Annotated in this window: 46 protein-coding genes; 18 read left to right on the forward strand and 28 right to left on the reverse strand. The window is 65.4% G+C overall.

Translation table 11 applies throughout. The features are described 5' to 3' along the window. Positions 1-210 precede the first annotated feature (210 nt). Genes BHE01S_RS00005 through BHE01S_RS00015 form a run of 3 tightly spaced genes read left to right on the forward strand, consistent with a single transcriptional unit; the run spans position 211 to position 1992 of the window. The gene (locus BHE01S_RS00005; RefSeq protein ID WP_042259179.1) at positions 211-888 is read left to right on the forward strand and encodes a CsgG/HfaB family protein; all 678 of its coding nucleotides are present in this window, start codon (positions 211-213) and stop codon (positions 886-888) included. Between the two features lie 58 nt (positions 889-946). Continuing rightward, a complete protein-coding gene (locus BHE01S_RS00010) occupies positions 947-1312 on the forward strand; it encodes a DUF4810 domain-containing protein (RefSeq protein ID WP_042259181.1) in 366 nt (121 codons plus the stop codon). 14 nt (positions 1313-1326) lie between these two features. Further along, the gene (locus BHE01S_RS00015; protein WP_042259182.1) at positions 1327-1992 is read left to right on the forward strand and encodes a DUF799 domain-containing protein; all 666 of its coding nucleotides are present in this window, start codon (positions 1327-1329) and stop codon (positions 1990-1992) included. A gap of 93 nt (positions 1993-2085) precedes the next feature. On the opposite strand, the gene rpoD is transcribed toward BHE01S_RS00015, so the two are convergent. From rpoD to BHE01S_RS38270, 4 genes are all read right to left on the reverse strand, one after another. Continuing rightward, the gene (gene rpoD / locus BHE01S_RS00020) at positions 2086-4065 is read right to left on the reverse strand and encodes an RNA polymerase sigma factor RpoD (RefSeq protein ID WP_042259370.1); all 1980 of its coding nucleotides are present in this window, start codon (positions 4063-4065) and stop codon (positions 2086-2088) included. 414 nt (positions 4066-4479) lie between these two features. Continuing rightward, the gene (locus BHE01S_RS00025; RefSeq protein ID WP_042259185.1) at positions 4480-5070 is read right to left on the reverse strand and encodes a class I SAM-dependent methyltransferase; all 591 of its coding nucleotides are present in this window, start codon (positions 5068-5070) and stop codon (positions 4480-4482) included. A 139-nt stretch (positions 5071-5209) separates the two neighbouring features. Next, positions 5210-5647 carry a GFA family protein gene (locus BHE01S_RS00030; protein ID WP_042259187.1) on the reverse strand — a complete coding sequence of 146 codons (438 nt, stop codon included), beginning with the start codon at positions 5645-5647 and terminating at the stop codon, positions 5210-5212. Positions 5648-5904: 257 nt separating this feature from the next. Continuing rightward, entirely contained in the window at positions 5905-6246 is a 342-nt protein-coding gene (locus BHE01S_RS38270; protein ID WP_042259189.1) for a helix-turn-helix domain-containing protein, read from the reverse strand. Between the two features lie 79 nt (positions 6247-6325). Between BHE01S_RS38270 and BHE01S_RS00040 the strand changes: the two genes are divergently transcribed. From BHE01S_RS00040 to BHE01S_RS00060, 5 genes are all read left to right on the forward strand, one after another. Beyond that, positions 6326-7222, forward strand: coding sequence for a hypothetical protein (locus tag BHE01S_RS00040; protein ID WP_084068425.1), 897 nt, complete (start codon positions 6326-6328; stop codon positions 7220-7222). Next, positions 7170-7418: a hypothetical protein gene (locus BHE01S_RS00045; RefSeq protein ID WP_042259191.1), complete on the forward strand. Its 249-nt coding sequence runs from the start codon at positions 7170-7172 to the stop codon at positions 7416-7418. Before BHE01S_RS00040 ends, BHE01S_RS00045 begins: the two co-directional genes overlap by 53 nt. A gap of 321 nt (positions 7419-7739) precedes the next feature. Next, entirely contained in the window at positions 7740-9161 is a 1422-nt protein-coding gene (locus BHE01S_RS00050; protein WP_042259193.1) for a DUF2254 domain-containing protein, read from the forward strand. Between the two features lie 399 nt (positions 9162-9560). Next, positions 9561-10982 (forward strand): DUF2252 domain-containing protein, encoded by a 1422-nt coding sequence (locus tag BHE01S_RS00055; RefSeq protein WP_042259195.1) that lies wholly within the window; start codon positions 9561-9563, stop codon positions 10980-10982. 163 nt (positions 10983-11145) lie between these two features. Continuing rightward, positions 11146-12939: a SulP family inorganic anion transporter gene (locus BHE01S_RS00060; protein WP_042259196.1), complete on the forward strand. Its 1794-nt coding sequence runs from the start codon at positions 11146-11148 to the stop codon at positions 12937-12939. A gap of 133 nt (positions 12940-13072) precedes the next feature. On the opposite strand, the gene BHE01S_RS00065 is transcribed toward BHE01S_RS00060, so the two are convergent. The 11 genes from BHE01S_RS00065 to BHE01S_RS00115 form a co-directional block, all read right to left on the reverse strand. After that, entirely contained in the window at positions 13073-13993 is a 921-nt protein-coding gene (locus BHE01S_RS00065; RefSeq protein ID WP_042259199.1) for a transporter, read from the reverse strand. 296 nt (positions 13994-14289) lie between these two features. Continuing rightward, the gene (gene bcsR / locus BHE01S_RS00070; RefSeq protein ID WP_245639588.1) at positions 14290-14499 is read right to left on the reverse strand and encodes a BcsR/BcsP family cellulose biosynthesis protein; all 210 of its coding nucleotides are present in this window, start codon (positions 14497-14499) and stop codon (positions 14290-14292) included. Beyond that, a complete protein-coding gene (bcsG, locus tag BHE01S_RS00075) occupies positions 14499-16085 on the reverse strand; it encodes a cellulose biosynthesis protein BcsG (protein ID WP_042259201.1) in 1587 nt (528 codons plus the stop codon). Before bcsG ends, bcsR begins: the two co-directional genes overlap by 1 nt. A 48-nt stretch (positions 16086-16133) precedes the next feature. Beyond that, positions 16134-18728: a UDP-forming cellulose synthase catalytic subunit gene (bcsA, locus tag BHE01S_RS00080; protein WP_245639589.1), complete on the reverse strand. Its 2595-nt coding sequence runs from the start codon at positions 18726-18728 to the stop codon at positions 16134-16136. Then, a complete protein-coding gene (bcsQ, locus tag BHE01S_RS00085) occupies positions 18725-19558 on the reverse strand; it encodes a cellulose biosynthesis protein BcsQ (protein WP_042259203.1) in 834 nt (277 codons plus the stop codon). Before bcsQ ends, bcsA begins: the two co-directional genes overlap by 4 nt. Further along, entirely contained in the window at positions 19555-19758 is a 204-nt protein-coding gene (locus BHE01S_RS00090) for a hypothetical protein (protein WP_042259205.1), read from the reverse strand. Before BHE01S_RS00090 ends, bcsQ begins: the two co-directional genes overlap by 4 nt. Before the next feature lie 9 nt (positions 19759-19767). Further along, entirely contained in the window at positions 19768-21621 is a 1854-nt protein-coding gene (gene bcsE, locus BHE01S_RS00095) for a cellulose biosynthesis protein BcsE (RefSeq protein WP_052405607.1), read from the reverse strand. A gap of 81 nt (positions 21622-21702) precedes the next feature. Further along, complete coding sequence (locus tag BHE01S_RS00100; protein ID WP_245639590.1) at positions 21703-25815, reverse strand: cellulose synthase subunit BcsC-related outer membrane protein; 4113 nt, start codon at positions 25813-25815, stop codon at positions 21703-21705. Beyond that, positions 25797-27128, reverse strand: coding sequence for a cellulose synthase complex periplasmic endoglucanase BcsZ (gene bcsZ, locus BHE01S_RS00105; protein ID WP_245639591.1), 1332 nt, complete (start codon positions 27126-27128; stop codon positions 25797-25799). The genes BHE01S_RS00100 and bcsZ overlap by 19 nt, the downstream gene beginning before the upstream one ends. A 2-nt stretch (positions 27129-27130) precedes the next feature. Beyond that, positions 27131-29539 carry a cellulose biosynthesis cyclic di-GMP-binding regulatory protein BcsB gene (bcsB, locus tag BHE01S_RS00110; RefSeq protein WP_042259206.1) on the reverse strand — a complete coding sequence of 803 codons (2409 nt, stop codon included), beginning with the start codon at positions 29537-29539 and terminating at the stop codon, positions 27131-27133. Positions 29540-30006: 467 nt separating this feature from the next. Continuing rightward, positions 30007-31134: an aminotransferase class V-fold PLP-dependent enzyme gene (locus BHE01S_RS00115; RefSeq protein ID WP_042259386.1), complete on the reverse strand. Its 1128-nt coding sequence runs from the start codon at positions 31132-31134 to the stop codon at positions 30007-30009. Positions 31135-31565: 431 nt separating this feature from the next. On the opposite strand from BHE01S_RS00115, the gene BHE01S_RS00120 reads away from it, so the two are divergent. Beyond that, positions 31566-32654, forward strand: coding sequence for an NADH:flavin oxidoreductase/NADH oxidase (locus BHE01S_RS00120; RefSeq protein ID WP_218000391.1), 1089 nt, complete (start codon positions 31566-31568; stop codon positions 32652-32654). 33 nt (positions 32655-32687) lie between these two features. Here BHE01S_RS00120 and BHE01S_RS00125 read toward each other — a convergent pair whose 3' ends face one another. Both BHE01S_RS00125 and BHE01S_RS00130 read right to left on the reverse strand, forming a co-directional pair. Continuing rightward, positions 32688-33080, reverse strand: a complete 393-nt coding sequence (locus tag BHE01S_RS00125; RefSeq protein ID WP_042259208.1) for a cupin domain-containing protein — start codon at positions 33078-33080, stop codon at positions 32688-32690. 2 nt (positions 33081-33082) lie between these two features. Beyond that, positions 33083-33673, reverse strand: a complete 591-nt coding sequence (locus BHE01S_RS00130) for a LysE family translocator (protein WP_042259211.1) — start codon at positions 33671-33673, stop codon at positions 33083-33085. A 101-nt stretch (positions 33674-33774) separates the two neighbouring features. Here BHE01S_RS00130 and BHE01S_RS00135 point away from each other — a divergent pair, with 101 nt between their 5' ends. Continuing rightward, positions 33775-34665: a LysR substrate-binding domain-containing protein gene (locus tag BHE01S_RS00135; protein WP_042259212.1), complete on the forward strand. Its 891-nt coding sequence runs from the start codon at positions 33775-33777 to the stop codon at positions 34663-34665. 27 nt (positions 34666-34692) lie between these two features. On the opposite strand, the gene BHE01S_RS00140 is transcribed toward BHE01S_RS00135, so the two are convergent. Next, positions 34693-35583 carry a LysR family transcriptional regulator gene (locus tag BHE01S_RS00140; protein WP_042259214.1) on the reverse strand — a complete coding sequence of 297 codons (891 nt, stop codon included), beginning with the start codon at positions 35581-35583 and terminating at the stop codon, positions 34693-34695. 122 nt (positions 35584-35705) lie between these two features. Between BHE01S_RS00140 and BHE01S_RS00145 the strand changes: the two genes are divergently transcribed. Next, positions 35706-36446: an SDR family NAD(P)-dependent oxidoreductase gene (locus BHE01S_RS00145; RefSeq protein WP_042259217.1), complete on the forward strand. Its 741-nt coding sequence runs from the start codon at positions 35706-35708 to the stop codon at positions 36444-36446. 110 nt (positions 36447-36556) lie between these two features. On the opposite strand, the gene BHE01S_RS38735 is transcribed toward BHE01S_RS00145, so the two are convergent. Further along, positions 36557-37108, reverse strand: coding sequence for a hypothetical protein (locus BHE01S_RS38735; RefSeq protein ID WP_157025041.1), 552 nt, complete (start codon positions 37106-37108; stop codon positions 36557-36559). Between the two features lie 42 nt (positions 37109-37150). Further along, entirely contained in the window at positions 37151-38410 is a 1260-nt protein-coding gene (locus tag BHE01S_RS00155) for a LysR family transcriptional regulator (RefSeq protein ID WP_042259222.1), read from the reverse strand. 96 nt (positions 38411-38506) lie between these two features. Between BHE01S_RS00155 and BHE01S_RS38850 the strand changes: the two genes are divergently transcribed. The 3 genes from BHE01S_RS38850 to BHE01S_RS00165 are packed head-to-tail and all read left to right on the forward strand — an operon-like array spanning position 38507 to position 40195. Continuing rightward, positions 38507-38734 (forward strand): hypothetical protein, encoded by a 228-nt coding sequence (locus BHE01S_RS38850; RefSeq protein WP_157025043.1) that lies wholly within the window; start codon positions 38507-38509, stop codon positions 38732-38734. After that, positions 38731-39852 carry an NAD(P)/FAD-dependent oxidoreductase gene (locus BHE01S_RS00160; RefSeq protein ID WP_042259224.1) on the forward strand — a complete coding sequence of 374 codons (1122 nt, stop codon included), beginning with the start codon at positions 38731-38733 and terminating at the stop codon, positions 39850-39852. The genes BHE01S_RS38850 and BHE01S_RS00160 overlap by 4 nt, the downstream gene beginning before the upstream one ends. A gap of 49 nt (positions 39853-39901) precedes the next feature. After that, positions 39902-40195, forward strand: coding sequence for an antibiotic biosynthesis monooxygenase family protein (locus tag BHE01S_RS00165; RefSeq protein ID WP_042259226.1), 294 nt, complete (start codon positions 39902-39904; stop codon positions 40193-40195). Between the two features lie 24 nt (positions 40196-40219). Here BHE01S_RS00165 and BHE01S_RS00170 read toward each other — a convergent pair whose 3' ends face one another. Continuing rightward, on the reverse strand, positions 40220-41341 hold the full coding sequence (locus BHE01S_RS00170) for a CmpA/NrtA family ABC transporter substrate-binding protein (RefSeq protein WP_042259228.1): 1122 nt from the start codon (positions 41339-41341) through the stop codon (positions 40220-40222). Between the two features lie 20 nt (positions 41342-41361). Continuing rightward, the gene (locus BHE01S_RS00175) at positions 41362-41946 is read right to left on the reverse strand and encodes an ANTAR domain-containing response regulator (RefSeq protein WP_042259230.1); all 585 of its coding nucleotides are present in this window, start codon (positions 41944-41946) and stop codon (positions 41362-41364) included. A gap of 408 nt (positions 41947-42354) precedes the next feature. Between BHE01S_RS00175 and BHE01S_RS00180 the strand changes: the two genes are divergently transcribed. Continuing rightward, positions 42355-44121, forward strand: a complete 1767-nt coding sequence (locus BHE01S_RS00180; protein WP_042259390.1) for a SulP family inorganic anion transporter — start codon at positions 42355-42357, stop codon at positions 44119-44121. 55 nt (positions 44122-44176) lie between these two features. Here BHE01S_RS00180 and BHE01S_RS00185 read toward each other — a convergent pair whose 3' ends face one another. Next, entirely contained in the window at positions 44177-45196 is a 1020-nt protein-coding gene (locus BHE01S_RS00185) for an alcohol dehydrogenase (RefSeq protein WP_042259232.1), read from the reverse strand. Positions 45197-45616: 420 nt separating this feature from the next. Between BHE01S_RS00185 and BHE01S_RS00190 the strand changes: the two genes are divergently transcribed. Both BHE01S_RS00190 and BHE01S_RS00195 read left to right on the forward strand, forming a co-directional pair. Next, positions 45617-46918, forward strand: coding sequence for an NRAMP family divalent metal transporter (locus tag BHE01S_RS00190; protein WP_042259233.1), 1302 nt, complete (start codon positions 45617-45619; stop codon positions 46916-46918). A gap of 367 nt (positions 46919-47285) precedes the next feature. Continuing rightward, positions 47286-47801, forward strand: coding sequence for a flavin reductase family protein (locus BHE01S_RS00195; protein WP_042259235.1), 516 nt, complete (start codon positions 47286-47288; stop codon positions 47799-47801). A 409-nt stretch (positions 47802-48210) separates the two neighbouring features. On the opposite strand, the gene BHE01S_RS00200 is transcribed toward BHE01S_RS00195, so the two are convergent. The 3 genes from BHE01S_RS00200 to BHE01S_RS00210 are packed head-to-tail and all read right to left on the reverse strand — an operon-like array spanning position 48211 to position 52918. Further along, on the reverse strand, positions 48211-50649 hold the full coding sequence (locus BHE01S_RS00200; protein ID WP_084068430.1) for an exo-beta-N-acetylmuramidase NamZ domain-containing protein: 2439 nt from the start codon (positions 50647-50649) through the stop codon (positions 48211-48213). Beyond that, positions 50604-51905, reverse strand: a complete 1302-nt coding sequence (locus BHE01S_RS00205) for a putative glycoside hydrolase (RefSeq protein WP_245639595.1) — start codon at positions 51903-51905, stop codon at positions 50604-50606. Before BHE01S_RS00205 ends, BHE01S_RS00200 begins: the two co-directional genes overlap by 46 nt. An 8-nt stretch (positions 51906-51913) precedes the next feature. Continuing rightward, on the reverse strand, positions 51914-52918 hold the full coding sequence (locus BHE01S_RS00210; protein WP_245639596.1) for a polysaccharide deacetylase family protein: 1005 nt from the start codon (positions 52916-52918) through the stop codon (positions 51914-51916). A 41-nt stretch (positions 52919-52959) separates the two neighbouring features. On the opposite strand from BHE01S_RS00210, the gene BHE01S_RS00215 reads away from it, so the two are divergent. After that, positions 52960-53214, forward strand: a complete 255-nt coding sequence (locus tag BHE01S_RS00215) for a hypothetical protein (RefSeq protein ID WP_042259237.1) — start codon at positions 52960-52962, stop codon at positions 53212-53214. Between the two features lie 245 nt (positions 53215-53459). On the opposite strand, the gene BHE01S_RS00220 is transcribed toward BHE01S_RS00215, so the two are convergent. Continuing rightward, positions 53460-54239 carry a GntR family transcriptional regulator gene (locus BHE01S_RS00220; RefSeq protein WP_084068433.1) on the reverse strand — a complete coding sequence of 260 codons (780 nt, stop codon included), beginning with the start codon at positions 54237-54239 and terminating at the stop codon, positions 53460-53462. After that, entirely contained in the window at positions 54236-55957 is a 1722-nt protein-coding gene (locus BHE01S_RS00225) for a sigma-54-dependent Fis family transcriptional regulator (protein ID WP_042259239.1), read from the reverse strand. The genes BHE01S_RS00220 and BHE01S_RS00225 overlap by 4 nt, the downstream gene beginning before the upstream one ends. Between the last annotated feature and the right edge of the window lie 158 nt (positions 55958-56115).

Below are 56115 nucleotides of genomic sequence, written 5' to 3' on the forward strand. Positions count from 1 at the left end.
CTTCTGCACATGCGCTTGCATGCCGGAAGCGAGAAATATGCACAACCGATGGAATGACCGCGCGCGCAGCGACGCACCGCGCCCTCTATCTCCGCCGCAAAGACGCTTGCGAGGGAGCCTTGCGTGCTTCGCGTGCACGCCGCCGTCTGGCACCGCATCTCGCCGAACTCCCTTGTCCAGCCGTTTCTGTCCTGACAACAAGGAGAATTCATGAAGTCGTCCAAAACGTGGGGTGCGGTTTTCGCCGTCGCCGCGATCGTGGCCCTGAGCGGATGCGCGACGGAGTCGTCGCGTTCGCTGCCAGTGCCGCCTGTCACCAGCGCGCAACGCCCTGCCGTCGGCAAGCCGGTGCAAATCGCTGTCGGCAAGTTCGACAATCGCTCGAGCTACATGCGAGGCATCTTCTCCGACGGCATCGACCGCCTAGGTGGCCAGGCAAAGACCATCCTGATCACGTCGATGCAGCAAAGCGGCCGCTTCAGTGTGCTCGATCGCGACAACCTCGACGAGATCCGCCAGGAAGCGGGCTTCACCAAGAAGGCCCAGGCGATCAAGGGCGCCAACTATGTCATTACCGGCGACGTCACTGAGTTCGGTCGCAAGGAAGTCGGCGATCACCAACTGTTCGGCATTCTTGGCAGTGGCAAAAACCAGATCGCCTACGCGAAGGTAAGCATCAACGTTGTCGACACCACGACTTCAGAAGTCGTCGCATCCGCGCAGGGCGCGGGCGAGTACAGTCTTTCGAACCGCGAGATCATTGGCTTTGGCGGCACCGCGAGCTACGACTCGACCCTCAATGGCAAGGTGCTCGAGCTCGCGATCCAGGAAGCGGTCAACCATCTGGCCGACCAGGTCGACGCCGGCGCGCTGCGCAGCGCACACTGACTACCCACGTCGTGTGCGTTTCAGGCTGGTACAGAACAACTACTCAAATGGGGTTTTCATGAAATACACAGGCACGCTTCGGGGACTCTGCCTGCCCATCACGGCGGCAACGCTGCTGCTCGCAGGCTGCGCGAACACCACGCCGTCTCTCTACCAGTGGAGCGGCTATCAGCCCGAAGTCTACGACTACTTGAAGGGCGAGAAGGCGCCGCAGCAACAGATCGATGCGCTCGAGAAGTCGCTGCAGGAGATCCGCGCGAAGGGCAACATGCCGCCGCCCGGATTCCATGCGCAGCTGGGCTTGCTCTACGCGAACGTCGGCAACGACGCGCAAGCCATGCAGGAATTCGACGCCGAGAAGCACCTCTTCCCAGAGTCGTCGACCTATATGGACTTCCTTATGAAGAAACCGAAACAGCAATAAGCGAGCGTACCGATATGTCCAGATTTTCAACTCTCAAGCTCTGGCTGGCTCTGTTCGCGTTCGCATTGCTGGCCGCTTGTGCACAGCCGGTCAGGCACGTGGATTACACAGCGTTCAAGAACGCGCGACCGCGCTCGATCCTCGTATTGCCACCCGACAACGCGACGACGGATGTGAATGCGTCGAACAGCATGCTCTCGCAGATGACAATGCCGCTCGCCGAGGCGGGCTACTATGTGATTCCGGTCGCGGTCATGGAGGAAACGTTCAAGCAGAATGGACTGACGACGGCAGGCGATATCCAGCAGACTCCACCGGAGAAGTTGCGCGAGATATTCGGTGCCGATGCGGTGGTGTACTCGAAGATCACGCAATACGGGACGCAATATCGTGTGATCGATAGCGCGACAGTGGTGACGGCGACGGCGAAACTCGTCGATCTGAAAACCGGCAAGGTGCTCTGGCAAGGCGCGGCAAGCGCCGACAGCAACGAGGGCAATAACAGCAGTGGCGGCGGCCTGATTGGCATGCTGGTGATGGCGGCGATCAAGCAGGTCACGAACTCGCTGACCGACAAGAGTCACGATATCGCGGGTGTCACGAGCTATCGTCTGCTGCACGCGGGCCCCCCGACAGGCCTGCTCTACGGTCCGCACTCGCCGAAATACGGCACGGACTGACCGGCGCTCGCGTCGCATAAAGAAAAAGCCCGCCACCGGAAGGTGACGGGCTTCTTTATTTTCCAGCTCCAGGGAGCGCCGCGATAAACGCGCTTAGCGCTCCAGGAACGGCCGCAGCTTGTCCGCGCGGCTCGGGTGCATCAGCTTGCGCATTGCCTTGCTCTCGATCTGGCGGATACGCTCGCGCGTCACGTCGAACTGCTTGCCCACTTCTTCGAGCGTGTGGTCCGAAGTCGTGTCGATGCCGTAACGCATGCGCAGCACCTTCGCTTCGCGCGGCGAGAGCGCCTTGAGCGCCTCGTCGATGGCAGCGCGCATGTTCGCGTGGATCGCGGCATCAGCCGGCGAGGCCGAACCTGCGTCCTCGATCATGTCGCCGAGCGTCGCGTCGCCGTCGTCGCCCACCGGGCTTTCGAGCGAAACCGGTTGCTTGGCGATCTTGAGGATGCCACGCACCTTCTCTTCGGTCATGCCCATACGCGCGGCGAGGTCCGCCGGATGCGCTTCCATGCCCGTTTGCTGCAGGATCTCGCGCGAAATGCGGTTGAGCTTGTTGATCGTTTCGATCATGTGCACCGGCACGCGGATCGTGCGCGCCTGGTCGGCGAGCGCACGCGTCACGGCCTGACGCACCCACCACGTCGCGTACGTCGAGAACTTCCAGCCGCGGCGATATTCGAACTTGTCCACCGCCTTCATCAGGCCGATGTTGCCTTCCTGGATCAGGTCGAGGAACTGCATGCCGCGGTTCACGTACTTCTTCGCGATCGAGATCACGAGACGCAGGTTGGCCTTGACCATCTCGCCCTTCGCTTGACGCATCTTCGATTCGGCGACGGTCATGCGGCGATTGATTGTCTTGATCTGCTGCAGCGACAGCGATGCGGCCGCTTCGATCTCGGCAAGCTTGCGCTGCTCTGCCTGGATAGCCGGCAGGCTGCGTTCGATCGCGGGACCGTACTTGCTCGACGCGGCTGCGGCGCGCACGCCCCAGTCCAGATCGGTCTCGTGGCCCGGGAACTGCTCGACGAAGGCTTCGCGCGGCATGCCGCAGCGATCGACGACGATGGAGAGCACATTGCGCTCGAGCGCGCGAATCTGCGCGACCTGATCGTGCAGCAGCGAGCACAGGCGGTCGATCGTGCGGGCCGTGAAGCGGATCGGCGCGAGTTCCGTCTGGATGTCGGCGCAGATCTTCATTTCCGAGGCCGAAGCGCGCGCATTGGCGTCCGTCGTGCAGGCCATCTGTTCGAACAGCGCGCGAACGCGCGCGAAGATCGCGAGGCTGTCTGCCTTCAGCTGCGCGAGCAGGGCTTCGTTCGCCTTGCTGTTGTCGCCGTCGCTGTCTTCGTCGTCGCCCGAGTCGTCCGAGTCCTCGTCGTCCGATGCCTGCGCTTCGACTTCTGCGTCTGCGTCTGCGTCGGCCGAAGCCGGTTCCTGTGCGGCTTCGTCACTGCCGATGCCGTCGACGAGTTCGTCGATGCGCATTTCGTCAGCCGCGACGCGGTCAGCGTCGGCGAGGATGGTCGCGACGATCGACGGGCATGCCGCGATCGCCTGGATCATTTCCTGGAGGCCGTCTTCGATGCGCTTCGCCACTTCGATTTCGCCGGCGCGCGTAAGCAGCTCGCTCGAGCCCATTTCGCGCATGTACATGCGCACGGGGTCGGTCGTGCGGCCGAATTCGGAGTCGACGGTCGAGAGCGCGACTTCGACTTCTTCGTCGGCTTCGTCGTCGGCCTGCTGGTCGGCGCGGGAATCTTCGTTCAGGAGCAGCGTGTCGGAGTCGGGCGCCTGCTCGTACACCTGCACGCCCATGTCGTTGAACGTGGCGACGATCGTTTCCAGCGCGGCCGTCTGCGCGAAGTTGTCGGGCAGATGGTCGTTGATGTCCGCGTGGGTCAGATAACCGCGTTCGCGGCCGAGCTTGATGAGCGCCCGCATTTGATGCTGGCGTTTTTCGAGTTGCGAGCCTGCGTCCATGGGCGTCGTATCGCCGGTCTTGTCTTTGGACGAGCGGCGTGCGGGGCGGGCAGACGAGGTCAGCGCGTCGTCCCGGTCATGGCTTGTCAATACATTCTCCTCGAAGGGATAGCCCGACAAGGGCAAAAAGGGTCACGCGCCAGCGGCGTGGCGTCCTGGCGATGACGAAATTGCAGGGGAGTGGGCGGGGGCGCATGCCGGTCCCGCCAAGCGAGCGCCAAACGTCTGAAGACGTGGCAGCCTGGATTTTCGTGCAATGCAGAAAGACCGCGTATGGTAGTGCGTTACGGCATGCGAGGCAACCTGAATCGTCGTGTTTGCGGCACATTGTCCGCTTTCAGGGTCGTATCGCTCGATAGCGCTCCACCTTACCTATTTCCTACATAAGCCCCTTAGACCATTTTTCAAGCGAGAAGTTCACGTATTTGTCACTCGCCTGGGCACATGGCTCGCTGTTATTCCCCCGCTACATCCCCGTTGTCCGATCGCCATGCGTGGCGGCGCTCAAGCACGAATCGCGACAATCCGTTGAACGCGTTTGCCGGAGGAGCGGTTGACTGCCGCCTCGTCGAGCGCGATGCTCGTGCCCTCGAGCGCGCCGGTGACGAGCGCCGGGTCAAAGGCACTGTATAGACGTCCCGCTGCGTCGCGCGCGCTGTCGCTATCGGTCACGCGCCAGCTCAGATAAAGCGTGCCGCCGGGTTTGAGCAGTTCCACAAGGCGGCGGCAGGCCGCGCCGATCTGTGCGACGGGCAAATGCATGATCACGGTCTCGCAGAGGACGTTGTCAAAGCTCGCGGCGGGCACACCCTTCAGTTCAGGCAACGTGGCGAGACCGAAGGCGTACTGCGGATGTTCTGCGGCGGCCCTGGCGATCAGACCCTCCGACGCGTCGTAGCCCGTCGTCGGATAACCATGGGCGTTCAGCCACGCTACGTCGCGGCCCGAACCGCAGCCGATGTCCGCCGTCCTTCCCTGAGGCCGGAAATACCGGGTGAGACGCGCATAGAGGTCGTCGGGCGCAGGCTGGTTCGCCCATTCGGCGGCGTAGCTTGCGGCGCCACTCGTGTACGTCTCGATCGTCATGGAGTCCATATGGGGCTCGCTGTTCGTGTGACAAGAGGAAAGGACGCTTCGAGACTAGCCGATCCACGCGACGCCAGGCAGTAGCGCGGCGATACCGGTATGGCCGCTGCCACGCTCGCCAGTGGCAAGGCGCTCGCCGTACGCCGCGTCAGGGCGGGAATTCGTCGTATTGGGGCAGCGTGTCGTCGATCTCGAACCACGGCGCTTTCGAGCGCACGAAGATATGGCCGGCGGGCCGGATGTCCGGCGGATCGGTCAGCGTGCCGAGCGTCACGTGAACGTACGCTCCTTCGCGCACGACTGAATAGAGCAGCGAGCCGCAGCGGCCGCAATGGATGTCGTGGGCGCCCTGCGGATCGCCGTAGACCAGCGTCTGCCCTTCGCCTTCGGTGAGTCGCAGCGCTTCCCTTTCGATGCCCGCAAACGGCTTGAACGCGGAACCTGTAGCGCGGCGGCACTGCGAGCAGTGGCAATTGAATGCGTAGCGGAATGCATTGGCTACCGCGTAGCGCACGGCGCCACAAAGGCACTGGCCGCGCAGCGTGGCGGGAGCATTCGTGTGGGTGGGAGCAGTATCGGCGGACATGATGGACGCGGTGCTCGCGCGGCAAGTGTCGAACGTTGCGCACGGGCGGCTGCCGTGTGTGCCTTCACATCATACGATTGAGTCACCTGCGGCGCAGGAAAACGCAAAGGTCACCACATATGGGGATCGGCCGGCGAGTCATCGCCTCCGCACCGTCCGTGGCGCCCCTGGAACCCCGAAATGCACAGCGAATTTCCCATAGGCGGTTACCTTTCGCGCTCTGGCACAACGCACCGCTTAAGCCCAACGAGGCGAATCTACGCGCCCCGCTCCCTCAGCTCCTTCAATCCCTTGATGACGACGAGCAGCGCGCGGCCGTGCTCTTCCGAGCCGTCCCATGCCTCGACGATCGCATTGCGCAGCAATTCGTTGTAGGCGGCCGCGTACCGGCTGGACGGCGGCGCGTTCACACCATAGAAACTGCATAGCTTGTTGAATGACGCGCTCCGGCGCACCCGCCGCCCGTTCGACGTACGAAGACGCGAGACAGTAGGCTGGCTGACCCCGGAAAGGCGCGCAATTTCGCTGGAAGAGCGTGAATCGTCCGATAACCGCCGCAGCAGTTCCTGCACTGGAAAATAGGTTTCTGGGGCTTCCATGTCATGCATTATACCTATACAGTAACGGTTATTGAATTGTTCGCCCAAATCGGCGGGCGGCTGCACTCCGAGGAAGTCGATGGCACTAAAACACCTACCGCCCACGTTTTGCTGGTCCCGCATCGGGTCAGAGGCTGGCATGGATCTCCCCACACTGATCCTGCGCAAGGAGTGGGAGCGCCGGCAGGGCGGCGGGCGGTTCCTGTGGGGCATCGGCCAGTCGCTCGGCAATAGCGCCCAGGTTGCCGCGCTGCGCACGGGGTCGCTTCTCGCCCTGTTCTCGCCGCCGGCGAGCCGCCCGCGCACGAGGCAAGACAAGCGCGGCAAACGTGCTGGCATGGTCGTTTGGAATGCGTGGGTCGACGCAAGCGGCCAGGTGCGCCAGCTTCCGCAGCACGTGTTTGTCACGAGCAGCGCTACGCTGCCCTCGGGCGCGGCGCGCGAGCATCACTACGCGCTCGTGTGCGTCTCGCCAACCGAACTCAGCGTCGGGAGCTCGCTGCGCGTGGTTCCGGAAAGGCTGCGCAGCGTAAGCACGGCGAAGCCGCCAGGCCGCTCGCAGGGTACGGTGGTGGTGGATTGCCTCGAGCGCGCCGCCCAGGCGGGCGGCAAAAGCCATCCGCTCGTGTTCACGGCGGAGCTGGAGGCGCCGTACTTCGTGCGGCTCACGCAGCCTACGCTCGTCAAGGCGCGCGAGCTCGCGGCAATTCACGAGGCGTCGCGCATGGGCGACTTCGACACCTACGCAGATCTCACCCAACGCGTGCGCAGCGAGGCCTGCGCGCAGCAGGCGCGCGGCGTCACGCGCGATCTCTTCGACGTGCCGCCTGCCGAACATGCGGCGTCTTCACGGCCTGGCGGCGCAAGACCGCACCACGTCTCCCGGGCGGGCGACTGGACGCAGCTCACAATGGAACTCTTCCATGGCGATTCCCATCCGTTCACAAGAGGCCGAGGCCGCGCAACGCTTTTTTGAGGCGAGCCGCAACGTCGACCGGGCATTTCGCGCCCTGCGCGCCGGGACCCATGACCACGTCGCCGCGCCGCTCGCCTATGGCGCCGCGCAATCGCGGCTCGACCATGCACTCGACGAGCTGGCGCGTGCCGAGGCGTTGTTCGATTCGGTGACCGAAGTCCAGCTGCGCAAATCAAGGAATAATCAGGATTGCTGAGGAATCGGCCGCGAACATGCGGATGCGATCTTCATTCATCTCGCCATTTTTGCCGTCGATCACGGTCTCCCGGACTCGAGCGGCTATCCCCAGGTTGACGTGAATCAACTGGCGAGGGTGTATTTGCGAGTCTAGTTCCAGTTAATTACGCACTGCGGCGCCAGCAACTGACAATCTATGGTGCCCCAAATGCAAGTTTGTCTGGATGACATTTCACTCAGGCGCGGCTCATGAAAGCGCGTTTGGCCGGGCAGACATGCCCGAGCTGCGAACGCTGTCCGGAAGCCACTGCGGGATTCCGGGTTGCCTGGGGAGGGAGAAATGGGCTGGAATCGCCGATACAGTCTGGTCAGTCACGTGCGCTCTTCGCTCTGGATCGTACCGCTCGTCGCAGTCATCGCCGCCATGATCCTCAAACGCGTTGCCGTTGCGCTTGGCGAGTGGCTGGTCAAAGCGCATGGGTATGATGTCCAGAACGGGTTCCTTTCCGTGAGCGCTGAAGAAGCTCACGCGATACTTGACCGCATCTTTACGCTCAACCTGTCATGCCTGGTATTCACGTTCAGTTCCTTGCTCGTTGCGATCCAGATCGCGGGCGGGCAATATACGCCACGCATCATCGCGACGACCCTGCTCCGCAATAACGTGATCCGCTGGGTGGTGGGACTCTTCGTCTTCTCGATGCTCTGGACCCACAGAACGATGACCGAACTCGGGCAGAGCGACGTCATACCACAATTACAGGTGGCCCTTGCGACCGCGATCGGGCTCGCTTCACTCGTCGCATTCATCCTCCTGATCGACTATTCGGCACGACTACTGAGGCCGGTGAGTCTCGTGGGCCGCGTCGCCGAGCAGGGGTTCACTGTGATCCGCAACGTGTACCCCGATCAGCTACCCGATCAGGAGGAATCCACATCGTCGGACGATGCTGCAGTGGCGGAAGTCGACAGGGCACGGACAAAGCGCGAGCCGGCCAATCGCGTGGTTGTCCTTCACGGTAGATCCGGGGTCGTGCTGGCAGTCAATCTGTCGGGGTTGGTGCTAGAGGCGCAGCGTGCCGACTGCTTTATTGAATTCGCGGTACAGGTGGGAGATTTCGTAGCAACCGACGAACCGCTATTCTATTTGTATGGCAATTCCGGGGCATTGAGTGATCTTCGGTTGCAGAGCCTCGTCGCGCTCGGTTCGGAGCGGACGATGGAGCAGGATCCCATGTTCGCGTTTCGTATCGAGGTGGACATTGCGCTGAAAGCGCTTTCGCCTGCCATCAATGACCCGACGACTGCCGTGCTTGCGATCGATCAGTTGCACAGACTGCTACGGATGGTCGGGAAACGGTCGCTGGCAAATCGGGAAATCTACGACCAGGACGGGCAGCCTCGTGTGGCCTTCTACACGCCCGACTGGGAGGACTATGTCCATATCTGCTTCAGGGAGATCCGCATCGCGGGAACCGGCAGCATCCAGATCGACCGGCGCCTGCGCGCCATGATTGATAACCTCACGATGACGCTTCCCGTCTCACACCACGCCGCATTGCGCCGCGAGCTGGACCTGCTTGATGCGGCGATCGAGTGCGAGAAGATCTTGAAGGAAGATGCGCTATTGGCGCGCGTCGGGGACACACAGGGGATCGGTGGTTCGTCTGTCGCGTCCAGCGCCAGAAGCCGGCCACGACACGTTGTTGGCGTGCCCCCGGGCCGGCAGTCAGGGGTTAGCGACGGGAGCGCAAAACGGTAAAGCCCTGGTTGCCTCGCAACAGGCGACGCTGCACGCGCTGCAGCCTGTAACCGGGAAACCGAAGCCGACCGGATTGCCCGGCGTCCAGTCGTTCGGGAAACTCGGTGTGGGAGATCAACGGCCGACCTCGACGATCGATGCCTTCGCAAATGCTGCCTGTGTCGCCTGTGCCGATATCGAGGCTGCTGGTCAGACGAGGCAGGTTGACCTGCATCAATATCAGGGGAGGCCACCTGATTATCTTGAGTTTAATTACCCGAGCGTTCCGGCAAGCCGTAGTCTCTTCATATGAACGCAATCCAGGGCTCGGCGAATGGTGTGTCGGCGTTTCCCCGATACCGGGAACGTGCGCCGTTGCCGCAACGTATTGGTGAAGACGCGCAGTAACGAGGTGGAGACATGGACAAAGCCGTTTCACGCAAGGTGATAAGTGCGACAGCGGAACATATAGACACTTACCGCACGCCAGACGAGCGCTCATCAGACGGACGAATTATCCGTGACTCGGTCCCACGCTCATCGCAGGCAGGATGGGAAACGCCTGCGAACCGCCGCAATATCATTGAAATTCTGAATGAATCGAGTGAAGGCCGACTTCCCCATCTGATACCGATCCGCTACGGCCGGATGGCGGCGTCGCCCTTTGCCTTCTATCGCGGTGCTGCTGCCATCATGGCAGCCGATCTCGCTGAAACGCCTACGAGTGGCATACGTGTCCAGGCTTGTGGCGACGCGCACCTGATGAATTTCGGTGGTTTTGCAACACCAGAGCGCAACGTGATCTTCGACATCAACGATCTCGACGAGACGCTGCCTGCTCCGTTCGAGTGGGACCTGAAGCGTCTCGCAGCGAGCGTGGCGATTGCCGGCCAGCATCTGGAATTGCCATCCAGCGATACCGCACGCATCGCCGTCGATCTTGTGCGGGAGTATAGGGAGCGTATGCACGATTATGCATCCATGCGGGTGCTCGACGTCTGGTATGACAGGATCGATCTGCAAAAATATCAGGACCGCACGGGAGATCCCGAGATAGTCGAGGCCGCGCGCAAGCGGTTTGCACAGCGAATCGAAACTGAACGCCAAAAGACCATTCCAGACCATCTGTATCCGAAACTCGTGTCGGAAGAGGGAGAACACCCACGCATCAAGGATGAGCCGCCCCTCATGTTCCATCCCGCTGGAGAATTTGCGCCAGGCCTTGCGTCAGGTTACTCGGAGGCCATTGCATCTTATCGGCAGAGCCTCCCGGAACACGTACGGAGCCTGTTCGACCGTTTCCATTTTGTCGATCTGGCGATGAAGGTTGTGGGGGTGGGGAGTGTCGGAACAATGTGCGGCGTAGGTCTGTTCATGGCATCCGACAACGATCCGCTGTTCCTGCAGGTCAAGGAGGCGAGGGCATCGGTGCTCGAGCCATACGCAGGCAAGAGCCTGCACGCGAATCACGGAGAGCGTGTCGTTGCCGGACAGCGGATCATGCAGTCGGCGAGCGACGTTTTTCTGGGGTGGACTCGCGGAAAGAACGGGCGGGACTTTTATATCCGGCAGCTTCGAGACATGAAGCTGTCCGTCGTCATCGAGGACCTCGACACAGGCGCGCTCAGACAGTATGCACGCATGTGTGCACACGCCCTGGCGCGTGCTCATGCGCGCTCGGGCGATGCGGCGACGATGGTGGGCTATATGGGTTCAGGTCAGACCTTCGACGATGCGATCGGCGAATTCGCAATGGAATACCGGGCACAAAACCGGCTCGACTATCGTGCGTTCATTCAGTCGATCCGGGAAGGGCGGATCCAGGCGGCGAGAGAGCAATAGGCCGGAGGCGGTGCCTGCCTGATATACACGTTCGCACGCGCGCCGAAACGAGGTCGAGACGACGAGAGGGCGGAGAGCTCGGCCTGCGCGAAGGCTGCACGGGGCGAAGTTGCCGCAAACCAGGGGTACCCCATCCGGTCCGGGCCCCCGGGAGGAGAGCGTGATGGATGAAGAGCATGTTCCCGTCGTGAGTACTGACGCGACTTCCCCTGCCAAAGGCTGGCGCGCGATACTCGTGCCGGCGCAGTGGCTGCCGGATTACAGGTTGCCGTGGCTTTCATCCGATCTCGTCGCCGGGGTCACGCTAGCTGCGTATGGAATACCCGTGTCGCTTGCATATGCGACGCTCGCCGGTTTGCCGGCCCAATACGGCATTTACTGCTACCTGGTCGGCGGCATCTTCTACGCCTTTTTCGGCACCTCCCGCCAACTGGCCATCGGGCCGACTTCGGCGATTTCGATGCTCGTGGGCGTGACAGTCGTGGACATGGCAGGCGGCGATCCCGAGCGGTTCGCCTCCATTGCCGCATTGACGGCGATTCTTATCGCAGTCATGTGCCTGATCGGCTGGATTCTGCGGCTAAGCTCGCTCGTCAATTTCATTAGTGAAACTATCCTGCTTGGTTTCAAGGCAGGCGCTGCACTGACCATAGCGCTGACCCAGTTGCCGAAGCTTTTCGGGGTTAAAGGAGGGGGAGAGCAGTTCTTCGACCGCATTTCGATCCTGATCGGACAGCTTCCTGACACACAGCTCGTTGTACTTGCTTTTGGAATCTGCGCGCTGGTCCTTCTGGTTCTTGGCGAAAAGTTTCTGCCAGGGCGACCGGTCGCGTTATTCGTGGTCGCGCTTTCCATCGTTCTGCTATCGCTGACGCCGTTGGGCGCCATGGGATTCAAGGTCGTCGGAGCATTGCCACGTGGCCTCCCGGTTTTTCATCTGCCCTCGCTTCGCATCAGGGACGTAGATGGCATTGTCCCATTGGCGTTTGCCTGCCTGCTATTGTCATATGTGGAAAGCGTATCGGCTGCTCGCGCAATCGCGCAGAAAAACGGCTACGAAATCGATCCGCGTCAGGAGCTGCTGGGGCTCGGCGCGGCGAACCTCGCTGCAGGTCTTTTCCAGGGGTATCCCGTCGCGGGCGGCCTGTCCCAGTCGTCGGTCAACGACAAGGCTGGCGCAAAGACTCCGCTTGCGCTGGTATTTGCTTCAATAGCGATTGGACTGTGCCTGATGTTCCTCACAGGCCTGCTGACCAACCTGCCCAACGTCGTACTGGCAGCCATCGTGCTGGTGGCCGTGAAGGGCCTCATTGACCTTCGGGAATTGCGTCATCTCTGGCGAGTCAGTCGCTATGAGTTCATGGTTTCGATGGTTGCGTTCGTTGCCGTCCTGTTGCTGGGCATTCTCAAAGGGGTGATCTTCGCCGTGCTGGCGTCAATGCTTCTGCTAATCAGGCGTGCCGCCCATCCGCATGTGGCGGTACTTGGGCGCATTCCCGGTACGCACCAGTATTCGGATATCGAGCGCCATGCCGACAATGAGCAGGTTCCTGGTGTGCTGATGTTCCGCGTCGAGGCGTCGCTGCTTTACTTCAACGCCGACCACGTACGGGCTGCGATGACGGCGAAAATCCAGTCGGCGGCCTGGCCCGTGAAACTGGTGATACTGGATCTCTCGAACTCGCCCGCGGTCGACATCGCGGGCGCCAGGATGCTGGCGACCTTGCACACGGACCTTGTCAGTGCAGGAAGGCGGCTGCGCATCGTGGCTGCGCATGGCAGCGCGCGCGATATGTTGCGCGCCGAAGGGCTGGAGGAACTCGTCGGCGACATTAGCCGGCTAGTCTCGGTGGACGACGCGATCGAGACTTACTTGCACGAAATGGATACGACAAGCAGCGATGCTGCCGACACGGCGTCGAGAGTGCGGCCGGGTTCAGGTGCAGCGGTTCAATGACGACGAATGTCAGCGTAACGGATCGGGCCTCGAGGCGATGGTGTACATCGCGAAAACCGGGCGCTAACGCGAGGCCGCTTTCTGGCGCGCTGCACCAGGTTCTTTGTCTGTCGGCAGATGGTAGACGCGACGGTCAATGGTCGAACCAGCGATATTGCAGGGCGACCGTGACAGTCTGAAAATTGCCCGCAGCGCGCGTTACGAAGCCGCGCGAGTATGCGAATTTGGCCGACCAGCCACGGCCGAGCGGCACCGCGAGCGTGACGCCGCCGCGCACGTTGGCCTGCCGACTGCCGTTCGGCACTCCATCGATGCTCGTGCTGCCTCCCAGTGCGTAACCGAGGTCGACGGCAAGCCATAAACCAGGCAGGAAGCTGTACCCGCCATGCAACTGTGTGACCGTGAGCAATGCCTGGCTTTTGTCGTGCCCATTAAAGTAGTTCGTGTTGTTCGTGAAGAACCAGGCACCGGCTGAAGCCTCGAAGAACCAGTTCCCCCATGGTTGTGAAAACCCGAGCTCGGGTTTGAATGCCCAGCGATTATTGCCTACGTTGACAAGGTGAGAGGGTATGTACTGGCCAGTCGGTGCCTGGATTGTGAGGCTCGCCCCGAGCGCGGTGCGAGGCTCTGTCTTCGCGAACGCTTCCGGGGACAGCGCGGGGTTGCCGATCAGATTTAGCGCGAAGCGTATCTGCATGTCACCGATGCCAGCCCGATGAACTGCGGTCGGCGCATCAATGACGAGACCACTGAGGTCGCCGCTTACGAAAGGCACACCAACCCCGATCGACGCCGTGCGGCCCGCCAGTGCGAACGTATGGACGTAGCCGAGCACGAAGTTGTTGATTTTCGCGCTGACGCCGCTGATGGGTAGCGACGGGTCGGTGAGGACGTCGCCGCTCACGTGCGAGTAGCCCGCAACGACGAAGTTCGTGCCAATCGGGGAGGGTGAGTAGGTTCGCGGTTCCAGTTCTTGCGCTTGTGATGCGCCTGCTCGCCAGAGAAACGCGGCGCAGCAGCACGCATACTTCCAGCGAGCGGATCGCCTGCTCATGGCGGTTCAGTCCGGCGTGTCGCCAACGCGCAGTGCGCGCCGCGTGCTTCGTACGGTTGGCCTCCCAAGCTAAACTACAGGATAACAGTGCCGCTCGGCGCGATGAATAGGACTTTGGTCCGATTGCCCGGCGGCAGGCCCATATGCAGCCGTGCGGTCCGGGAGAAGCGAGAATTGGAAGGCGCTGGAGTCGTCACCTGCCGGCCCTTGACCACCGGACTCCCGGGTCGCGTGTCTGGCGTGTGGCGGCACAATGAATGTCGGTACGGTGTCACTTAAAACGGTCTACGGCTAACTCAACCCTTTTCCCCCTCCACCGGCAGCTCCAGCACGGTTGCCACGAGTGGCCAGCGCTTTGCAGCCGCCTGCCAGGCATCCTCGGCCTGAACGTCGAGATAGCGGTCGCGGTCCACGCCCTCGACGAGACGCGCGAGCGCGTCGATATCGCTCGGCAGCGCGGGTCCACTGCGCGAATGCCGGCCTGCCCCCCACAAGCGCATCGCCATTATTTGCCCTCCACCCACACGCCGTCGGGCGTATGGATCACGTAGCCGGTCGGCGTCGTCATCGTCACCGTGCCTTCGTTTTCGCCGACCATGCGCGTTTGCGGCAGGTTGTTCGCGTACTGCGCGAGCGGCGGCGCGCCGGTGGCGAACGGGCTGTGCGCCACGAGATTCGACAGCAGCTGCGCGAGCGCGAGATAGCTCGTGGGCGTGTCGATCGTCGTCACGCCGCCGGTGTGCTCGCTGCCGGCCGGCAGACCGACCACCTTCACGCCCACCGGCACGTGGATGATGTTCGGCGTGGGGATCTCGCGCATGCCGGCGATCTGGTTCTCTTCACCGCGCAGCGCCGCGCCGTGCTCGGGTACGAACACGATGACGGCGCGCCGACCCGATTGCGCGACGAGATCGATCAGCTTGTCGACGTCGCCGAGCAGATTCTGCAGGCGGATCGGGTACGACTGCAGGCTCGTGAGATTGGTGTTCGGAGGCGGCAGGCGGTTGCCGTCGTGCATCGAGACCGTGTTGTAGTAGAGCGCGACCGGTCCGCCGCCCGCCGCAATGCGCTGCTTGTACCAGCGCGCGAGCACGTCGTAGTCGCCGACCAGAGGGGAGCCGTCGAACTCCTTCATCGCTGCCGGCAGGCCGTCGTTCGACGGAATCGTCACGCCCGGCACGCCGATTTCACTTGTCACCGTGCTGCGGAAATTGTCGAAACGGCCGTTGTGGTTGAGCAGCGCCTGCGGCGTGTAGCCCGCCTGCGCGAGCTGCGCGAACAGGTGGCACTCGGGCGGCGCGGGGTCGTAGAGGGCCTTGTGCGGCTCCTGCCCGCAGCTCGCGCGCAGCACGCGGATCGCAGCGGGGCCGCTATAGCTCGCGGCGGAACTGAAGTTCTGGAAGATGTAGTCGAAGCGCGAGAAGAGCGGGTTGTTGCGCATCTTCACGAGATCCAGGTCGTCCCACGAGAGCGAGCAGATGTGCACCACGATGATGTCGAACTGCGCGTTCGCATCGGTGGTGAGCGGCGTGAAGTTCACGTGCCGGCCTTCCTCGTTGGCGCGGAACGCCGCGAGCTGCTGGTCGTAGCTGCCCGACTGCTCGTCGCGCTTCTTGCCCGTGCCGCTGTCCTCGTCGCCGTTGCTGGCGAGCGACGCGCTGGCGGTGGCATTCGCCACGAACGTGCCCACGCCCTGCCAGACCGGCATGACGACGAGCGCGATCAGCACGAGCGTCGTCACGCGCACCCAGCGGTTGACGAGGAAGTAGAGCAGCACGGCGATCACCGCCCACACGACCATCGAAAGCGAAATTACGCGCCGCGTGAGCTCGAACATGTACGAGGGCGTGAAGGTGAGGAGCACGGGGATCTGCGAGATCGCCCGGCCGATGTCGGGCATGCTCGACTCGTGGTACGCAATGGCGAAGCCCACGATCACGGCGAGCACATTGCGTGCGATACGCAGCCGCCGCAGGTGCAGCGGCACGAGCAGCAGAATGACGAACGCGAAGTTCATCCACCACCCGGGCTTGAGCGTGCCGATCGAGTAGAGATACAGCTTGGCGAGGAAGTAGAGATTCCAGAGACCCATAGTGTTTCGCGTTCCAGGGGTAGCGGCTTGATGTGGCAGTTGCGGTTGTCAGGGCTGGCGGACCTGGCCGGCGCGGCGTCGCGTGAAGAAGTTTTCCAGCGCGTCGAAGAACGCGTCGATGAGGCGCATGTAGCCTTGCCAGCTCAGCTCGATCAACTGCATGAGGCCGTGCAGTGGTGCGTCGGAGGGCGGCACGTCCTCCCACTCGAGCCAGGCATCGGCGCGGCCGAACGTGCATTCCACGAGCTTGCGCTCCATTTCCATCGTCATGCTGGTAAAGCGCACGCCGAGGCGCCGGTCGGCGAGACGCGCGACCACGGCGGGGAAGTCGTGCTCCAGCACGCCGCGCGCGAGCGTCACGTTGATGCGCTCGCCGGGCTCGAGCTTCGCTACGGCGTCGGCAGGCAGCATGAGGCCGAGGCCGCCCATCGAATAGTTCTCGGTCTTGCAGGCGAGCGTGCGGCCGTCGGGCAGCGTGAGCATGGCGGGCACGCGCAGCGGAATGCGGTGCGCCACGCGCACCTGCTTCGCCTCCTTGGCCACGCCGAGCGCGAGCCCGAGAATGGTGAGATTCACGCCGGCCCAGAAGAGGTTCATGAACACGGTGGCGGGCTCCTCGGACCGCCAGATCGTGAGGCGGCCGATGCCGGCGAGCACAGAGCACACGTTGATCGCGAGCAGCACGAGATAGGGCTTCGAAATCGTCCAGTCGAGATACTCGTGTTCGATATGGCCGCCCTTCGAGGTCACGTTGAACTTGCCGAGCTTCGGATTGATGAGCGCCATGGTGGTGGGCAGCACGATGTACCACGCGAGCACGGACTCATAGGCTTCGGCCCAGAACGAGTGCCGGTAGCGCCCCTGGATGCGCGAGTTGGCAATCGCGGCAATCACGAGATACGGCACCACGTAGGCGAGGATCACGGGCGCGGGCGTGTTGATCACGTGCAGTCCGAAATACAGGTACGCGCTGGGCATCACGAGGAAGATGAGCCGCGGGAAGCCATAGAAGAAGTGCAGCATGGCGTTGCTGTAGCACATGCGCTGGAAGAACGAGAGCCCCTTGCCGATCCACGGATTGTCGACGCGGAAGATTTGCGTCATGCCGCGCGCCCAGCGGATGCGCTGGCCGATGTGATCGGCGAGGCTGTCGGTGGCGAGGCCCGCCGCCTGCACGGTGCGCAGGTAGGCCGACGTATAGCCGTGGCGATGCAGCCGCAGCGAGGTGTGGGCGTCCTCGGTCACGGTCTCGGTCGCGATGCCGCCAATGTGCTCGAGCGCCGAGCGCTTGATGACCGCGCACGAGCCGCAGAAGAACGTGGCGTCCCAGAAGTCGTTGCCGTCCTGGATCAGCCCGTAGAAGAGGCTGCCTTCGTTGGGCACGCGGTGGAATGTGTCGAAGTTGCGCTCGAACGGATCGGGCGAGAAGAAGTGGTGCGGCGTCTGCACCATCGCGCATTTTTTGTCGGCGAGAAAGACGCCCACGGTCGTTTGCAGGAAGGAGCGCGTGGGAATGTGGTCGCAGTCGAAAATCGCGATGTACTCGCCCTGCGTGAGCGGCAGCGCGTGATTGATGTTGCCGGCCTTCGCATGCGTGTGCTCGGTGCGCACGATATAGCCCACGCCTGCTTGCTCGGCGAAGCGGCGGAATTCGTCGCGCGTGCCGTCGTCGAGAATGTAGACACGCAGCTTGTCGCGCGGCCAGTCGATCGAGCTTGCCGCGAACACGGTTGGCCGCACCACCGAAAGCGGCTCGTTGTAGGTCGGAATGTAGAGGTCGACGGTCGGCCAGTCGGCGGGGTCGTCGGGCAGCGGCTGCGGCTTGCGGCGCAGCGGCCAGGCGGTCTGCACGTAGCCGAAGATCAGCACGATCCACGTGTAGAGCTCGGCCGCGTAGAGGATGTAGCCGACGACGGCCTCGGCGGGGCTCGAAAGATGCAGCGTTTGCGTGCTGCGCCACCAGACGTAGCGGCCCGTCATGAGGATCGAGAGCATCACCATGAGCGTGGTGGCGAGACGCCCCGGCAGGCGGCGCGCGATCATCACCACGACGTACACGAGCAGGAACAGCAGCACCTGGCCTGCGAACGGCAGAGGCGTCGTGCACACGGCGATGGCTGCGACGAACGCGAGCCACAGGAGGCACTGGCGCAGGAAGGGCACGCTGTCGAGCGCCGCCGAAAGCGTCTCGAGGCGCTGCTCGATGCCTTCCCACGGCACGTCGGGCAGGCGCGCGCCGACTGCCGCGCTCGCGCGCGCGGCGCGGCGATAGACGGGTTCGAGCCGCCTGTCGAGCCACGCGCGCAGCGCGAAGCGATGGTGCCCCTGCGGCGACTTGTGGAGCTTGCGCAGATCGGCGGCGAGACGCTGACGCGCGCGCCGCGGGCGCAGGAAGATGTGCAGGAGCCACGCGCCGACGCTGCGGTCGCGGCCCATGTTCAGCCGCTGGCCGATGTCCTTGCCGAGCTGCGCGAAGGCGAGCGCAGGCACGTCGCGCTCGCCTTCGCGCGGCGGCCGGAAGAAGGCGCGCAGCAGCCACTGGGCAAGCGGCGCGTCGGGCGCGAGATTGAGCTCGGGCGCGCTCAGGCGGCGCAGTGAGGCCCAGAATGCCGTCCACACGGCGACGATACGCTCGCGCATCATGGCGCGCTCCCGCGCGCAGCATGTTGCGCGAGCAGTTCGTCGGGTGCGTCGAGGCTCGCGCCCGTGCTCCAGTACGAGAGCCACGAGGCGATGCCGTGAAGGTCGTGCGCGGCCTGTGAGCTGGGCGCGCTCAGGCAGAAGTTCTCGCCGGCGGCGAGCGCGGCGGGCACGCCGGTGTCTGCATGCACGAGATATGGGAGCATGGCGGCGCCGAGGCGCGCGCGCAGCAGTGAAACGACGTCCATATGCAACTGGCGCGCCGGCACGACCGCATTGGCGACGAACACGCTGCGCTTCTGTGCGCGCACGAGCGCGGCGATCAGGCGCGGCAGCGTCGCGCACGCCGTGGCGCAGGGCGTGAGGACGCCGAGTACGAGGTCGGCGGCCTCGATCGCCTGGCGTGCGTGCGCCGAGGGCCACGTGCCGGCATCGACGAGCGCGATCGTATGCGCCGGCAGGTCCACGCGGGCGAGCAGTTCGCGCAGCCAGCCGGGGCGCGCGTCGAGCAGGGCGCCGGCATCGTCGTCGCGCGGGTCGCCGGAGGCAGTGCCGTCAGCGAGGCTGCCCCACGGCAGCACGAGCACGCCGTCGTCGCTTTGCAGCGCGGCGCGCGACCAGGCGTCGTCGGCGCCGGGGCCGCCTGCCAGATGCGTGACGAGCCCTTCGCGCGCGCTCTCGCGCAGCCCGAAATGGAGCGCCAGCACGTTGCGCGGGTCGCATTCCGCGGCGAGCGCAACATGTTCGCGCGTCGCCAGCAAACCGGCGAGCGCCGCGGTGAGGGTGGTGCGGCCCGCACCGCCCACGCTGGAGACGATGGCGATGGTTTTCATCGGCGCGGTCCCGTCTGGCTGAAGCGGCGCTGTCCGCGAATCAGCAGGGCGTCGACCTGCGGCGGGAGCTGCAGCGGGCGCGAGCGTGCGGGGCGCAGCCACATGGGCACGAAGCGCGCAAGACGCAGGCGCCAGCCGATCCAGTAGAGCGGCACGGCAAGTATCAAGCCCCAGACGAAGTAGCCGAGGAAGAGGTTCATGTCGCTCTCCTATGCTTTGAGCGGCAGCGGCGCGCGCTGCGGCGCGGCTCGCGGTTTCGCGCGGTCGGTGCGCGCGGTGGCGTCGAGCGCGGGCAACAGGTCGCCGTTTATGGGAGCGATGCTGACCGGCACTGCGGGTTCCGGCGCCGCGCTTTCTGTCGTGGCTGTCATGGCTGGGCCCGGCGCGATCGCGGCAGCCGCGGCCGGCGGCACGGTCTGGCCGCTGGCCTGCACCGGGACGGCCGCGGGCGCGGCGGGCTGCCCCTCGTTGATCGCGAGCCAGCCCGAATAGTCGGGCGGCGGCGCGGTGTCGATTTCCTCGCTGAGCGTGGCGAGCGCCTGCGTGATCGCGCGGCCGTCGCCGTAGCGCTCCTCGCCCTGGAACAACTCAGCGAGCGGCCGCTGGAACACGCGCTGGCACACGGCGTCGGCGTCGCTCATGCGGCACGCGAAGAAGAACACGTAGAGGCTGTCGCCGCTCGCCGTCACGATGTCGCCCGCGCGGCGCAGATGGCACGCCTTGAGCGCATCCACGTGCGCCACTTCCGGCATCAGCGCGAGGCGGATCAGCACGCTCGGCAACTGGATCACGCGGCTGCGCTCCACTGCCGCGCCCACGAGTTCGACGAAGTGCGCCGCGCCCACGTAGCCGCTCTCCTCGCCATGCACCACGGCGGCGAGCGCCGCACGGTAGTCGGCGGGCATGGGCCGCGAATACACCTGGCCCTGCAGACTGTCGACGATGGCCTCGACCTGCGCGAGCGGCGTCTGCCTCGCGATCACGCGGTTCGCGCCGAGGTTGAGCATGAGCGACTCGTAGCGCATGGCCACGGCGTCCTCGCGCACGATGATCTTGAGCGCTTCGCCGCACTGCAGGCGCAGCGTATGCACCTGCTCAGCGAGCGTTTCGAGGTCGCGGTTCACGCTGAAATCGAGAATCACCGTGGCCGCGACCGAGGTGCGTGCAGCGGCCACGGCGGCCTCGTTGTTATCGACGATCTGCCAGGCCGGCGGCAGTACACGCTCGTGCAACATCGCGTCGCGCGAAACGATCACGCGGCCTTCGTCGGGCGCGAGCAGGCCCGCCTCGCCGATCTCGGTTTCGAAGGTGCCGCCGGAAACCGTGAGCCGGTGATCGGCGGCGGAAAAGCGCAGCGGCACGCTCTGGCTGCCGTGCACGGCGTCGGCCGTGCGCCAGAACGCGACTTCCCAGTGATACTGCCCCTGCACCTGGTGCAATTGCGCGGCGCCCGCGAAGCGCGCCTGGAAGGCGCCCAGCTCGGGATGCTCGTGATCGTCGCCGAGGCCGGGCGGCGCTGCCACCATCAGCACGCCGTGTCGATGCTGCGCGCACCAGCCCGCGAGCTGCGCGCCCTGAGCCGCGAGCACGGCGGAGTCCTGCCAGTCGAAGAACGCCTCCGCGCCTTCGATGAAGAACTGGCTTTCGGGCGCGGCGCACTGCCCGGCCAGCGCGTTGAGCGCTTCGATCAGCACCTGCGCGCCGTCGCGTTCGGGGAGCGGGCGCAGCGCGCATACGTTTGCCCACGCATGCGTCGAACCGCTCCTGTCGAGATCGACGCCATGCTCGCGCAGCGCAGCCGCGAGGCTCGCGCCGTCGCGCGTGGAAAGGACGGTGGCGGGACCCGTGAGCGCGGCGGCGGCGGTTTGCCAGAAGAGCGCGTCGCGCGCGGGCGAGGCGCTCGCGTAGACCACGTGCACCTGGCCCGCGCCGAGCGAAGCGAGCGAGGCCGGCAGGCCGTCGATCGCGAGCGGCTCGCGGCGCGCGAGCCGCGAGAACAGCGAGCGGCGCGTATGGCGGGCGGCGCCGGCGGGCGCAGCGGGAAGGGTGGCGGGATCGTTCATCTCATCGCTCGTCTTGCTCGTTTCGCGGATTGCATCGTCGCGGGTGTCGTCTTCATCATGTGCGCTCGTTCGGTGGCCACGTCAGTAAGCCGAATAGGGGACGACCGGCCGCGGCGGGAACGGCACCGGGCCCTTTTGCGGCGAGAAGAAGTAGCGCATGTAAAGCACGCCCACGTTCGGCGCATAGTCGCGCGAGCGGTCGAGCCGGAAGCGGCCGCCCACCACGAAGTGCGGCGTCACGCGATATTCGGCCGCCGCTTCGACCGTGTAGCTGAAGCCGCCGCCCGAGCCGCCGCCGAAGAACGGCGAGCCGAGGTCGTTGGCGTTCGTGAAGGCGAGCGCCTGGGCCTGCAGGCCTGGGCGCGTCGGGTAGAACGGCGACTCGTTCTCGTTCGTGAACGACATGCCCACCGATCCGTCGATCTCCCATGAAAGCTTCTTGTAGCGTCCGGTCCAGTCGAGCGGAATGCTGACCGAAAAATAGCTTTGCGGGCTGTAGTAGCCGCCGTTACCGAACGTATAGTTGTGCTCGTTCTTCGAGTATTTCCAGTAATTGAGCGTGAGGCCGCTCGACACGATCTGGTCGGGCCGCCTGAACACCGACCAGTCGTAGCCGCTGCGAACCTTGAACTCCTGGTTGGTCTCAACGTTGGTGCCGGTCAGCAGGCCGAAACCAATACTCGTGAAGATCGTGCCAGGCCCGAAGTCCTGCGCGCCGCGCACGGTGAAGCCGTTGCGCACCACGCCGCCCCACTTCTCGCCAGTGACCGGATCGATGCCGCCTGCATAGGAAACCAGGCTGGCGGTCACAGGCCTGCGCGAGACGTCGAGCGAGAGCGACGAACCGCCCTGGAAGTCGTGCCGGTACTGAATGCCGCCCAGCACGCTCGTGATCGGAAAGCCTACCGGCGTGCTGCCGATATCGGCGCGCCAGCTATTGTTCGCACCACTGAACTCGTAACCCGCCGCGAGCGCGACGCCCGTCGCGGTCTCGTTGATGGATCCGAGCCCGGCGTTGCCGAGCGCGGCGATCTTGCCGTACTGGTACGCGACGCCGAGGTCGTTGCCGGGCAGCGTGCCCGCGTTCAGGTAGACCGTGTCGGCGTGGAAGAAATAGTGGCCCGTATAGCCATCGGGAATACGAACGTATAGCGGGACTTCGGTGGCGTGCAACTCGGAAATGCCGGGGTCGCCCGAAAGGTTCGACTGATACCAGCCGGTCGCGACCTGCCCCTGCTTGCGGTCTTCCAGGCCCTGCAGCGCGCGGCCTGCCGACGTCGTGCCGTCGGCGTCGGGCTGCGTGCCTTCTGCCACTTCCTGCGTGCGCGAGGCGCGATAGAGGCTCGCGGCTTCGTTGTAGTTGCCGCGCGCCTGCGCCACGCGCCCCGCCTGGATCGTGACGTCCGGGTTGTCAGGATACTGCTCGCGCAACGGATCGACCACGGCGGAAGCCTCGTTGTTCAGCCCGAGCGCGGTGAAGCGCCGCGCCACGGCAAGGCGCGTGTCGATGTCGTTCTCCGCGGTGTCGGCCAGCACTGCGCGCACCATGTCGGCGGCCTCCCGGTCTCGGCCCATGCGCTCCAGCATACGCGCAACGGCGAGGCGTGCGTCGGCGTCGTCGGGTTGCGTCGCGAGTACCTTTTGCGCGGAGGCCATCGCGCCCTGGTAGTCGCCCTTCGCTTCGCGCAGATCGACGTCTTCGAGCAACCAGCGCCTCGTCGTTTTGAGGCGCTCGGGCACGGCGTCGAGCGTATGGCGGGCGCCCGTCAGGTCGCCCGCCTCGATCTGGCGACCGGTTTCGCGCGCGGCGAGGCGCAGCTCCTGGTCGTCGAGGTTAGCCTTCTGGTCGTCGGTGAGGCCGGGCTGGTCGCGCGTCGCGTCGATCCAGTTCGCCCACGCGTCGTCGCGGTTGGCCGCCGCCAGCAACTCGCCGTAGCGCACGCGCGCGCCGTTCGCCGCCGGGTCGTCGGGGTGCGCCGCGAGCCAGTCCTGCACGAGCTTCAGGCCCCGGTCCGGCTCGCCTGTCGCGATCCACTCGCGCCCGACCGTGGCGAGCATCTGCGGGTCGTTGGCCGCGTTCGCGTCGGCGGCGGCGGAATCGAGCAGCGCGCGCGCCTCGTCTTCCTTGCCCTGAGCGATGAGCTGGCGGGCCTGCGCGATCTTCTTCTGCGCGGCGAGATTGCCCATCAGCTCGCGCATGCCTTCGCTGCGCCCGGCTGCGGGCACGGCGTCGAGCTGCGCGGCCGCCGCATCGACATCGTCCACGGAATTCAGATAGAGCGCCGTGGCGTAGCGCATGTCGGGCGTCTGCGAGACCTTCAGGCCGTCTTCCATGACCTGGCGGCCCAGTGCGGGCAGGCCCAGATCGCGGTATTGGCGCGCGAGCCTGAAACGCGTCCAGGCATCGTCGGGCGTGAGGCGCACGGCTTCTTCGAGCTTCGCGATAGCCGGGCTCTTGCGGTTGTCGGCGAGCAACTGGTCCGCCTGGATCGAGAGCAGCTCGGCGCGCAGCTGCTTTTGCCCAGCGCCGGAGCCGCTCACGCGCGGCGCCGTGGCCGCGATGAGCGGCTCGATCTCGCTTGCGCGACCCGTCTCGCGCAGCACGCTCACGAGGCCGCGCAGCGCGTCCATGTCGGGCTTGGGCGCGTTCACGAGCGGACGCAGCACGGCTTCGGCTTCGAGCCACTTCTTCTGCGCGATGAGCGCGTTGCCGAGGATATCGCTGGCGGTCGTGTTGCCGGGGTCGAGCTTGAGCGCCTCGCGCGCGAGTGTTTCGGCTTCTTCGGGCTTGCCTTGCGAATTCGCCTCGCGCGCCTTGGCAATGGTGCCCCAGATGGTGGCCGTCTTTTCGAGGCTGCGCCACTTGCCGGCGTTGTCGGGGTCGAGCTCGAGGGCGCGTGCGAACAGCTCGCGCGCCTCGTCGTGGCGGCCTTCGCGCAGCCGCACGAGACCGAGCGCGCCGATGGTTTCGCCGTCGTTGGGGTTCGCGCGCTGCGCGCTTTGCAGCGAGGTTTCGGCGTCCTTGAGATCGCCGCGGTCGAGTTGCGCAAGGCCGCGCGCGCGATCGGTGGCGCCGGGCCCGGGGGGGCGTGCCCGCGCCTGGCTGGACGCTCGCGCGTTGCCTGCGGCCGTGGCCGGGGGCGCGCTAATGACGGCCGACGGGTTCTGCGCCAGGGCTTGCGCCTGCGCCTCGCCCTTCGCGCCGAGCTTCTTGCCGAGATCGGCGACGGTCTGCTTTGCGTCGGAGTCGTCGGGCACTTCCTGCAGATAGCGCAGATACCACACGTAATAGGCGGGATCGTCGTGCCCGGCGCTCGCGAGCGCGCGCCGCCACAGTTCGAGCGCGAACGCACGGTTGCTGTCCTGCCGCTGGTACACGTGGTAGATGAGGTTGAGGCCTTCCATGCGCGTGTCGGCGCGGTCGGTGAGCAGGTCGCCGAGGATCAGCGCGAGACGGGGGTCGTCCGGATTGCGCTGCACGCGCGTGCGCAATTCGCTGATCGCCTGCGCGCGGCCCGCGGTTGTGCCGGCCAGGATGCGGTAGTAGTCGCTCGCCAGGTCGCCCGCGGGCGCGCCGTTCGGAAAGAGCTTGAGCAGGCGCGCCGAGGCTTCCTCGCTCTTGCCGGCGGCCGAGAGCAGGCGGATCTGCGCCATCTCCATCTTGCCGCTCGTGGCGACGCGGTAGGCGTCGTCGAGTTCTTTCGTTGCGTTCGCATTCGGCGCGATTTTCTTGAGCTGCGCGAGGATTTTCGCGGCCTCGGCCGGGCGATTCGAGCGCAGCTCGATTTCGCCGAGCAATGCGAGCGCCTCGGGCTGCTGCGGGTCGAACAGCAGCGCTTTTTGCACGAGCCCGCGTGCGATATCCGGACGATTCTTGCCTTCCCACATGCGCGCGGCCGAGAGCAGCTGCGCGGCCTGGGCGGGCGTGGCGGCGTTGGCCGCGGGTTGCGGGCCTGCCTGCGCCGAGGCCGGATACGGCGAGGCCGTGAAGAGCAGCGCGACGATCGGCGCGAGTTTGGGTGCGAGTTTCGGTACGAAAGGCGCTGTGGTGTTCGGCAACGAGCGTTGCGGCATGGGGGAAACCGCCTCGCCCCGCAATGCGTGCGCAGCCGCGCGCCGCGCCTCGCGGCGCGTGCGGCGCACGTGCGCGGCGCGGCGGGCAGACGCGAGAGCGTTCAGCGCGGCGTGGGGCATGCGCTCGTCCATGCTGGGGCAACGCGGCCTTGCGCGTCGAAACGGTAGAACCCGTCGAGGTAGCCGAGCCCGAACAGCATCAGCACGCTGCTGTAGTAGCCAGGCGGCGACTTCTGCGCGAGCGTGCGGCTGCGCCCGGCCTGGGCGTTCGCGAGATCGCTGCGGCCGAGCGCAGCCAGATACGGCGCGACTGCGGCGGAAAAGCCGCCGTTGCCCTCGTTCGGTCCCGGTGTGCCCGTGGTCGTGTCGACGCGCTCGGGCGGAAAACCATGTGTGCCGACGAAGTCGGCGAGCGGCTGGAAGGTGGCGAGCGTGCTGGCGCGCAGCGGGTCGTCGCCCGCGAGCATGCCGGCCCACAGATACACGCGGATCGCGTTGTAGGCGCCTTCGGCGTGCGTTTGCGCGTCGGGGGCGAAGCCGCCTTTCGCGTGATATTCCACCCAGTCGGGCGAGTAGCCCTTGGGCGCGGTCTCGTTCACGAGTCTCGCCGATGAGCCGAGCAGCGCCTTCCATTCGCCCGCCTGCGGCAGCGCGAGCATGAAGCGCCGCATGACCTGGAGCGGCACGTAGCTCGGGTTCAGGCGCCAGCCGTCCTTGCCGATCGTAAAGCCCACGGGACCCGGCAGCACTGTGCGGCCAAGACCCGGCAGCACGGCGGTTTCCTCGCGCACGATGTTGCGGGCCATCACCGTGCCGAGCGCGGTGTAGCGGCGCTCGTTCCAGAGGCGCCCGGCTTCGAGCAGCGTGTACGCGATCCAGAGGTCGGCGTCGCTGGCGGGGTTGCTGTCGATCACGCCCCACTGCGCCTCGCCGGCATGCGCGGCGACTGAGGCGCTAGCCGCTGTCGACGCCGCAACCGGCTTGCCGTCATCGCCGATGTCGCGCCGCCCCCAGATCCATGCCGGTAGATGCGAGGCGAGGTCGCCTTGCGCGAGATTGTTCTCGGTCCACGTGAGGACCTTGTCGAAGCTCGCCCGGTCGTTCGCGACCAGCGCGAAGAAGAGCGCGTAGGACTGTCCTTCGGAAACGGTCACCTGACGCGGCGTGCTCGCGTCGATCACGCGGCCATCGGCGCTCAGCAGCGTGCTGCGAAACGCGTTCCATGCGGGCCACGCGCAGGCCGCTGCCGGGCTGGCGGATTGTGTGGCGCCGGCATTTGCGGCTGGCGCGGCCGCGTGCGCTGTCGCAGCCGGCATCAGCAGCGCCAATGTCGCGGGCGGCACAAGCGGCGCGCAGGCGAGCGCGCCCGCCGCGAGCCAGCGCATGAGCCGTGGCGCCGAAGCGGGCGCGAGCGTAGCCGGGCCCGGGCGCATCGTCAGGTCCCGGAGCGGCGGGAAGCCATGCGGCCGAGCGCCCAGAACACGGTGAGCGCAACGATCAGACCGGCCAGGATGCCCGCTAGCGCCATCAGCGCCGGGTAGCGCGAGATGAACACCCAGGCGCGCGCATACCACGGCAGATCGCCGACGAAATAGCGCGTGCCCACGCGCAGGCTTTCGACCTGGCCGTAGCGCACGAGCGTGAGGTCGCCGTGCATCTGCGAGACCTTGCCGCCGTCCTGCAGCGCATCGAGCACGTCGCCGAGCTGCGCCGACGAAGTGGTGGCGAGCGCCACCACGCTCCTGCCCGACTGCAGCGGCGACTCGAAGCCGATCAGCGCCGCCATCGGCCCGCCGAGCGTGACGATCGAGCGGCCCGACGGTGTCGGGTCCTCGTCCTCGGTGCCGCCAAGCCAGCCGGGCCAGCCGCTGCGCTGGTCGCGCGTGGTCACCTCGGTCCTGCCGCGCTCGATGAGCAGCGGCAGATCCTTGCCCCACTTCTCGAGCAGTTGCGCGCCCGAACCCGAGCCGATCACGAGCAGGTCGCGCTCGCGCACGGTATCCACCTGGCTTGCGGGCACGATCGTCAGGCGCAGCGAGGGCAGGCCGGTCCACTGACCCATGTGGCCGAGCAGCGTGAGCACCGCTTCCTGATCCTTCGTGTCGGGTTGGTCAGGAATCACGAGGGCCGTGTCCGAAAGGTCGGCCATGCGCGTGAACGGAAAACCGCTGTTCGCGAAGAAGGCGAGATTGGGCAGCGCCGTGTAGTGCGCGAAGCCGCTGAAGTCGATGAGCGAGTCGGGATCGACCGCCGCGCGCGCGACATCGTTGGCGGTGGTGGCGCACAGCCCCGTCTTTTGCGAATCGATATGAAACTGGAACTGGAACTGGTTGTCGCTGCCCACGCGGAACGCGGGGATCTCCAGATTCGCTGCGGCGCGCGTGTCGGAGCCCGAGAGCAGCGGCACGTTGATGCGCGCTTCGTCGGAGGCGCGCGTGACGGGCCGCAGACGCTGCGAGCGCACGAGCTGATCGTTGATGCTCACGTTGAGCACCGAGTCGTTCCACGCGGAAGGCGCCGTGTAGCGATAGCGGATGTCGAGCGGCACGTTGCCCCGCGCCCACGCATAGAGGTCGGCGGGCACGCGCAGATTCACGCGGATCGCGGGCGGGTTGTAGCCCGACACCTGGAGCTGCTGCGGGTCCGTCACCAGTTCGCGGAACAGCACGGGGCGGTCGGTGGGCACCCAGTTCGGCGCGTCGTAAGGCTTGCGTGCCGGTCCGGGATCGATTGATTTCACCATCACACTGCTGCCGGCCATGCCGGCCTGCCCGAGCGCAACCGCGTAGGCAGCGTTCAGGAGTTCCTCGGGCGTGCGGCCCGCGAGCACGAGGAGCTTGCGGCCCGACTGCGCATCGGCGGCCGGGTTCGCCATGACCGAGACCGTGGGGCCTTTGATCTCCGGCAGGTTCAGCCCCTCGGGCACCTGGCCCGGCAGCACGAGCGCGACGGCGTTGGCGTCGGGCGGCACCGTGCGCGTGACCGGGAAGCGCGAGCCGCGATAGCTCGCGAGCGCGCCGAGCCACGATGAGACGATGCCCGCCGCGCGCAGCACAGGCACGCCAGCGTTGGCGGCGAGTACGAAGGGCACGCGCACGAGCCGGTTGTCGTGGCGGTCGAAGAACGGCACGGGCAGGAGGCCGACGCTGTCCGGCAGGACAATGGCCGCCGTATTGAGCGTGAGCGACGTCTCGGGACTCACGTCGGCCCAGAGGCTCGAATGATAGGGATCCTCGCAGTGATCGAGCGTGTAGTGCGCGATCATCTGCACGGTGATGCGGTTGTAGTCGGTGAAAAGGCGCGGGTCGAGAGCGACCTCGCTCGTGACGAGCTGCCCGGCGCTTTCCTTCACGAGCGGAATCGTCGCGACGACTTCACCGTTCAGCAACACCCTGAGATGCGAAAGCGACCAGATCAGCGAGGGCGAGTAGGTGTAGACGAGCTTGAGCTTCGCGCCGGTCACGACTTCGTCGGTGCGCACGTCGACGTTCATGCTGGCAGCAGGATCGAGGCCGCGCAGCGCGATCGGCCCGTACGCACCCATCTGGCGCAACGTGAACGTGCGCGTGCGCGGCTGCCCGAGCGGCGTCGACGCGGCGGGCTCGGGAATGACGGTGCCGGGAGCCGTCTGGATGACAACGGGCCCCGTGACGGCGGCGGAAGCCGCGGCCGGAGCAGAGGCTGCAACGGGCACCGGGCCGGATACGTCGTCGCCTGCTCCCGGCGTGGCCGCCCTGGTCGTCTGCGTAGCGGCGACGGCCGACTTGTCCACCGCGAAAAGGCTCGCCCCCAGCAGCAATCCGGCGACGAGCGCGCCCAGCCCTACTTGAACGGAGAGTCGCATCGCAACAGCCCTTTGTTTTCTTCGCAGTGGCTTTCTTTGCAAAGACAGCGGCCATGGATATTGGCGGCGTAGTGCCGCCAGGCGTTATCTCGAAACAGCGTCAATATGTCGTGGAGTTTAGCGGAGAGCCTGGCATCGCGCCCTATGAATGCACGTGTTTATGCCTGTTGCGTAACGCGCGCAGATGACGGGCTGGCGCGGCCCGGCGAGCCGTTTGACAATGGGCCGCGCGGGGTGGGCCGGTGGGTCGGAGCGCCCGGCCATTCCTGCGCGCGCAACCAAAGCGTGGCGGCGTTGCGCTTGCGCAACGCGGGCGCCGGAGATAGCGCGGCGAAAGCCAGCCTTCTCGTTCCTTCAATTAATAAGAATGCCGAATCGGTTGAGCACGCAACGATCTCGCGCGTTTTCCGTCCCGCGAGCGGGCGAGGTAATCTCGAAGCGCATTGCGCGCCTCGAGGAAAATCTGGCTAAAGAATGCGGTCCAATGCCTTCGCGAAGCGGGACACCGTGCCTTCGATGTCATGCAGCTTTTCGAGACCGAACAAGCCGATGCGGAAGGTCTTGAAGTCCTCGGGCTCGTCGCATTGCAGGGGAACGCCGGCTGCGATCTGCAGGCCGGCGTCCGCGAACTTCTTGCCGGATCGTATGCCGTCGTCGTCCGAGTAGCTGACTACGACGCCCGGCGCCTCGAAGCCTTCGGCGGCCACGCTTCGGAAACCCTTGCTAACGAGCAGCGAGCGAATGCGCTTGCCGAGTTCGAGCTGTTCCGCCATGACCTTGTCGAAGCCGTATGCCCCGGTTTCCTTGATCACGTCGCGCAGCGTCGCGAGACTGTCCGTGGGCATGGTTGCGTGGTAAGCGAATCCGCCGTTCTCGTAGGCTTGCATGATCTGCAGCCATTTGCGCAGATCGCAGGCGAAGCTGGTGCTCGTCGTTGCGTCGATTCGTTCGCGGGCGAGCGGGCCGAGCATGACGAGCGCACAACAAGGCGACGCGCTCCACCCCTTTTGCGGTGCGCTGATCAAAATATCGACGCCGTTGGCCTCCATGTCCACCCAGACCGTACCGGAGGCGATGCAGTCGAGTACGAACATGCCGCCTGCGGCATGCACGGCGTCGGACACCGCGCGCAGATACGCATCGGGCAGCATCATTCCGGATGCGGTTTCGACATGCGGCGCAAAGACCAGATCGGGCTTGTTTTCCCGGATCGCCGCGACGACTTCATCGATCGGGGGCGGTGCGTAGGCGGCCTGTCTGCCTTGTTCGACCGGACGCGCCTTCAAGACGATCGATTCGGCGGGAATGCGGCCCATGTCGAAAATCTGCGACCAGCGGAAACTGAACCAGCCATTGCGAATGACGAGGCACTTCTTGTTCGTCGCGAACTGCCGGGCCACGGCTTCCATGCCGAAAGTCCCGCTGCCCGGGACGACCACGACCGAATTCGCGTTGTAGACTTTTTTCAGGGCGCTGGAGATATCTCGCATGACGCCTTGAAAGCGCTGCGACATGTGATTGATCGAGCGGTCGGTGTAAACCACTGAATATTCGAGGAGACCCTCGCGGTCGACATTGGGAAGTAAACCTGGCACGCTCGCCTCCATAAAGGATGAACAAGGTGAGCAGCATTTGCGCTTTCGATGCTGCTGCACCCATGCATAGGGGTTGTTTGCCGCGACGAAAATAGATTCTAACGAAAGCCGTCCGCAGGCTGGTGCCTATTTTTCCGTGGGATTTTGCGTAACGGCGAAGCGCCTCGCGGCGCATGGCAATGGTGCAATGCAAAAGAACCGGAGTCGTGCCCGCTTGCGCGCGGGCGTGCGGCAGCAACCCGCCGCACGGCTATTCTCTTTGGGAATTGGCCTTATGAAGAATCTGCGAATTATCGCTCCGCTACGTGGCAACTACGATCTACCTGTCACTCATCACGCGGCAGAAGATCTTCATGTCAACACGCGAAAGCAAAGCCGCCGTCATTAGCGGCACAACCGGCGCAACAACTGGCACCGGTTTGAACCCTCCCATGCTGTTCACGCCGGTACAAGTCGGCAACCTGAACCTGGCCAACCGGATCGTGATCGCCCCGATGGCCCAGTACTCGGCCGAAGACGGGCTGATGAGCGATTGGCACCTGATTCACCTCGGCCAGCTGGCGCTTTCAGGCGCGGCAGCGCTCACCATCGAGGGGACGGCGGTCACCCCCGAGGGGCGCACGAGTTATGGCGACGTGGGGCTCTATTCGGACGAGTGCGAAGTTTCCATGGCGCGCGTGCTGCAGAGCGTTCGGCGCTGGTCTGACATGCCGATTGGAATCCAGCTCAACCATGCTGGCCGAAAAGGATCGCGGCAGAAATTATGGGACGGCGGCGCACAGATTCCTCATGGTCACGCAAACGGCTGGAACACCCACGGCCCATCCCCGGTCGCTTTTGCGGCCGGCGAGGCACCACCCACCGCCCTGGACCGCGACGGACTGGCCGCCATTCGCGATGCCTTCGCGGCCGCCGCGCAACGCGCCTCCCGGCTCGGCTTGAACTTCATTCAAATCCTGGGTGGGCACGGCTATCTGCTCCACCAATTTCTCTCGCCGCTCTCGAACCACAGGGACGACGAGTACGGCGGCTCACTGGAAAACCGGATGCGCTTTCCGCTCGAAGTTTTCGATGCCGTGCGAGACGCGTTTTCGCACGATCGCCCCGTTACGATGCGGATCTCCGCGACGGACTGGGTGGACGGCGGATGGTCCGTGCACGACGCGATCGCTTTTGTCCGCGCACTGGAGGCTAGAGGCTGTGCTGCGATCAATGTCTCCAGCGGTGGTTCGAACCCGGCGGCGCACATTCCGGTCGGGCCCGGCTATCAGGTTCCCTTCGCAAGGGCCGTGAAGCAGGCGACGACGCTCCCTGTCATCGCCGTCGGCATGATCAGCGCGTTCGAACAAGCCGAATCCATTCTCAGCACGGGAGACGCCGATCTGATCGCGCTCGCCCGCGCCGTGCTCTTCGACCCGCGCTGGCCCTGGCACGCTGCCGCTCACTTTGGGGCTCAGGTCAAGGCGCCGAAGCAGTATCTTCGCGCTCAACCCGGTCGGCTGCGCAAGGTGTTCGTTTGAAGCCGTCTTGTCGACGCAAGGGGCCGGGCCGTCTCAGCGTGCCTGGCCCAACTGCTCTTCGATCGTCCTCGTCAACGGCGATTCCACGCGCCCCGTATGCATTGTCTGCACGGGCTCGATCAGCACGATCCAGCATTCGTCGTCTGCGACCGGATTGTGCAGCGTGCCGCGCGGCACGACGTGTATCGAGCCCGCCGGCAGATCGACGACACGTCCGCCTTCGTACTCGATCTTCAAATGGCCGCGCACGACGAAGAACAGTTCGTCCTCGTGCTCGTGGTCGTGCCAGACGAGCTGCCCGCGCACTTTCGCGACCTTCACGTACTGATCGTTGACCTGGGCGACGACTTTCGGCGACCAGTAATCGGACACGTCGGCGAACGCGGCTTCGACGTCGAACGATTCGGCAAACGGATGACGAGGCATCGTTATCTCCATGCTGGAATGACGGATGCGGCGAGCAGCACGCCCATCGCGAGATTGAGAATGCGCCAGTGGCGCGGCGTGCGAAAGAGCCGGGCGAGCAGCACGCCGAGCGCGCACCACAGCGCGAGCGAGACGCACGCAGCCACGCCGAACGCGGCGCCGAGCAGCAGCGCGAGTCGGTTCGGACTGCTTGCGAGCAGTGCGAACGACGCCGCCGCGCCGACCGTCATCGCCCAGCTTTTCGGGTTGAGCCAGAGCAGCAGAAATCCGTTGACGAGCGTGATGGGGTGCGCGGGGCCGTGACCTGCGTTCGGCGGCCCGCTGTGCGCGATGCGCCACGCGAGCCAGAGCAGATAGGCGGAGCCGACTGCCTTGACTGCCGTTTGCAGCGCCGGCAGCGCGAGCAGCAGACCACCCAGCCCGAGCCCGGCGACGGCGGCGAGCAGGGCCAGGCCCATCGCGATGCCGAGCATCAGCGGAATCGAGCGCGCGAAGCCGAAGCGCGCGCCCGAAGCAGTGGCGAGCGTGGTCGCGCCGCCGGGCGTCACCGTCGCAATGACGACAAACAGGAGAAGCGGCAGGATCGAGGTCATCGTTGCAGATGCGGGAGAATGAAACCTGCACTGTACGGAACGCCGACACATCATCAAAGGCAATAATTCTGATGCGATCCATTACGCGGCATAATGCGTCAATGAGCCGAAACCTCGACCTCGATCTGATCCGCACCTTCGTTGCCGTCGCCGATAGCGGCAGCATGACGGTCGCCGCGAATCTGCTGCACATGACGCAAGGCGCCGTGAGCCAGCAGGTGAAGCGTCTCGAAGACATGCTGGATTGCGCGCTGTTCGTGCGCAGGACGCGCAAGCTGGAGCTGTCGCGCGATGGCGAGCCATTTCTCGTGAAGGCGCGCCAGCTGCTGCAGCTGAACGACGAAATCTGGGCCGACATGACCGGTCGATCACTGCGCGGCAGCCTGCGCGTGGGTGTGCCGTACGACCTCGTGACACCGCTCGCGCCTGCGATGAAGGCGTTCGCCGATGCGCATCCGCAGGTGGAGATTTCGCTTGTGTGCGCCGCGTCGCCGGAGTTGAGCGAAGCGGTGCATAGCGGTCGCGTGGACGTGTCGCTCGTCGAATACATCGAGAGCGAAGCCGAAGGCGAGGTCGTCCGCACCGAGCCGTTGGTGTGGGTCAAGGGGCGCGGCAGCGATGCCTGGCAGAAGCGGCCGTTGCCGCTTTCGATGGTGGACGAGCGATGTGCCTTCCGGCCGGTCGTGCTCGGCGCGCTCGCGGACGAGGGCATTGCGTGGCGCACGGTATTCGAGAGCGGCAACATCGAGGCGACCGCTGCGACGGTGCGTGCGGGCCTCGCGATCACGACCTGGCTCGCCTCCACGGTGCCGGCCGATCTGGAGACGCTCACGCCTGGAGCAACTGGCTTGCCCGCGCTGCCCGCGTTCGCGATTTGCCTGCGATTGCCCGCGACGGTTCAGCCCGCGGCGCAGGAGTTTGCACGCCACGTGCGCGAATCGATGTCGAACGACGCAGGCACTCGACACGTGCAGCTTGCGAACATTGCGTGACGTATCGCGTGAGAAGCCGTCGCGCTTCTACAAGCGCTGCGGCAGCGCAGCCGCAAGGAAGTCGGTGATCCGGCGCACGCGCGCAGGCACGAAACGACGCCTTGGCCAGACGATGCTGACATCACGTGCGTCCCGAATGAAGTCGTCCAGCACGGTGACGATGTCGGGATGCTTGAGTTCGTCGGTGAGCGAGAGCTTCGCAAAGAGGCCGATTCCCACACCCGCGAGCACGGCCGACCGGATTGCCTCGACGCTATTGGACGACAGGCTGCCTTGCACCGGTACGCTGAACCGGCCTTGCGGTCCATGAAACGGCCAGTTCGCCGATTCCATCAGACCGCCGTAGACGAGGCAATTGTGCCGGGCGAGATCCGCAGGCTCCTTCGGTATGCCGTGTTGCTCGAAATAGCGGCGCGATCCCACGCAGACCAGCGGAGTGCTGGCGATTTTTCTCACGACCGAATCCGGATCGTTGACGGTGCCCACGCGAATCGCGAGATCGATTCGATCCTCCACCATGTCGCGGACGAAATCCGCCAACACGAGATCGACCCGAAGGCCAGGATGGCGCGACAGGAGTTCGGGAATCAGCGGAAGAACGTGCAGCCGGCCGAAAGTCGAGGCGGCGGCGATGCGCACGAGGCCCGAGACGTCGAGCGTGCTGCTGCTCAGCTCGTTGTCGGCTACCTCAATCTCGTCCAGCAACGGCTTGGTGCGCTCGTAGTATTTCTGCCCCTGATCCGTCAGGGTAACGCTGCGTGTGCTTCGGTTCAATAGCAGCACGCCCAGGCGTTTTTCCAGCGCGCCGATCGCCTTGCTGATGGCGGACTGTGAATCGCCGGTTCTACGCGCCGCGGCGGAAAAGCCGCCCGCTTCGACAACGGCGATGAAGGCGTTCAATTCGTGAAACCGATCCATTGCATGTCTCTCGTGAGACCCATTCCCTCGAAGAATGGATCTCATGATAACTCCGCTAATTATCATGCGTTGGGGCGGCAATTACGATGTCAGTAACGTTCACCCACAGGCAGAAGACTCCAATGTCCACTCTCACAGGCAAGGTTGCCGTCATTAGCGGCGCAACGACAGGTATTGGTTTGGCGATCGCCCAGCGGTTCGTCGCCGAAGGCGCTCACGTTTTTATCTTCGGCCGTCGGCGAGGCCAGCTCGACGAAGCCGTCAAGCTGATCGGACGCAACGTCACTGCGATCCAGGCCGACGCCGCGAATCTCGACGACCTCGATCGCGTCGCCGCGGCAGTCAGGGACGAAAAGGGTGTCGTCGACATCATCGTGTCGAACGCGGGCTTTACCGAGCAGGCTTCGATCGACACCATCACGCCAGAGCATTTCGACAAGGCATTCAACCTGATGGCGCGCGGTCCTGTCTTTCTGGTGCAGAAGCTGCTGCCGATGATGACGGGGGGTGGTTCGATCATCCTGGTTTCTTCGGCCATGCACGTAATGGGCATTCCCGGGCACACCGCCTACGCGGCGACCAAGGCCGCGTTGCGCTCCTATGCGCGCACCTGGGCGGCCGAATTCAGGGATCGCGGCATTCGCGTCAACATGCTCAGCCCCGGCGTCACCGATACGCCGATTCTCGATAGCCAGTCGGCGACACGCGAGGATCTGGTGAGCATGTACCAGAGCATGGTCCCGCTCGGCCGACTCGCCCGCGCCGAGGAGATGGCCAGCGCGGCACTCTTTCTCGCCTCCGGGCAGAGTTCGTACATGACCGGCGCGGATTTGATGAATGACGGCGGCATAGGCCAGGTCTGAGGCCCCGGGCGCACCGTCCATCGAAGTGATTTTCCGTTATTCAGGAACCGAATGGAGAATTCAACGAGCTACGCAATCATCGGGCCTGGCAAGATCGGCACAGCCATGGCTCACTGTACAGATTCCGGTTGTGCCCGAAGCTTGTCCCTGATTGCAGTCAGGCAGTTCGTGAACTGGGTGCGAAGCCCCACGGAGTTGCCGCTCGGTGCGGCAAGGCTGTCGGTCGTCACAGTCCATCCGTCGGGCGTACGCGAAACATCGAGTTCGAAGTATTCGGCCGATTCGCTATCGAGGACCACCGACTCGCGAAAACTACCCTTCGGCGCGCGAATGACCGCCTCGCAGCCCTGCTGGAGCCGGGCTGGGGCATGAGCGGACAAACCGGGCGAGCCGTCGCGAAAGGGGACCGCGCCGTACATGCGGAACGCCTCGAACTGCGCTGGCATTGCGGCCGTGACGAACTGGATGTCCGAATCCGAAACGTCTTTTCCGCATCCCGCCAGGATGGCGATAGAGGCTGCGAGCGCGATGCGGGCGCAATGACTCCGGAAAGTGATTGTGCGGCCGCCGGCTCCCCATGGTCTCGGCGCAAACGTTAGCGTTCTCATCTCCAACGGGCCTGCCTCGATGTAAGAATTAGTATTACGGCGTGCGTAATGCATATATTTATCGAGGTTAACCCTGGGGCGTCCGGTCCATCACGCTCACCCCGCGCGCCGCCCCTGCACCACACGCGTTGCGGGCGCAACATCCATCACCGCGAGCCGGATCGCGTCGATCAGCGCGCGTGCCGCCGGCGAGGGCGAGCCCTGCGCGCGCAGCGTAAGCCCGATATCGTGCCGCGTGTGCTGCAGCGGCACGTCGAGAATCACCAGGCGCCCCGATTCGATTTCGTAGTGCAGCTGCTGCGCCGGGAGCGCCGTGATCATGTCCGTGCCGAGCAGCAGCCCGCGAATCACGGCAAGATCGTCGGATTCGACCGTGGGCAGCGGCGGCTTGAGCTTCACGCGGCGGAACTGCGCTTCGAACAGCCCGCGCGAGGGCGAATGCGTGTGCGAAAGAATCCACTGCGCCTCACGCAGATCGTTCAGCGTGAGGCCGTGCTGCTTCGCAAGCGGATGATCGCGCCGCGCGAGCACGACCATGTCCTCCGACATCAATCGTTCGGTGCCCAGGCCGCTCGCCGCATCGTTTTCGCGCAGCGCGCCGAGCACGAAGTCCACGTCGCCGGCGCGCAGGCCTGCCACGAGCCGTTCATACGCGCTTTCGTCGGTCACTACGCGCACCCGCGGATGCTGCGCGCAAAGGCGCGCGATGGCGGCCGGCAGGATCAGCGTGCGGCCCAATGGCAGCGCGCCTACCGTTACGGCGCCCTGGATATTGCCGTGCAGCGCTGCGATATCGTCGGGTACGTGACGCAGCTCGTTGAGTGCGCGCCGCACGTGCAGCAGGAAGGTCTCGCCCTCGGCAGTCAGCAGCACGCCGCGCGGCCCTCGATGGAAGAGCGTGACACCCGAGCCGCTTTCGAGCACGCGCATGGCGCTGCTCACGGCGGGCTGGCTGATGCCGAATGCATGGGCGGTGCTCGGCATATGGCGGTGCCGCGCCAGGGCGACGAATAGCTGCAGCCGCCGCGTGTTGAGCAGATACGCGGGCAGTGTGCCTTCGCTCAACGCGCGCCGGCGCGCCTGGCGCGCGGCGCACCACTGCGCGAGCGCTTCCAGTTCGCCGAAAATGCGCGCGCAGCGCTCGAGCACCACGCGGCCCACGGCGGTGGGCAGCATGCCCGACGGTTTGCGCTCGAAGAGCGGCGCGCCCAGCGCCGTCTCCAGTTCCTGCACCGAGCGCGTGACAGCCGACTGTGCGCGATACAAGGCCGAAGCGGCGCGCGTGGCGCTGCCCGTGTCGGCAACGAGGCGAAAAGCGCGCAGATGCGCTAGGTTCAGGAGTTCGGGCTGGCTCACGGCTCGATCATGTCGTTTTGGGTGGGATACGCGCCTTCGCCGTTCACGAGCGCGCCGACAATGGCGTGATGCTGGCGGTGCACATACGAGCGCGTCATGACCGCGCTGCCGCGCGGCCTGGTCGAACACCACCGTGCCCGGCGAGACGAATGGAACCTCGTCGTCGAGACCGGGCGCGGCGCTCACCGCGAGATTGTGCGCCGCTTCCACAATCAATGCGTGGAAGCGGCCGTTCATCGCGGCGTAATGCGTTACGGCAGGCGAATTGGGCAAAATAGCGCCAGTCGAAACAGCACTCGCGTGACGAAAAAGGAAGTTTCATGACGGATACAGTGGATTGCGCCGTGATCGGCGCGGGCGTGGTCGGTCTCGCGGTTGCGCGCGCGTGCGCGCAGCAGGGCTGGGAAACCGTCCTCGTCGAGGCGGAAAACGCCATTGGCACGGGCACCAGCTCGCGCAACAGCGAAGTGATACACGCCGGCATTTACTACCCGCAAGGTTCGCTCAAGGCGCGGCTGTGTGTGCAAGGCAAGCACAAGCTTTACGCGTATTGCGAAGAGAAGGGCGTGGAGTTCAGCCGTTGCGGCAAGTTCATCGTGGCGACGCACGAAGGGCAGCTCGACGCGCTGCGTGCGATTCGCGCGGCGGCGGCCGCCAATGGCGTGGACGACCTGCGCTGGCTCGACTGCGGCGAGGCGCGCGCAAGGGAACCTGCGCTCAATTGCGTGGCGGCGCTCGAATCGCCCTCCACGGGTATCGTCGACAGCCATGGTTTGATGCTCGCGCTGCGGGGCGACTTCGAGGCGGCGGGCGGCATGCTCGCGTTTTGTTCGCCGGTCACGGGCGGCGCGGCGAGGCCGGGCCAGCCGACGCTCCTCGAGGTGGGCGGCGACGAGCCGATGGCATTACTCGCCACGCGCGTGGTGAACAGCGCCGGCCTTCACGCGCAGCAGGTCGCGGCCTGCATCGAAGGCGTGCCGGCGCACTCGATCCCGCGAGTGCGTTACGCGAAGGGCAATTACTACTCGCTTGCGGGCGCGGCGCCGTTTTCGCGGCTCATCTATCCGGTGCCGGAGGAAGGGGGCCTGGGTGTGCACCTGACGATCGACCTTGGCGGCCAGGCGCGCTTCGGTCCCGACGTGGAGTGGACCGGCACGATCGACTACACCGTGGACCCGGGCCGCGCGGCGAAATTCTACGAGGCGATTCGCACCTACTGGCCCGCGCTGCCTGACGACGCGCTGCAACCGGGTTATGCTGGCATTCGCCCGAAGCTGGCGGATGGGAAGCACGGCGGCAAACATGGCGGCGACTTCATGATCCAGGACGCGCGCGAGCACGGCGTGCGCGGGCTCGTGAACCTCTACGGCATCGAGTCGCCGGGGCTGACGGCTTCGCTCGCGATTGCGGACGACGTGATCGAACGGCTGAACACACACTGACTGCAGTCGCGAACCAATGCGAATCAACGCGAATCACAAGGAGAAGAGGATGGTCTACGAGATGGCGCACATCACGGTGAGCGCAGGCAAGAACGCCGAATTCGAGGCGGGCGTCGCACAGGCGCTGCCGCTTTTTCACCGCGCGCGCGGCTGCCGCAGCGTGGAGCTGCAGCGCGGCGTGGAGGAGCCGAACCAGTATGTGCTCGTCGTGCAGTGGGATACCGTCGAGGATCACATGGTGCACTTTCGCGAGTCGGATGACTTTCAGGAATGGCGCCGCCTCGTCGGGCCGTACTTCGAGAAGCCGCCTGTCGTAGGACACACCCAGGTGGTCGTGAAGTAAGCAGCTGAGCGCGGCCAGCCGCGCTTACGCCTTGATGCCGAACCCCTCCACATAGCCCACCGCGTCTTCTCCGTCCCAAACGCGTCCGTCGACGAACGGCGCGGTGGCCGTCCCTTCCGGCAGCGCAATCCCCATCGCCGCCGCCGCTTGCCCGTACAGCGCCGTCTGGTTCAAGCCGCGCGCGATCTCGCGATAGTCGCTTCGGCGCGCGAGCATGCCCCATCGTTCGAACTGCGTCAGAAACCACACGCCTTCGGATTCATGCGGATAATTCACGCGGCCTTCCTCGAAGAACTTCATGCCCGGCGGGCGTGATGCTGGGTCCGCTTCGAGCCGCGCCGCGATCAGCGCGGCGTCCACATCCAGCATTTCCGGGCGCGCAAGCCACTGCGCAATCTCCCGCCGATTGCCTTCGCCGTCCAGCCAGCGGCACGCTTCGAGCATCGTCTGCACGAGCGCGCGCGCCGTGTTCGGATAGCGTTGCACGAAATCGCGCCGGCAGGCGAGCACCTTTTCGGGATGATCCGGCCAGATCGCCCCGCTCGCGATGACCGTGCGTCCCACGCCGCGCTGCTGCGCGAGCCCAGGCCACGGCTCGCCCGCGCACAGGCCATCGAGGCGATCTTCGGCGAGCGCGGCCACCATCTGCGGCGGCGGTATCACCACGCTCTCGATGTCGCGCAGCGGATGCACGCCTTGCGAAGCGAGCCAGTAGTACAGCCACATCGCGTGCGTGCCGGTGGGGAAGGTCTGCGCGAACACGGGCTTGCGCGCGAGCGTCGCGAGCGCGCGCGGCAGCGAGCCGTGCTCGGCGAGCGCATCCGCCAGACGGTTCGAGAGCGAAATGGCCTGCCCGTTGCGGTTGAGCACCATCAGCACGGCCATGTCGGTTTGCGGGCCGCCCAGGCCGAGCTGCACGCCATATACGAGCCCGTAAAGCGAGTGCGCTGCGTCGAGTTCGCCCGACAGCAGCTTGTCGCGCAGTGCGGCCCAGGAGGGCTGGCGCGAGAGTTCGAGCGTGAGGCCGTGCGCGTGGCCGAACTCCAGCAGCTTCGCCGCGACGAGCGGCGCGGCGTCGGCGAGCGGCACGAAGCCGATCTTCAGATGGGTTTTCTCGGGCGCGGCGAGAGGGGGGGTGGCGTTCATAGGTGGCGCTTCGTTCCTGCTCAGTCGGGTCGTTCCTGCGCTTGCGCAAGCGCGACGATCTGGCGGGCGACCTCGGCGAGCTTCACGCTCTGATTCATCGCGCGCTTGCGCAGCGCCGCGTAGGCGGCGGGCTCGGTCAGCTTCTGTTGCTCCATCAGGATGCGCTTTGCGCGGTCGATCAGCTTGCGCTCGGCCAGTTCGTTTTCGGCCTGCGTGAGACGCTCGCGCAACTGCGCTTCCTGAGCGAAGCGCGCGAGCGCGACTTCGAGGATCGGCGCGAGGCGCTCGCTCGCGAGTCCTTCCACGAGATAGGCGGTCACACCCGCATTCACAGCCGAGCGGATGAGCTGCTGGTTGGCATCGTGGCTGAACATCAGCACCGGGCGCGGCGCGGTGGCGTTCATCACCGCGAGCTGTTCGAGCGTGTCGCGCGAGGGCGACTCGGTATCGATGATGATGACGTCGGGCCGCTCGCGCTCGACGACGCGATGCAGCCCCTGCGGCGTCGCGGGCTCGGCGAGCATGTCGTAGCCGAGCTTGGCTAGCGCGTCGCGCAGGTCGCCGATAGGCTTGTCGGTGTCGGTTACGAGCAGTACGCGCAGCATGGGGACTCGGTGATCGTCGGCATGATGTCTTCGACGGTTAATCGGTGCATGACGCGCCATCGCGGGGCGCGCATGAGTGTTAAGCAAGGCGAGTGCCAGTTTGGCCGTCGGCCGCAAAGCCATGCCCGATGGGGTTTGAGGCGCGCCGTGCGCAAACGCGGCGCGCAATGCGTTGTGCACCGCAGCAGTGCGGGAAGCGGCGCGGCGCACCCAATTGGCGCAGCCGTTGCGGGCGGTGACCGCAAGCGTGCGGGCGGACGGCGTGAATCCGCGCTCGGGATTCGGGAGTCGAGACAGCCGGACGCGGCTTTTGTGACACGCGTATTTCACCTATCCTTTTTAGCGCACGCCGTCGGCTCCACGATTCCCAGCGCCAGCATTCCCACGACAATTAACCGGCCAATGGAAATGGAAAGACCTGCCTCCCCCCAAGCACAGCCCGCCAGCGCAACTACAAGCCGGCCCTGGCTGCGCTGGCTGCCCGGCGTCACGTTGCTCAAGACTTATCAACGCGCCTGGCTGCTCAACGATCTCGCCGCGGGGCTGGTGCTGACCACCATGCTCGTGCCGGTCGGCATTGCCTACGCGGCGGCGTCCGGCGTGCCCGGCGTCTACGGCCTCTATGCCACGATCATTCCACTGCTCGCCTATGCCATTTTCGGGCCCAGCCGCATCCTCGTGCTCGGCCCCGACTCCGCGCTTGCCGCGCCCATACTCGCCGTGGTGGCGCAGGTAGCGGGCGGCGACCCCGCACGCGCCATCGGCGTGGCGAGCATGATGGCGATCGTTTCCGGGCTCGTCTGCGTCGTCATGGGGCTGTTGCGCCTCGGCTTCATCACGGAGCTGCTGTCCAAGCCCATTCGATACGGCTACATGAACGGCATTGCGCTCGCCGTGCTCATCAGCCAGTTGCCGAAGCTCTTCGCCATCTCCGTCGACGAGCAGGGGCCGATGCGGGACCTGCTCAGCCTCGTTCGGGCCGTGGCGCGCGGCGAGGCCAACTGGTACAGCTTCGCCGTGGGCGCGGGAAGCCTCATGCTGATCCTGGTGCTCAAGCGCTTCGACAAGGTGCCCGGCATCCTGATCGCCGTGATCGTGGCCACGCTTTCGGTCAGTCTCTTCCATCTCGACAGCGTCGGCGTAAAAGTGCTGGGCACGATTCCCCAGGGCTTGCCCGGACTCTCGCTGCCGTGGGTCGCCAACGCGGACCTGGTCAAGATCGTCCTCGGCGGCGCGGCCGTCGCGTTGATCGCCTTCGCCGATACCAGCGTGCTCTCGCGCACCTATGCAGCGCGCTTTCATGCGCGCGTCGACCCGAACCAGGAGATGGTGGGCCTCGGCGTGGCGAACTTCGCGGCCGGCTTGTTCCAGGGTTTTCCGATCAGCAGCAGCGCGTCGCGCACGCCGGTTGCCGAAGCCGCGGGCTCCCGCACGCAGCTGACCGGCGTAGTGGGCGCGCTCGCGGTGGCGGCGCTGCTCATGGTCGCGCCCAATCTGTTGCGCTATTTGCCCAGTAGCGCGCTCGCCGCCGTGGTGATCGCCGCCGCGCTCGGACTGTTCGAAATCGCCGATCTCAAACGCATCTACCGCATTCAGCAGTGGGAGTTCTGGCTGTCGATCGGTTGCTTCGCGGCAGTCGCGGTTTTCGGGGCGATTCCCGGCATTGGCCTCGCCGTCCTGATCGCCGTGATCGAATTCCTCTGGGACGGCTGGCGGCCCCATTTCGCGGTGCTCGGCCGCGTGGAAGGGGTGCGCGGCTATCACGACATCGAGCGCTATCCCGACGCCGTGCGCACACCGGGACTCGTGCTGTTTCGTTGGGACGCGCCGTTGTTCTTCGCGAATGCCGATCTGTTTCAGCAGCGGCTGATGGAAGCGGTGGAAGCGTCGCCCACGCCGGTGCGCCGGGTCGTGGTGGCGGCGGAGCCCGTGACGAGCGTGGACGTCACGTCCGCCGACATGCTGCGCGAACTGACCCATGCGTTGCGCGAGCGCGGCATCGCGCTGCATTTCGCGGAGATGAAGGACCCGGTGCGCGACAAGCTCAAGCGCTTCGACCTGCTCGAAGATATCGGCCCGGACCGCTTCGATCCGACCGTAAGCAGTGCTGTCGATCGCTATGTCGACGAGACCGGCCTCGCGCAGGACGAGGCCGGGCCGCAAACGGGACGGTAGCGCAAAGCCGAAGCGGTGCCGGTTCTCGCGCCAGCGCAACTGGCCTCGATGCCGGTCAGGCGCCGGGCTTGAGCACCACGCGAAAGCGCGCTTTGCCGCTCATCATCCGCTCATAGGCTTGTGCGGCGCGCGACAGCGGATATTCCTCGATCATCGGCTTGACGCCCGAGAGCGCGCTGAATGCCAGGGTCTCCTGAGAATCTGCAGCGGTGCCCGAGGGCCAGCCCTGCAGCGAGTGGCGTCCCATGATGAATTGCGTGATCGGCACTTCCACGGGCTCCTCCGACACGCCGAGCATGATCAGCTTGCCATTCAGGCCGAGCCCGCCCAGCACGGCGCTCATGGCTTTGCCGCTCGTGGCCGTGGCGAGGATCACGCGCGCGCCGCCCAGCGCGAGCAGGGCTTGCGCGACGTCCTGCGAGGCGCTGTCGATGTAGTGATGTGCGCCGAGCTGTTTCGCGAGCGGCGCCTTGTCCTGGCCGCGCGCGATGGCGACGGTGACGAAGCCCATTTTGCGTGCGTACTGCACGCCGAGATGGCCGAGACCGCCAATGCCGAGAATCGCCACGACATCGCCCGCGCGTGCGCCGCTGTGGCGCAACGCATTGAAGGTGGTGATGCCGGCACACAGGAGCGGCGCGGCGTCGACGTCGGAGAGGTCGTCGGGCATGCGTGCGAGCGCTTCCTGCGGCGCCACCATGTAATCGGCATAGCCGCCGTCGTAGCTGATGCCGGGAATTTGCCCGTTCTTGCAGAGCACGAAGTCGCCGTGGCGGCAATGTTCGCAATGGCCGCAGTGGCCGCCGTGCCAGCCTACGCCGACGCGCTGCCCGACCTTCCATTCGTCGACGCGCGCGCCAAGCTTTTCAATCACGCCTGCGATCTCGTGGCCGGGCACACGGGGAAACTGCAGGCCTGGCCACTGGCCTTCTTTCGTGAGCGAATCGCTGTGGCAGATCCCGCAGGCCTGCACCTTGACGAGGACGTGTCCCTCGGGCGGCTCGGGAATATCGCGCTCGACCAGTTCGAGAGGGGCGCCCGGTTTTGCTACCTGCACTACGTGCATCTTTGGCATCGTCGGCTCCTGGAAAAGTGGGGTTTGTGGCGGTGATGTCGTGGCGACGCGTGGCTACCGCCACATTGTAGGACGATGGTGCGGGCGCTTCGTGTTGCGCGGCGCGTTGCGACTTGCGAGGGAGGTTTGTTAGCGTTGGGATGATGCGGAGGCTAAAGAATATGGGCGCAGCCGACATTCTCCGGATTCGTCGCTTCAATCGTGCCGGTTACCCGCCCCGGGATGGCGAGTGATGCGCAACGCAATTCGCGCGGCCCGCCGGCGGCGCCGTCGCTCCATCGGGCACGCTTGATGTATGTCAATGCTGGCGCCAGAACGGCTGATTCAATGGACAGCGGGCCGCGTGAGCCGGCGTGATTGCCAGTCCATGTTCCAGTGCGCCCCCAAAAAACTCCGGCCGACTGCTACCGAGGAGAACCGATGCAGGTCGAAAACAGGACACAGTCCGCCATCTCAAGGGAATGGCTCGCCCGCCTGAAGGAACACCCGCTCGCCCGGGTCGGGCCCGGGTTGATCACCGGTGTGGCGGACGATGACCCTGGTGGCATTGCCACGTATTCCCAGGCGGGCGCGCAGTTTGGTCTTGGCATGCTGTGGACGATGCCGCTCGCCTTCCCGTTGATGGCGGCGGTTCAGTCAATGTGCGCCAATCTCGGCAGGGTCACGGGCAAGGGGCTGGCCGCCAACATCAAGTCCGTGTTTCCGCCGATCGTGCTTTACGGCGTCGTGGCGCTGCTGCTCGCGGCCAATACGCTCAACATCGCAGCCGACGTGGCCGCCATGGGCGAAGCCGCTGAACTGGTGACCGGCGTCGATCGCCACCTGATGACGACTTCCTTCGTTCTGGCGACGCTGCTGCTTCAGGTGTTCGTGCCATATCACCGGTACGTGTTCTTCCTGAAGTGGCTAACGCTTTCACTGCTTGCCTACGCGGCAGTGCTATTTACGGTTCACGTGCCATGGCGGCAAGTGGCGCTACGCACCGTGTGGCCGCACTTCACGCCCGGTGCCTCTTCGGCGGCCGTCGTGCTCGGCGTGTTCGGTACCACCATCAGCCCGTATCTGTTCTTCTGGCAGGCATCCGAGGAAGTCGAGGACATGCAGGCAAAACACGGAAGTGCGCCGCTCGTGACCGATCCGCATGCCGCTTCCACCGAATTGCGACGCATTCGTTGGGATACGTGGAGCGGCATGTTCTATTCGGACATCACGGCGTGGTTCATCATTCTTGCCACGGGTGTGACGCTGCATGTTGCCGGCGTAACCGATATCAATACGGCAGCGCAGGCAGCGAGCGCCCTGCGCCCGCTTGCCGGCGACTTCGCATATCTTCTCTTCGCGGTGGGCATTTTCGCCGTCGGGCTGATTGGCGTGCCGGTGCTTGCCGGATCGGGGGCCTACGCGCTCTCGGAGGCGATGGGGTGGAAGGAGGGGCTCGAGCGCCCTGTAGCCGACGCGCGCGGCTTCTACGGCATCATCGCGGCGAGCGTGCTCGTCGCGCTCGCCCTGCAGTACTCGCCAATCAGTCCCATGCGCGCCCTGTTCTGGAGTGCGGTCATCAATGGAATGGTCGCGGTGCCGCTAATGGTCGTGGTCATCGTCCTCGTGTCGAAACCCGCGGTAATGGGCCCGTTCACCGCAAGCCGGCCAGTGCGTGCACTCGGATGGACCGCGACCGCCGTGATGGGAGGCGCGGCCCTCTCGATGCTCATTCCGCATTAGCGGATGCCGTGTTTGGCGTGGGCGCCAGGGGAGTCAGGCCGATATGGCCCGCCGGGCGATCAGCCGGCGTTTCTTGCTGCAGCACCGCCGCCCGTAACGGCACCAGGCGCACGTGTCGATTACATAAAGGGGCGGCAACTCCGCGCCGGTATCGCGTGCGAGACCCATGGCGGCATCGAGTTGTTCGGGGCAGCAAGGCGTCGCTACACAAATAACGGTGGTGCCAAGCGTAAGAGAGTCACAACAGGTGCGCTCTGCCGTAGCGCGCATAGTCGCGGGAGACACGGTCATGCCAATGGGAAACGTGAAACGTGGTCGGCAATCGGCTCGCGCTCGTCTGACCAATGCTGGCTTCGCGCCGGTCCCGATGTCCGGGGTCTATCAGCTACTGGAGCCCGGGCCGGTGGTGTTGTTGACGACGTCGAATGAGGGACGCTGCAACGTCATGACGATGTCGTGGCATTCGATGGTCGAGTTCGAGCCCCCGCGCATAGCCTGTGTCGTGAGCCGTGCCGACTACAGCTTCGCTGCGCTGCGTTCGAACCGCGAATGCGTGATTGCTGTGCCGGATGTATCGCTCGCGCAGCAAGTGGTCGAAGTGGGCAATTGTTCCGGTCGCGACATCGACAAGTTCGCGCGGACGGGCCTGACGCCTCTACCCGCAAAGGAGGTCGATGCGCCGATCGTATCGGAATGCTTCGCGAACCTCGAATGCCGGGTGATCGACACGCGGCTCGTGCCGCGCTACGAACTGTTCGTGCTGGAGGTCGTGTGCGCGTGGGGCCGGCGCGACCAGCGGACGCCCAGGACGCTGCACCATCGGGGATACGGTGTCTTCGTGATCGACGGAGAGGAGTTGCGCCTCGAATCCGGAAAGCGGTGAGTCCATCGACGAACGGAAACGAACACGGGTCAGGGAAAGTGCGCTCGCGCGCATGCACGGTCTGCGTGACGCGGCGCCATCACAATGCGGTTCGCGAGCGTGATGGGTCCAGGCTGGACGGGTTCGAAGAGGCTGCCGCGTTCGCGGGCTTCAAACGAAGGGGAAGCAGTGTTGGCCGGTGACATTGATCTGTTATCCTGAATTAATGACGCATAGCGCCCGGCGGGCTGCGGGTCGGTGGCGGCTCGCCGCCGCGCGCGGTACTCCGGGTTGGCAAGGATAGGCATGCGATGAACTGGCGGCAATGGAACGCGCCGCTCAAACCGCGCATGTGTTTTCTATTCCATAACATCGAACGATCGAGTGCTTGACCCGCATCAACCGGTCGTACGACCGAAGCACACTCCCTTCAGTACAACAGATAGCGCATGCGCTCTGGCGCAAAGGCGCGCGTCTGCCGCCGCGCGATCTCAAGGGCCTGCGCCAGATCGACGTTGCGACCCAACGCCTGCCACACGTCTTCTGAGCCAATCAGGGCGCGCGTCGCTGCGAAGTCAAAGGTTTGTGGCCAGGCGCGGTGCAACACCGCGACCAGGGTGAGACCTAGCATGCCCGGCGTGCGGGTGGCGTCTGCGTGTACCACGCGCACGCCGTGACACAGCACGCCGTGCCAGGCGGATTCGGTTGGCACGAAATCGATCGGCTCGAAGCGCGCGCCCGCGTTCGCCGCGTTCAACGAGGCGGCCAGCGCAACGCCGTCGATCCATGGTGCGCCGATCCACTCGAAGGGATGGGGCGTGCCGCGCCCGACGCTCACGTTCGCGCCCTCGATCAGCGCCACGTCTGGGTAAAGCGCGAGTGCCTGTGGCGTGCGCAGGTTGGGCGAGAGTGGCGTCCATGCGAGGCCGGTGTCCGTGAACGTCATCTCACGGTGGTATCCGCTCATGGGTACGACATGCAGGTCCGCGCCGATGCGCCGCTCGCTGTTGAAGTACCGCGCAAGCTCGCCAGGGGTCATGCCGGGCTGCAGCGGTAGCGCCGCGTAGCCGGTGAACGACGTGCGTCCGGCGTCGAGTCTCGGTCCACCGAAGTGCGCGGCGCCCAACGGGTCAGGGCGGTCGAGCACGAAAACCGGAATGCCGCGTGCCGCAGCGGCTTCGAGCGCGTAGCCAAGCGTCGTCTCATAGGTAAAGAAGCGCACGCCCGCGTCCTGGAGGTCAAAGACGAGCGCGTCGAGTCCGTCGAGTGCATGGGCAGGAAAGCGTTGGCCGCTGCCATAAAGGCTGATCACCGGAAGTCCCGTTGCTGCATCGGTCGTGTCGCCGAACGGTGCGTCGATGGCACCATTCAGGCCGTGCTCGGGCGCGAACAGTGCCCGCAGCTCAACACCTGGCGCGTGGGCGAGCACGTCGAGCGTGCGTCGGCCTTCGCCGTCAATGCCGCTCTGGTTCGTTACGAGGCCGATGCGCAATCCTGCGAGCGGCGCGAAACCCTGTGCGGCAAGGACGTCGAGACCTGTCATCACCGGCCCGTGTGAATGCGGCACGACCCGCGCTGCCGCGAGCGTCGCCGCGGCCCACGGCAGGCGCTGCGCGAGCTGGGCTTCGGATAACGGCGGAGCGCCGCTTGCCACCAGTGAACTGATCTGCGCGCGCAAGGGCTGAGCGTCGCCGCTCGGGCCCATTAGCACGCGGTTGCTCAGCACGATCAGAAAGCGGCCCGTTGCGAAGTCGATCCACAGGGCCGTGCCCGTATAGCCGGTATGCGTCAATGCCCCGACCGGAACGAGCCGGTCGCGGTTCGCCGCCAGCGGCGCCTGGAGTTCCCAGCCCAGACCGCGCCACGGCGGCGCATCGATGGGAGAGGCGGGCTGCGCGAGCAGGGCGATACTCGACGCGCCCAGGATGCGCACGCCGTCCATCGTGCCACCTTGCAGCAGCATGCGCGCGTAGCGCGCGAGATCGCCTGCAGTCGAGAAAAGGCCGGCATGCCCCGCGACACCGCCCATGCGTGCTGCGATCGGGTCGTGCACGGTCCCGCGCGCGAGGCCGCTGGTTGGCGCGATGTCTGGAGCGGCACCTGGCCTGAAGCCCGTATTGATCATCCTGAGCGGCGCGAAAATGTGCTCCCTGCACCAGACGTCGAAGCGTTCGCCACTTGCGCGCTCCACGAGCTTCGCAAGGACGATGAAGTTGACATCGCTGTAGATCGCGCGCGCGCCCGGCGCAGCGACCGGAACAGCATCGGCTGCTTCGCGCAGGACGTCGTCCGCATCGGCAGCGTGCGCGATGGGCACCTCGGGCGGCAGCCCCGACGTATGCGAGAGCAGCTCGCGCACGGTGATATTGCCTTTGCCGTGCGCGCCAAAAGCCGGCCAGTAACGCGCGACGGGTGCGTCGAGATCGAGGCGTCCCGCTTCCACGAGCTGGAGCACGGCCGTCGTCGTCGCGATCACCTTGGTAAGGGATGCCATGTCGAAAACAGTGTCCATCGTCATCGGATCGGGCTGTGGCCCGCGCGTGCGTGCGCCAGCGGCGTAGGTCCATGCGATCGTGTGGGCATCGCCCGCGACGACCACGGCGCCAGGAACATGCCCCGCCGCGATCTGCGCGGCGACGATTGCTTCGAGCCCGGACGGCACCTGTGCCCCCGGCGCGGGCAGTGCCCCGGATGGCGGCTGGGCGGCCAACGGCGGCACGCCCGTGACAGGCGCCAGTTGAGGGGGCTGCACGGCGCAGTCCGTTAAGGCGACGGCAAGTACGGCCGCAAGCAGCCACGCCGGGATGCCAGGGCGCTTGCGCGTCAATGCGGCAACTGCGCCGGATCGTAGTGATTGCGCGGGTTCCATAGCATCCAGCCGTCGGTGCCGGCGGCATCGGCGGCGTCCACCTGTGCGCGAATTGCCTCGGCGCCGAATTCACGATGATCGAACGCGTAGTCGCGAAACGCCTGAAGCCATGGCCTGAAGCGCACGCCCGGCAAGCCGGTGCGCGTCTTTGCCTCGGCGAGCGAGCGGCCCACGATCTGGCCAGGCTCCGCCGTCGGGCGATTGCAGCCGGGCAGCCCCCATGTGAAACCCGACGGATAGAGCATCGGCGAGATGTAGTCGAGCGGCGCGCCAAGCTGCTCGATCTGCTGGCCGATAGCCGTGTCGTCGAGGTTCCAGCACACGTAGCCGAAGATATCCGCGGCGACGAACACGTTATAGGGCGCGAGGCGTGCGCGGGCCGTATTGAGAAACCCGACGATCGCGGCCGTGCGGTTCGCGCGCGTGTTCGGCTGGCTGAAGCGCAGGCCCGGTGCGTCGGGAAAGCGGACGTAGTCGAACTGGATCTCGTCGAAGCCGATGCGCGCGGCCTCCTCGGCCATGTCGATATTGTGCGCCCAGATCGCCTGCTGGAAAGGATCGACCCATTGCAGCGACTCGCGGTCGCGCCACGGCTCGCCTGACGCGTCGCGCACCGCCCATTCGGGATGGGCGCTGGCAAGCGGATCATCCTTGAAGACGACGACGCGCGCGATCAGGTAGAAGCCCTGTTGGTGGAGCGTGGCGACGAGTGCGGCGAAGTCGTCGATGTAAGGCGGCTGCACGCTCACGTGGCGGATTGCGCCGATGGCGTCACGCGCGGCGTCGCGCCACGGCGTGATCCCGCGGTCGCCCTTGACGTCGATCACGAGCGCGTTGATCCCGTTGCTCGCTTTGAGCGCCACGGCGGCGCTGCGCAGGGTGCGGCTCGTCACGCCGAACACGGACAGGTAGACCGCCCTGGGCCGGAACGGCGTGAGCGCGATCGTCACGGGCGCATCACTGGCGACGATCGCCTGCGCGCGCAGGTAGCCCGGAGCGCGCGCCGCGATGTTCGTGCCCGGCGCGGGTGCGTGAAATGCCCCGTATGCGTCTGTACGCAGCGCGCGTCCGCCGATCGTCACGATGGCTTGCGGTATGGGCGCGCGCGTGTTCGCATCGATGACCACGCCTTGGGTTCCGGCCGCCGCCTGCGCACCGGCATTCCCGCACGCGAGCCCGACGGCGAGGGCGGCGAACCACGAGATCGCGTACCGGATGGCGGCGGTTTTCATGGCGGACTTGACGAAAGAGGGCATGGCGGGGCTCATGGTTTTGTCTGCAGGGTGGACGGATGCTCGCCGAGCAGCTGGCCGAGGCGTTCGGGCGTGCAGGCGTCGACCATCAGAAAGCGCGGTATCGCGAGCGGTTGCGTCGAGCGGGTGACGTGGTGCGGCTCAATCGTGAAGGCGGCGCGGTACCCCGCATGTTGTGCGAGCCCGGCGAGTTCATCGTCATGGATGCCGAACGGCCAGGCGAGCAGGTCGACGTGGCCGCCGAGCTGGTGCTCGAGCAACTCGCGGGAGTGCGCGAACTGCGTCAGCGCGAACTGCTCGAATGCGGGCGCCGACAGGCGCCGCCGCTCGGTGTTGAAGTTCGGATGCCACCAGGTGTGCGACTGGATGTCGAAGAGCCCGGTGTCGCGCAGTTCCCGCAACTCAGGCCAGGTCATCGCATACGACGCATTCGAGATGGCCGAGGGATAGATGAACAGGGTTACCGGAAATCGCTCGCGCAGGACGATCGAACGCATGACTTCGTAGACCGAGCGATGACCGTCATCGACGGTGATGGCAATCGCCCTGGATGGCAGCCGCGCCGAAGGATCTTCGAGCCAGGTGACGATATCGCGCAGCGACACGATCTGGTAGCCGTGCGCGCGCAGCCAGGCGAGATGCGCTTCGAATGTGGTGACGCGCACCGTCATCGAGTCCGCCGCGTCCTGAGCGAAGCGATGGTAGACGAGGATCGTGGCCTCGGATACGGGTTGCGCAGCGTCTGCATGTGCCGTCAACGGGTACAACGCCGTCGCCACGGCCAGAAGCATCATCGATATGCCGCGGGTCTTGCGGAGAAGAAAGCGCATGTTCTTGTCCAGTTCTTCTGCTTGTTGCCGTGCGCGGGTTGCTGCCGCCACTACGCGCCGCGTCGTTTTTTGGTTGCTATATCCATTCCAACGGTTCCGCTCCCGTCCACGCTTGACCTGAATCAATGGCGCGGCGAGGAGGCAATGGATGATGCGTTTGTGGCGTCCACGCGGCGCGCAGCACAAGTTTCGTTCCAGCGGTCAGGACATGACATCGAGCATCGGAAATGCAGATGGGTGCCCGCGCCGCACGGGAATCGGCTTCGGCAATGGCGGGCGTGGACGTTGTGTTCTACAAGGAAATCCTCGATCACCGCGGCTTTGCGCACCGGTGCGAGTTGATGCGCATCCCGCAAGCGGCCCCGGATGTCGACGACGCCATTGCAGGAGCCATTCTCGAATTCGAACAGGCACAGCGCGTGGTCGACTGGACGATCGCGGCAGATGGCTACCAGGTGCAGACACGGCGTGCCGCCGTCTAGCGAACCGGAGGACAATCATGCACGCCAGTTGAGCTGGTGACGGACCGCGATCTCGTCGTCGCCGTGATGGCCAGCGGCGGGAATCCCGATCAGCTTACGGCGGGACAGATATACGCCGGCTGCCGGTCGTCGACGAATCGGGATGCCTCGCCGCCGTTGTCACGCTCGACGATATACAGCGTTCGGCTCCCGTTTCATGGTATAGCCGCGGGGGTCCCGCCGTGCATGGACAGCCGGGAACGCGCTCACGCAAAGGGCAGCGTGCCCGCCGGTGCCCGGCGCACGATCATCAGCGTCGCGCCGATGTGGTCCTCCAGCGCGAGCGCCGCGCGCGCATCGGCGCGCTGCATGGCGGCCTCGAAAATGCGCAGGTGTTCCAGGTGCACGTCGCGACGGGTGTCGACGAGGCCGATGCAAACCCGGCGATAGCGCTCGCCATGCTGCGAGAGAATCCGCAGGACCAGATACGTCCACGGCGAGGCCGCGGCAGAGATCAGCGCTTCGTGAAAGCGGCGGTTATGCACTTCCCAGGCCGACCGGTTCTCGACCGAGACGGGTTGCTCGAACGCGGATAGCATCTCGAAGCTCTCTCGCACGCGTTGCTCCCACGCGTGGTCGCCGCGCCGCACGGATTCGCGCAACGCCTCCACCTCGATATGAATGCGCAAGCGCGTGATGTCTTCGAGGTCGGCCAGCGACATGGGTGTGACGCGGAATCCGCGCTGGCCTTCTGCCACGACGAGTGCGTCGCTCACGAGCCGCGTGAGCGCCTCGCGCAGCGTGCCCGCGCCCACGTTGTACACGTCTTTCAGATGCTCGACGCGCAGCTTCGCGCCAGGCGGGTAGCGACCTTCGATGATGTGCTGGCGCAGTTGATGATAAGCCTGCTCGCCGAGCGTGCGGGCAGGCGGGCCATTGGACTCCTCGGCTTGAAGCGACGCAGCAGTGGAGAAGGTCAGCGCGGGCTGTGTCGCATCGACTGCAAAAGCGGCGCTGAGCGGATGGGCCGGATGAGTCGTGTTCATGGTTGCTGCCCCTCCTTGTCCTCATCGCGGCTCAGGCGATAGCTGAGCTGCGGTCGTGTCAGGCCAAGCATGCGCGCCGCGGCGGAAAGATTGCCTTTGGCCTTGTCCACGGCTTCACGCAGCAATGCGCGCTCGAGCCCTTCCAGTCCGCCGGCACAGTTTTGCAACTGATCGAGCAGCGCATGGCAGTCTATCTGCGTCGCCCGGCTGTCCGCAAGCTGGCCGCGCTGGTCGACCGATGCGCCTGCCGGAAATCCAATGCCGGGGAAGAGATCCCTTGCCTCGATCTCCCGATTCGGTCTCGAGAGGATGACCGCACGTTCGACCAGATTTTCGAGTTCGCGCACATTGCCCGGCCACGCGTAGCGGCGCAACGCCTCGCAGGCATGGTCGGTCAGCTTGGGCGCCGCCTTGCCATGCAGCCGCGCAAAGCGTTCGAGCATGGCTTGCGCCAACGGTTCGATGTCGCATTGCCGTTCGCGAAGCGGTGGAATGACCACGGGATAAACGTTGATGCGGTAATAGAGATCGGCACGAAAGCGCCCGTCCCGCACGGCGCCGCTCAGGTCCTGGTTCGTGGCCGTGACGAGGCGCACATCGACCTTCCGGCTCTGGGTCGAGCCCAGCCGCTCGACCTCGCCATCCTGGATCACACGCAGCAACTTGGCCTGCACTTCCATGGGCAGTTCGCCGACTTCGTCGAGAAAAAGCGTACCGCCCTCGGCGCGCTCGAAGCGCCCGGGGCGCGCGGCTTGCGAGCCCGTGTAGGCGCCTTTTTCCGCGCCGAACAGTTCCGATTCGATCAGCGCATGGGGAATTGCCGCGCAGTTGACAGCCACGAAAGGCTGGTCGGCGCGTGAGCTCAACGCGTGCAGGGCGCGCGCGAAGCGCTCCTTGCCTACGCCGGTTTCGCCCGTGAGCAGCACGGTCACTTTCGTGGGGGCCGCCAACTGGAGTAATTCATAGGCAGAACGAAACGCCTCGGACTGGCCAATCAGCTGTGTCCGGTTCGCTTCCGGTGCAATTTCGCGGCGCAGCGATTCGACCTCGGTCTGCAGATTCTGGAGCGTGCTGATCAGCGACTCGGCCTTGAACCAGGCGGCGAGCTCATCCGCGTCGGGCCAATCTTCGAGCGGTTTGCCGACGATGTGGCAGCGTGCATCTCCCCGGGCGACACACGCGGTTTCCTTGAACACGATGGTGCGTCCCATGAAGGCGCTCGTATAGCCGCAGGCGTAGCCGATCAGCATCCAGCAGACCGGTTCCGTCTGCATACCGAAGTGGCGCGCGTGGACCTCGGCCTCCCATGAGTGCTCCCATTGGTACTCGCCGGAGAAGTAGCCGGTTTGCGGGTCGGCCTCGAAGCGTATGGGCTTGACCTGTACCGCGCCCTCGAGCATGTGGAGCTGCGGCCCCACGGCGAACATGTCATAAAGCGATGCGCCGCTCCTGATCTCGCGGGCGAGCGCCGCGTCGCGCTCGCCCGCGGCGAAGCCGGCGCGCGTGAAATAGCGGCGGGTCTGCACCGGGCCCACGCTCTCCATCATTTCCTTGCGCAGCGCGCCGAGCGCCGCCGCGTGAATCAGCACCATACGTTGATCGCCGAGCCAGATGCGTCCGTCGCTGGTCGAAAAATGAATCAGCCGCCGGAGGTCGGCGTCTGCAGGAAAGGGCGCGGGCTGTGAGTCCGGCCGCGGGGCGGGTTGGGGGGCTGTCATGTCTCCTCCGTCGAGATTTTCTATTTTTCCGCTACGAGGCGCGGAAAAGGCGACGATTTCATGAATTCATCAAATGCTCGTGAACGCCTTTATCAAATCATGAAAGCAACCGGAAAATCAATGGATTGACCGTCGATTTGGGCGCTCTTTGAGGCTCG

It is taken from the genome of Paraburkholderia heleia NBRC 101817 (genome assembly GCF_000739775.1).
Classification (GTDB): domain Bacteria; phylum Pseudomonadota; class Gammaproteobacteria; order Burkholderiales; family Burkholderiaceae; genus Paraburkholderia; species Paraburkholderia heleia.

What these genes read in the sequence shown, in the direction of transcription:
- BHE01S_RS00175 (WP_042259230.1), bottom strand. Translation starts at nt 41,946, where the DNA reads ATGCTGCGCGTACTGCTCGTAACCGACACCGACAAGCCTATCGGCGAC.
- BHE01S_RS38735 (WP_157025041.1), bottom strand. Translation starts at nt 37,108, where the DNA reads ATGCATTACGCACGCCGTAATACTAATTCTTACATCGAGGCAGGCCCG.
- BHE01S_RS00160 (WP_042259224.1), top strand. Translation starts at nt 38,731, where the DNA reads ATGACGGATACAGTGGATTGCGCCGTGATCGGCGCGGGCGTGGTCGGT.
- bcsE (WP_052405607.1), bottom strand. Translation starts at nt 21,621, where the DNA reads ATGAACGATCCCGCCACCCTTCCCGCTGCGCCCGCCGGCGCCGCCCGC.
- BHE01S_RS00200 (WP_084068430.1), bottom strand. Translation starts at nt 50,649, where the DNA reads ATGGAACCCGCGCAATCACTACGATCCGGCGCAGTTGCCGCATTGACG.
- BHE01S_RS00045 (WP_042259191.1), top strand. Translation starts at nt 7,170, where the DNA reads ATGGCGATTCCCATCCGTTCACAAGAGGCCGAGGCCGCGCAACGCTTT.
- BHE01S_RS00185 (WP_042259232.1), bottom strand. Translation starts at nt 45,196, where the DNA reads ATGCCAAAGATGCACGTAGTGCAGGTAGCAAAACCGGGCGCCCCTCTC.
- bcsB (WP_042259206.1), bottom strand. Translation starts at nt 29,539, where the DNA reads ATGCGACTCTCCGTTCAAGTAGGGCTGGGCGCGCTCGTCGCCGGATTG.
- bcsQ (WP_042259203.1), bottom strand. Translation starts at nt 19,558, where the DNA reads ATGAAAACCATCGCCATCGTCTCCAGCGTGGGCGGTGCGGGCCGCACC.
- BHE01S_RS00040 (WP_084068425.1), top strand. Translation starts at nt 6,326, where the DNA reads ATGGCACTAAAACACCTACCGCCCACGTTTTGCTGGTCCCGCATCGGG.
- BHE01S_RS00120 (WP_218000391.1), top strand. Translation starts at nt 31,566, where the DNA reads ATGCTGTTCACGCCGGTACAAGTCGGCAACCTGAACCTGGCCAACCGG.
- BHE01S_RS38270 (WP_042259189.1), bottom strand. Translation starts at nt 6,246, where the DNA reads ATGGAAGCCCCAGAAACCTATTTTCCAGTGCAGGAACTGCTGCGGCGG.
- BHE01S_RS00030 (WP_042259187.1), bottom strand. Translation starts at nt 5,647, where the DNA reads ATGTCCGCCGATACTGCTCCCACCCACACGAATGCTCCCGCCACGCTG.
- BHE01S_RS00225 (WP_042259239.1), bottom strand. Translation starts at nt 55,957, where the DNA reads ATGACAGCCCCCCAACCCGCCCCGCGGCCGGACTCACAGCCCGCGCCC.
- BHE01S_RS00195 (WP_042259235.1), top strand. Translation starts at nt 47,286, where the DNA reads ATGTCCGGGGTCTATCAGCTACTGGAGCCCGGGCCGGTGGTGTTGTTG.
- BHE01S_RS00005 (WP_042259179.1), top strand. Translation starts at nt 211, where the DNA reads ATGAAGTCGTCCAAAACGTGGGGTGCGGTTTTCGCCGTCGCCGCGATC.
- BHE01S_RS00215 (WP_042259237.1), top strand. Translation starts at nt 52,960, where the DNA reads ATGCAGATGGGTGCCCGCGCCGCACGGGAATCGGCTTCGGCAATGGCG.
- BHE01S_RS00140 (WP_042259214.1), bottom strand. Translation starts at nt 35,583, where the DNA reads ATGGATCGGTTTCACGAATTGAACGCCTTCATCGCCGTTGTCGAAGCG.
- BHE01S_RS00165 (WP_042259226.1), top strand. Translation starts at nt 39,902, where the DNA reads ATGGTCTACGAGATGGCGCACATCACGGTGAGCGCAGGCAAGAACGCC.
- BHE01S_RS00130 (WP_042259211.1), bottom strand. Translation starts at nt 33,673, where the DNA reads ATGACCTCGATCCTGCCGCTTCTCCTGTTTGTCGTCATTGCGACGGTG.
- BHE01S_RS00125 (WP_042259208.1), bottom strand. Translation starts at nt 33,080, where the DNA reads ATGCCTCGTCATCCGTTTGCCGAATCGTTCGACGTCGAAGCCGCGTTC.
- BHE01S_RS00090 (WP_042259205.1), bottom strand. Translation starts at nt 19,758, where the DNA reads ATGAACCTCTTCCTCGGCTACTTCGTCTGGGGCTTGATACTTGCCGTG.
- BHE01S_RS00010 (WP_042259181.1), top strand. Translation starts at nt 947, where the DNA reads ATGAAATACACAGGCACGCTTCGGGGACTCTGCCTGCCCATCACGGCG.
- BHE01S_RS00205 (WP_245639595.1), bottom strand. Translation starts at nt 51,905, where the DNA reads ATGCCCTCTTTCGTCAAGTCCGCCATGAAAACCGCCGCCATCCGGTAC.
- BHE01S_RS00100 (WP_245639590.1), bottom strand. Translation starts at nt 25,815, where the DNA reads ATGCCCCACGCCGCGCTGAACGCTCTCGCGTCTGCCCGCCGCGCCGCG.
- BHE01S_RS00170 (WP_042259228.1), bottom strand. Translation starts at nt 41,341, where the DNA reads ATGAACGCCACCCCCCCTCTCGCCGCGCCCGAGAAAACCCATCTGAAG.
- BHE01S_RS00135 (WP_042259212.1), top strand. Translation starts at nt 33,775, where the DNA reads ATGAGCCGAAACCTCGACCTCGATCTGATCCGCACCTTCGTTGCCGTC.
- BHE01S_RS00015 (WP_042259182.1), top strand. Translation starts at nt 1,327, where the DNA reads ATGTCCAGATTTTCAACTCTCAAGCTCTGGCTGGCTCTGTTCGCGTTC.
- bcsA (WP_245639589.1), bottom strand. Translation starts at nt 18,728, where the DNA reads ATGATGCGCGAGCGTATCGTCGCCGTGTGGACGGCATTCTGGGCCTCA.
- BHE01S_RS00180 (WP_042259390.1), top strand. Translation starts at nt 42,355, where the DNA reads ATGGAAAGACCTGCCTCCCCCCAAGCACAGCCCGCCAGCGCAACTACA.
- BHE01S_RS00060 (WP_042259196.1), top strand. Translation starts at nt 11,146, where the DNA reads ATGGATGAAGAGCATGTTCCCGTCGTGAGTACTGACGCGACTTCCCCT.
- BHE01S_RS38850 (WP_157025043.1), top strand. Translation starts at nt 38,507, where the DNA reads ATGACCGCGCTGCCGCGCGGCCTGGTCGAACACCACCGTGCCCGGCGA.
- bcsR (WP_245639588.1), bottom strand. Translation starts at nt 14,499, where the DNA reads ATGGCGATGCGCTTGTGGGGGGCAGGCCGGCATTCGCGCAGTGGACCC.
- BHE01S_RS00065 (WP_042259199.1), bottom strand. Translation starts at nt 13,993, where the DNA reads ATGAGCAGGCGATCCGCTCGCTGGAAGTATGCGTGCTGCTGCGCCGCG.
- BHE01S_RS00190 (WP_042259233.1), top strand. Translation starts at nt 45,617, where the DNA reads ATGCAGGTCGAAAACAGGACACAGTCCGCCATCTCAAGGGAATGGCTC.
- bcsZ (WP_245639591.1), bottom strand. Translation starts at nt 27,128, where the DNA reads ATGCGCCCGGGCCCGGCTACGCTCGCGCCCGCTTCGGCGCCACGGCTC.
- bcsG (WP_042259201.1), bottom strand. Translation starts at nt 16,085, where the DNA reads ATGGGTCTCTGGAATCTCTACTTCCTCGCCAAGCTGTATCTCTACTCG.
- BHE01S_RS00145 (WP_042259217.1), top strand. Translation starts at nt 35,706, where the DNA reads ATGTCCACTCTCACAGGCAAGGTTGCCGTCATTAGCGGCGCAACGACA.
- BHE01S_RS00055 (WP_042259195.1), top strand. Translation starts at nt 9,561, where the DNA reads ATGGACAAAGCCGTTTCACGCAAGGTGATAAGTGCGACAGCGGAACAT.
- BHE01S_RS00220 (WP_084068433.1), bottom strand. Translation starts at nt 54,239, where the DNA reads ATGAACACGACTCATCCGGCCCATCCGCTCAGCGCCGCTTTTGCAGTC.
- BHE01S_RS00025 (WP_042259185.1), bottom strand. Translation starts at nt 5,070, where the DNA reads ATGGACTCCATGACGATCGAGACGTACACGAGTGGCGCCGCAAGCTAC.
- BHE01S_RS00050 (WP_042259193.1), top strand. Translation starts at nt 7,740, where the DNA reads ATGGGCTGGAATCGCCGATACAGTCTGGTCAGTCACGTGCGCTCTTCG.